The 55,742-nt window shown below is 64.1% G+C and carries 54 protein-coding genes, 2 pseudogenes and 1 riboswitch (1 of these 57 running past the window's edge); of the genes and pseudogenes, 28 read left to right on the plus strand and 28 right to left on the minus strand.

Annotated elements, in window-relative coordinates; genetic code table 11:
- On the minus strand, positions 1–232 hold a 232-nt coding region (locus E4K65_RS41220; RefSeq protein WP_135176109.1), incomplete at its 3' end, for a transposase.
- Between the two features lie 291 nt (positions 233–523).
- Here E4K65_RS41220 and E4K65_RS41225 point away from each other — a divergent pair.
- A complete protein-coding gene (locus E4K65_RS41225; protein WP_135178971.1) occupies positions 524–1,162 on the plus strand; it encodes a hypothetical protein in 639 nt (212 codons plus the stop codon).
- A 154-nt stretch (positions 1,163–1,316) separates the two neighbouring features.
- Here E4K65_RS41225 and E4K65_RS41230 read toward each other — a convergent pair whose 3' ends face one another.
- Together E4K65_RS41230 and E4K65_RS41235 are read right to left on the minus strand one after the other, a co-directional pair.
- Positions 1,317–2,762, minus strand: coding sequence for a PepSY domain-containing protein (locus E4K65_RS41230; RefSeq protein ID WP_135178972.1), 1,446 nt, complete (start codon positions 2,760–2,762; stop codon positions 1,317–1,319).
- Positions 2,763–2,764: 2 nt separating this feature from the next.
- Positions 2,765–5,038: a TonB-dependent receptor gene (locus tag E4K65_RS41235; RefSeq protein WP_135178973.1), complete on the minus strand. Its 2,274-nt coding sequence runs from the start codon at positions 5,036–5,038 to the stop codon at positions 2,765–2,767.
- A 107-nt stretch (positions 5,039–5,145) separates the two neighbouring features.
- Positions 5,146–5,340: riboswitch (cobalamin riboswitch) on the minus strand.
- A 456-nt stretch (positions 5,341–5,796) separates the two neighbouring features.
- Between E4K65_RS41235 and E4K65_RS41240 the strand changes: the two genes are divergently transcribed.
- Together E4K65_RS41240 and E4K65_RS41245 are read left to right on the plus strand one after the other, a co-directional pair.
- Positions 5,797–6,540, plus strand: a complete 744-nt coding sequence (locus E4K65_RS41240; RefSeq protein WP_135179021.1) for a methyltransferase domain-containing protein — start codon at positions 5,797–5,799, stop codon at positions 6,538–6,540.
- Between the two features lie 139 nt (positions 6,541–6,679).
- Positions 6,680–7,336 carry a phosphoribosylanthranilate isomerase gene (locus E4K65_RS41245; protein WP_235885953.1) on the plus strand — a complete coding sequence of 219 codons (657 nt, stop codon included), beginning with the start codon at positions 6,680–6,682 and terminating at the stop codon, positions 7,334–7,336.
- Between the two features lie 212 nt (positions 7,337–7,548).
- Here E4K65_RS41245 and E4K65_RS41250 read toward each other — a convergent pair whose 3' ends face one another.
- From E4K65_RS41250 to E4K65_RS41260, 3 genes are all read right to left on the minus strand, one after another.
- On the minus strand, positions 7,549–7,965 hold the full coding sequence (locus E4K65_RS41250) for an SRPBCC family protein (protein ID WP_135178975.1): 417 nt from the start codon (positions 7,963–7,965) through the stop codon (positions 7,549–7,551).
- Between the two features lie 206 nt (positions 7,966–8,171).
- A complete protein-coding gene (locus E4K65_RS41255; RefSeq protein ID WP_167771569.1) occupies positions 8,172–9,473 on the minus strand; it encodes a serine hydrolase domain-containing protein in 1,302 nt (433 codons plus the stop codon).
- Between the two features lie 193 nt (positions 9,474–9,666).
- Positions 9,667–10,335: a DUF6064 family protein gene (locus E4K65_RS41260; RefSeq protein WP_135178976.1), complete on the minus strand. Its 669-nt coding sequence runs from the start codon at positions 10,333–10,335 to the stop codon at positions 9,667–9,669.
- 382 nt (positions 10,336–10,717) lie between these two features.
- Between E4K65_RS41260 and E4K65_RS41265 the strand changes: the two genes are divergently transcribed.
- Positions 10,718–10,987, plus strand: a complete 270-nt coding sequence (locus E4K65_RS41265) for a hypothetical protein (RefSeq protein WP_025575898.1) — start codon at positions 10,718–10,720, stop codon at positions 10,985–10,987.
- Between the two features lie 71 nt (positions 10,988–11,058).
- Here the strand turns inward: E4K65_RS41265 and E4K65_RS41270 are convergent, their stop codons facing one another.
- Positions 11,059–12,696 carry an amidase family protein gene (locus E4K65_RS41270; RefSeq protein ID WP_135178977.1) on the minus strand — a complete coding sequence of 546 codons (1,638 nt, stop codon included), beginning with the start codon at positions 12,694–12,696 and terminating at the stop codon, positions 11,059–11,061.
- Positions 12,697–12,822: 126 nt separating this feature from the next.
- Here E4K65_RS41270 and E4K65_RS41275 point away from each other — a divergent pair, with 126 nt between their 5' ends.
- Both E4K65_RS41275 and E4K65_RS41280 read left to right on the plus strand, forming a co-directional pair.
- On the plus strand, positions 12,823–13,278 hold the full coding sequence (locus tag E4K65_RS41275) for a GNAT family N-acetyltransferase (RefSeq protein ID WP_135178978.1): 456 nt from the start codon (positions 12,823–12,825) through the stop codon (positions 13,276–13,278).
- 104 nt (positions 13,279–13,382) lie between these two features.
- Positions 13,383–14,549, plus strand: coding sequence for an acyl-CoA dehydrogenase family protein (locus E4K65_RS41280; RefSeq protein WP_167771570.1), 1,167 nt, complete (start codon positions 13,383–13,385; stop codon positions 14,547–14,549).
- Between the two features lie 6 nt (positions 14,550–14,555).
- Here the strand turns inward: E4K65_RS41280 and E4K65_RS41285 are convergent, their stop codons facing one another.
- Positions 14,556–15,281: an RDD family protein gene (locus E4K65_RS41285; RefSeq protein WP_167771571.1), complete on the minus strand. Its 726-nt coding sequence runs from the start codon at positions 15,279–15,281 to the stop codon at positions 14,556–14,558.
- A gap of 79 nt (positions 15,282–15,360) precedes the next feature.
- Entirely contained in the window at positions 15,361–17,532 is a 2,172-nt protein-coding gene (locus tag E4K65_RS41290) for an EAL domain-containing protein (RefSeq protein WP_135178981.1), read from the minus strand.
- A gap of 488 nt (positions 17,533–18,020) precedes the next feature.
- On the opposite strand from E4K65_RS41290, the gene mepA reads away from it, so the two are divergent.
- The 5 genes from mepA (at position 18,021) to modC (ending at position 22,134) form a co-directional block, all read left to right on the plus strand.
- Complete coding sequence (mepA, locus tag E4K65_RS41295; protein ID WP_167771572.1) at positions 18,021–18,962, plus strand: penicillin-insensitive murein endopeptidase; 942 nt, start codon at positions 18,021–18,023, stop codon at positions 18,960–18,962.
- Positions 18,963–19,280: 318 nt separating this feature from the next.
- Positions 19,281–19,784 carry a hypothetical protein gene (locus tag E4K65_RS41300; protein WP_167771573.1) on the plus strand — a complete coding sequence of 168 codons (504 nt, stop codon included), beginning with the start codon at positions 19,281–19,283 and terminating at the stop codon, positions 19,782–19,784.
- A 190-nt stretch (positions 19,785–19,974) separates the two neighbouring features.
- Positions 19,975–20,760, plus strand: a complete 786-nt coding sequence (gene modA, locus E4K65_RS41305) for a molybdate ABC transporter substrate-binding protein (RefSeq protein ID WP_135178984.1) — start codon at positions 19,975–19,977, stop codon at positions 20,758–20,760.
- Between the two features lie 13 nt (positions 20,761–20,773).
- Positions 20,774–21,469: a molybdate ABC transporter permease subunit gene (modB, locus tag E4K65_RS41310; protein ID WP_135179022.1), complete on the plus strand. Its 696-nt coding sequence runs from the start codon at positions 20,774–20,776 to the stop codon at positions 21,467–21,469.
- A 2-nt stretch (positions 21,470–21,471) separates the two neighbouring features.
- Positions 21,472–22,134, plus strand: coding sequence for a molybdenum ABC transporter ATP-binding protein (gene modC, locus E4K65_RS41315; protein ID WP_135178985.1), 663 nt, complete (start codon positions 21,472–21,474; stop codon positions 22,132–22,134).
- A gap of 185 nt (positions 22,135–22,319) precedes the next feature.
- Here the strand turns inward: modC and E4K65_RS41320 are convergent, their stop codons facing one another.
- Positions 22,320–23,048, minus strand: coding sequence for a GntR family transcriptional regulator (locus tag E4K65_RS41320; RefSeq protein WP_135178986.1), 729 nt, complete (start codon positions 23,046–23,048; stop codon positions 22,320–22,322).
- 196 nt (positions 23,049–23,244) lie between these two features.
- Here E4K65_RS41320 and E4K65_RS41325 point away from each other — a divergent pair, with 196 nt between their 5' ends.
- The 5 genes from E4K65_RS41325 to E4K65_RS41345 are packed head-to-tail and all read left to right on the plus strand — an operon-like array spanning position 23,245 to position 27,927.
- Positions 23,245–24,279: an extracellular solute-binding protein gene (locus E4K65_RS41325; protein ID WP_135178987.1), complete on the plus strand. Its 1,035-nt coding sequence runs from the start codon at positions 23,245–23,247 to the stop codon at positions 24,277–24,279.
- Positions 24,276–25,355: an ABC transporter ATP-binding protein gene (locus E4K65_RS41330; protein ID WP_135178988.1), complete on the plus strand. Its 1,080-nt coding sequence runs from the start codon at positions 24,276–24,278 to the stop codon at positions 25,353–25,355. The genes E4K65_RS41325 and E4K65_RS41330 overlap by 4 nt, the downstream gene beginning before the upstream one ends.
- Positions 25,352–26,215: an ABC transporter permease gene (locus E4K65_RS41335; RefSeq protein ID WP_135178989.1), complete on the plus strand. Its 864-nt coding sequence runs from the start codon at positions 25,352–25,354 to the stop codon at positions 26,213–26,215. The genes E4K65_RS41330 and E4K65_RS41335 overlap by 4 nt, the downstream gene beginning before the upstream one ends.
- Positions 26,212–27,012 (plus strand): ABC transporter permease, encoded by an 801-nt coding sequence (locus E4K65_RS41340; protein WP_235885954.1) that lies wholly within the window; start codon positions 26,212–26,214, stop codon positions 27,010–27,012. Before E4K65_RS41335 ends, E4K65_RS41340 begins: the two co-directional genes overlap by 4 nt.
- 3 nt (positions 27,013–27,015) lie before the next feature.
- Complete coding sequence (locus E4K65_RS41345) at positions 27,016–27,927, plus strand: polysaccharide deacetylase family protein (RefSeq protein WP_135178991.1); 912 nt, start codon at positions 27,016–27,018, stop codon at positions 27,925–27,927.
- Positions 27,928–28,097: 170 nt separating this feature from the next.
- Here E4K65_RS41345 and E4K65_RS41350 read toward each other — a convergent pair whose 3' ends face one another.
- Complete coding sequence (locus E4K65_RS41350) at positions 28,098–29,891, minus strand: potassium/proton antiporter (protein ID WP_135178992.1); 1,794 nt, start codon at positions 29,889–29,891, stop codon at positions 28,098–28,100.
- Positions 29,892–30,106: 215 nt separating this feature from the next.
- Between E4K65_RS41350 and E4K65_RS41355 the strand changes: the two genes are divergently transcribed.
- Together E4K65_RS41355 and map are read left to right on the plus strand one after the other, a co-directional pair.
- Entirely contained in the window at positions 30,107–31,423 is a 1,317-nt protein-coding gene (locus E4K65_RS41355) for a mechanosensitive ion channel family protein (RefSeq protein ID WP_167771574.1), read from the plus strand.
- A 107-nt stretch (positions 31,424–31,530) separates the two neighbouring features.
- Positions 31,531–32,349, plus strand: a complete 819-nt coding sequence (map, locus tag E4K65_RS41360; RefSeq protein ID WP_027548020.1) for a type I methionyl aminopeptidase — start codon at positions 31,531–31,533, stop codon at positions 32,347–32,349.
- Positions 32,350–32,446: 97 nt separating this feature from the next.
- Here the strand turns inward: map and E4K65_RS41365 are convergent, their stop codons facing one another.
- The 3 genes from E4K65_RS41365 to E4K65_RS41375 form a co-directional block, all read right to left on the minus strand.
- Positions 32,447–33,580, minus strand: a complete 1,134-nt coding sequence (locus tag E4K65_RS41365; protein WP_135178993.1) for a helix-turn-helix transcriptional regulator — start codon at positions 33,578–33,580, stop codon at positions 32,447–32,449.
- Positions 33,581–33,726: 146 nt separating this feature from the next.
- The gene (locus E4K65_RS49635) at positions 33,727–33,969 is read right to left on the minus strand and encodes a helix-turn-helix domain-containing protein (protein ID WP_283813928.1); all 243 of its coding nucleotides are present in this window, start codon (positions 33,967–33,969) and stop codon (positions 33,727–33,729) included.
- Complete coding sequence (locus E4K65_RS41375) at positions 33,939–34,379, minus strand: antibiotic biosynthesis monooxygenase family protein (protein WP_135178994.1); 441 nt, start codon at positions 34,377–34,379, stop codon at positions 33,939–33,941. Before E4K65_RS41375 ends, E4K65_RS49635 begins: the two co-directional genes overlap by 31 nt.
- A gap of 283 nt (positions 34,380–34,662) precedes the next feature.
- Between E4K65_RS41375 and radC the strand changes: the two genes are divergently transcribed.
- Positions 34,663–35,376 carry a RadC family protein gene (radC, locus tag E4K65_RS41380; RefSeq protein ID WP_135178995.1) on the plus strand — a complete coding sequence of 238 codons (714 nt, stop codon included), beginning with the start codon at positions 34,663–34,665 and terminating at the stop codon, positions 35,374–35,376.
- A 103-nt stretch (positions 35,377–35,479) separates the two neighbouring features.
- Here radC and E4K65_RS41385 read toward each other — a convergent pair whose 3' ends face one another.
- Together E4K65_RS41385 and E4K65_RS41390 are read right to left on the minus strand one after the other, a co-directional pair.
- Complete coding sequence (locus tag E4K65_RS41385) at positions 35,480–36,535, minus strand: alpha/beta fold hydrolase (protein ID WP_135178996.1); 1,056 nt, start codon at positions 36,533–36,535, stop codon at positions 35,480–35,482.
- A 28-nt stretch (positions 36,536–36,563) separates the two neighbouring features.
- A complete protein-coding gene (locus tag E4K65_RS41390) occupies positions 36,564–38,216 on the minus strand; it encodes a flavin-containing monooxygenase (protein WP_135178997.1) in 1,653 nt (550 codons plus the stop codon).
- Positions 38,217–38,567: 351 nt separating this feature from the next.
- Between E4K65_RS41390 and E4K65_RS41395 the strand changes: the two genes are divergently transcribed.
- Positions 38,568–39,458 carry an AraC family transcriptional regulator gene (locus E4K65_RS41395; RefSeq protein WP_135178998.1) on the plus strand — a complete coding sequence of 297 codons (891 nt, stop codon included), beginning with the start codon at positions 38,568–38,570 and terminating at the stop codon, positions 39,456–39,458.
- A 275-nt stretch (positions 39,459–39,733) separates the two neighbouring features.
- A pseudogene (locus E4K65_RS41400) lies at positions 39,734–39,877 on the plus strand (JAB domain-containing protein); the annotation flags it as partial.
- A gap of 22 nt (positions 39,878–39,899) precedes the next feature.
- Here the strand turns inward: E4K65_RS41400 and E4K65_RS41405 are convergent.
- From E4K65_RS41405 to E4K65_RS41415, 3 genes are read right to left on the minus strand one after another with little or no spacing between them, the layout of a single operon-like run.
- A complete protein-coding gene (locus tag E4K65_RS41405) occupies positions 39,900–40,625 on the minus strand; it encodes an alpha/beta fold hydrolase (protein WP_135179000.1) in 726 nt (241 codons plus the stop codon).
- A 2-nt stretch (positions 40,626–40,627) separates the two neighbouring features.
- Positions 40,628–40,963, minus strand: a complete 336-nt coding sequence (locus E4K65_RS41410; RefSeq protein ID WP_198033867.1) for an ArsR/SmtB family transcription factor — start codon at positions 40,961–40,963, stop codon at positions 40,628–40,630.
- 32 nt (positions 40,964–40,995) lie between these two features.
- Positions 40,996–41,463, minus strand: a complete 468-nt coding sequence (locus tag E4K65_RS41415; protein WP_135179024.1) for an SRPBCC family protein — start codon at positions 41,461–41,463, stop codon at positions 40,996–40,998.
- A gap of 167 nt (positions 41,464–41,630) precedes the next feature.
- On the opposite strand from E4K65_RS41415, the gene E4K65_RS41420 reads away from it, so the two are divergent.
- Complete coding sequence (locus tag E4K65_RS41420) at positions 41,631–42,416, plus strand: bestrophin-like domain (RefSeq protein WP_135179001.1); 786 nt, start codon at positions 41,631–41,633, stop codon at positions 42,414–42,416.
- Between the two features lie 22 nt (positions 42,417–42,438).
- Here the strand turns inward: E4K65_RS41420 and E4K65_RS41425 are convergent, their stop codons facing one another.
- Positions 42,439–42,759, minus strand: coding sequence for a YMGG-like glycine zipper-containing protein (locus tag E4K65_RS41425; RefSeq protein ID WP_135179002.1), 321 nt, complete (start codon positions 42,757–42,759; stop codon positions 42,439–42,441).
- Positions 42,760–42,923: 164 nt separating this feature from the next.
- Complete coding sequence (locus tag E4K65_RS41430) at positions 42,924–43,298, minus strand: hypothetical protein (protein ID WP_135179003.1); 375 nt, start codon at positions 43,296–43,298, stop codon at positions 42,924–42,926.
- 261 nt (positions 43,299–43,559) lie between these two features.
- Between E4K65_RS41430 and E4K65_RS41435 the strand changes: the two genes are divergently transcribed.
- Positions 43,560–44,951: a peptidoglycan-binding protein gene (locus E4K65_RS41435; protein ID WP_135179004.1), complete on the plus strand. Its 1,392-nt coding sequence runs from the start codon at positions 43,560–43,562 to the stop codon at positions 44,949–44,951.
- 129 nt (positions 44,952–45,080) lie between these two features.
- Here E4K65_RS41435 and E4K65_RS41440 read toward each other — a convergent pair whose 3' ends face one another.
- The 7 genes from E4K65_RS41440 to E4K65_RS41470 form a co-directional block, all read right to left on the minus strand.
- Entirely contained in the window at positions 45,081–46,355 is a 1,275-nt protein-coding gene (locus E4K65_RS41440) for an RNA polymerase sigma factor (protein WP_135179005.1), read from the minus strand.
- A 133-nt stretch (positions 46,356–46,488) separates the two neighbouring features.
- Positions 46,489–46,896, minus strand: coding sequence for a YciI family protein (locus E4K65_RS41445; protein ID WP_135179006.1), 408 nt, complete (start codon positions 46,894–46,896; stop codon positions 46,489–46,491).
- 102 nt (positions 46,897–46,998) lie between these two features.
- Positions 46,999–47,691 carry an AprI/Inh family metalloprotease inhibitor gene (locus tag E4K65_RS41450; protein ID WP_135179007.1) on the minus strand — a complete coding sequence of 231 codons (693 nt, stop codon included), beginning with the start codon at positions 47,689–47,691 and terminating at the stop codon, positions 46,999–47,001.
- Positions 47,691–48,680: a 2-hydroxyacid dehydrogenase gene (locus tag E4K65_RS41455; protein ID WP_135179008.1), complete on the minus strand. Its 990-nt coding sequence runs from the start codon at positions 48,678–48,680 to the stop codon at positions 47,691–47,693. Before E4K65_RS41455 ends, E4K65_RS41450 begins: the two co-directional genes overlap by 1 nt.
- Positions 48,680–49,498, minus strand: a complete 819-nt coding sequence (locus E4K65_RS41460) for an ABC transporter permease (protein WP_135179009.1) — start codon at positions 49,496–49,498, stop codon at positions 48,680–48,682. The genes E4K65_RS41455 and E4K65_RS41460 overlap by 1 nt, the downstream gene beginning before the upstream one ends.
- Positions 49,495–50,310 carry an ABC transporter ATP-binding protein gene (locus E4K65_RS41465; protein WP_135179010.1) on the minus strand — a complete coding sequence of 272 codons (816 nt, stop codon included), beginning with the start codon at positions 50,308–50,310 and terminating at the stop codon, positions 49,495–49,497. Before E4K65_RS41465 ends, E4K65_RS41460 begins: the two co-directional genes overlap by 4 nt.
- 104 nt (positions 50,311–50,414) lie before the next feature.
- Positions 50,415–51,437 (minus strand): ABC transporter substrate-binding protein, encoded by a 1,023-nt coding sequence (locus E4K65_RS41470; protein ID WP_135179011.1) that lies wholly within the window; start codon positions 51,435–51,437, stop codon positions 50,415–50,417.
- 150 nt (positions 51,438–51,587) lie between these two features.
- Between E4K65_RS41470 and E4K65_RS41475 the strand changes: the two genes are divergently transcribed.
- The 5 genes and pseudogenes from E4K65_RS41475 to E4K65_RS41495 form a co-directional block, all read left to right on the plus strand.
- On the plus strand, positions 51,588–52,394 hold the full coding sequence (locus E4K65_RS41475; protein ID WP_135179012.1) for a creatininase family protein: 807 nt from the start codon (positions 51,588–51,590) through the stop codon (positions 52,392–52,394).
- 139 nt (positions 52,395–52,533) lie between these two features.
- Positions 52,534–52,797, plus strand: a complete 264-nt coding sequence (locus tag E4K65_RS41480; RefSeq protein ID WP_167771575.1) for a hypothetical protein — start codon at positions 52,534–52,536, stop codon at positions 52,795–52,797.
- A 208-nt stretch (positions 52,798–53,005) separates the two neighbouring features.
- Positions 53,006–53,839, plus strand: a pseudogene (locus tag E4K65_RS41485) (DUF1194 domain-containing protein); the annotation flags it as partial.
- Positions 53,840–54,268: 429 nt separating this feature from the next.
- Positions 54,269–55,438 (plus strand): sensor histidine kinase, encoded by a 1,170-nt coding sequence (locus E4K65_RS41490; RefSeq protein WP_135179013.1) that lies wholly within the window; start codon positions 54,269–54,271, stop codon positions 55,436–55,438.
- Positions 55,428–55,742, plus strand: the beginning of a protein-coding gene (locus tag E4K65_RS41495; protein ID WP_135179014.1) for a response regulator transcription factor. The gene runs 318 nt beyond the window's last position; only the first 315 of its 633 coding nucleotides appear in the window; the start codon lies at positions 55,428–55,430; its stop codon lies off the right edge, out of view. Before E4K65_RS41490 ends, E4K65_RS41495 begins: the two co-directional genes overlap by 11 nt.

A 55,742-nucleotide genomic window follows, 5' to 3' on the forward strand; every position in this document is an offset into this window, starting at 1 on the left:
GCACCCGGTTCAGATAGCCATAAATGTAGAGCTTCAGGAGAACCGAGGGGTGATACGACGGCCGTCCCGTTGCGGCCGGCTCCGCTCCCTCAAAGCCCATCTCAGCCAAATCAAGCGCATCGACAAACACGTCGATCACTCGAACAGGGTTGCTCTCGTCAATGAAATCATCGAGGCATTCGGGCAATAATGTCCATTGCCCACGATCGGCCTGCTCAACGAAGCGCCTCATCAGCTTCCCCCGCAGAATCACCAGAGAATCATAGCAAAGCAGCAGCGTTTTCACACAGCCAGGGTCCGTGGCTGACCTCGGCCCAAAGCGCGGGGATGTCCGCTTCATGCAAGTGATCGACCAAGGTCATGCTGGGTACCGAGGGCGGCCTTTGACCCGAAGCGGAAGTTGCGTCTCCTCGTTGAGCCAAACGCCCCATGCGGCCGGAATGTTGCTGTCCCCGGCACCGTGAAGAAATTATAAATGGTTGTCGCGCTACAACACCGCATCTCCTGCGGGATGCGAAAGAACATGAAGAACATCTTCGCGAAACCGGAAAACGTACTGACATTGTGCGGCCTTGCCCTTGCCGACATGGCGTTGCTCCTGTCGGTGCCGCAGTATGTGCCGACGCTTCATCTCGCCAAGACGTCCTTCTGGAACGGCACGAAAATCAACCAGGTTCGCTTCGGGTCTTATCCCGATGTGGGTTTGGCAGAATTGGCGAGAGCCGAAGCCGCCAGGCACGCAGGGACGTGGGATGCCTGGGCCTTTGCCTGCATCGCTCTCCAACCAAATGACAAAGAAAAGCCTGTCCTTCTCGTGGATGCGGGAGAAGCGCCGGTCGCGAACAGCGTTCGTATCATCCAGGAGCTTCGCCTGCCCAATGATGGCTTCGGCTTGTACGGCAGACCACGGTTCAGCTTGAATGTCGACGGCCAAGCCTTGCCACTGGATGAAGTGGAGACCCCGCGTTGGCATGCCTTTCTCCACAAGGGGATCAGCAAGCTGAAGGCCGCCGCCGACAATTGGGAACGATGGAGCATCCCGTCATCCGATGAAACGGCGTTGCTTACCCGAGATGACGCCAAGGGCCGGATATGGTTCACCGCACACATTTCGACTGACGCCGCTCAGGTCCGCTTTCTCTCAAAGGCGCAGATCGTCTGATTTACCGATCGTGAGTATTTCGCCTTGTGGCCCGTTCGAGACATGCAGGTCCGATCTGACGATGTCGGCTTATCCGGCCAGACCGGAAGTCATCACATCGGGGTAAACCGACGCGATTGACCCGGAACGGACATTACCAACGGCGCAATTCACTTCAATGGCGCAGATAGCGCCAGCCGACGACGACACCGCTCACAGAGACGATGGCGCCAAGGATCGACAGCAGCCAAACCACGATGTCCCAGGCCGGGCGATACGTCAGCAGAAACCGGAAATCGAAACTGTGCAGCGCGTTGAACAGCCAGCGATAGGTGCGACGGCTGCCGTCCACGCGGCCGATGATGTCGCCCGTAACAGGGCTGATGTGAAACCACGTTCTCGCATCATCGTCGAACATCGCCCGCAAGACCGGCAATTCGCGGTCGTGATGATGCGCATACCAATAGGCATCGTACTCCCTGAGGATGCGTTGCCCCGCAAGACGTGCTCGCGGCAACAGTTTCGTTGCTGCGGTCCACACACGATCCTGCGGGAGTGTCATAACCTCGCCCGACATCACATCGAGCGGCCGCTGCGCGCCATCACGCGATGCGGCGATCATCATCGGATTGCCATCGAGCCAGACAAAGCGCGCTTCGACCACGGCGGATTGCGGCGCCGGCAACTTCGTTGCGATCGTCGGCGCATCGTGGCCGGCATAGCGTTGCAGCACCTCGCCCGTCGTGTTGCGGTTCGCAAAATATCCGCCGGGGTTTAGCGAAAGCCAGCCAGAGAACGTCCAGGTCAGCACGAAGACGCCCGCAATCAGGCCGGTGACATGGTGCCACGCCATCCAGCCACGATAGGGCGTGATCTTGCCGCTCGCATACCGCCGCCTCAGCCGTACGCGCAGGATGCCGATCCAGATGCCAGTGGCGCCGACGATGAGGCAGATTCCAGAGATCCAAAGCACGACCAGCCGCCACAATGGCCCATCCTTGCGCAACACGGTCGGATAGATCCAGTGTGGAATCGAGCCGAGCCAGTTCCAGACGCGCTCGGTGTGGTTGGTATCGAGCACAATCTCGCCGGAGCGCGAGGAGACATAGAGCTTGGTGCCGGCATCGTCGCCGAGCGCAATCAAGTAGAGCGGTCGCAGCGGATCATAACGGGCAGTTACGCTCCATTGGTCTCGGTCGATGATCGCTTCGAGCCGCGGTGATTTGCTCGCGGGATGATGTTGCACGACGTCGAGCGCCTGCTGTTCGGAAATGCCAGTGATGACGTGGCCATCGGCTGCAGAGATCGTCTGCCGTTTGCTGTCCCAGCCCGTCATCCGATACACCGGCTCGTCGGCCAGCATGGAAAGCCGGAGATCGCGCGGATAGCGGGTGGCGCCTGCCATCTTCATCGCGTCGTCCGGCGACAGCGTCACCTTCTCCCATTGAATGTCGGGAAGCGCTGCCAGTCTTTCCTTGTCTGAAAGGCTGGGAAAGGCGACGTACATCATCACCACGCCGGAAATGAACCACATGGCGAAAAACAGGCAGGTAGTGATGCCGATCCACCGGTGCCCGATATACAGCCACCGCCGGAGCGTTCGTTTCAGGGCGCGTGCCACGCTCAGAACTTCACGTTGACTGCGAGCTGAGCCGTGCGGGGCATGCCGAGCAGCCACTGTGTGGTGCCGCCCGAAGTCGTGTACACCTCGTCGAACAGATTGTAGACGCGGAACGACACGGTGGTGTTGAGATCGGGCTTCCACTGCACACCGGCATTGACGATGCTATAGGCCGGGCGCGTCATCGTGTTGGCATTGTCCGCGTAGGTCTTGCCGACGATCTGCACGCCCGCATTGGCCGACCAGTTCGGCGCAAAGGCCCAGGTCGCCCAGATGTTGGAGACGGTCTGCGGTACGTTGACCGGCACGTTGCCGGCATAGTTCACGGCCACGCCACCAACCGATTGCACGAAGTCGTCATACTTCGCGCGCAGGAAGGCGGTGTTTGCATCTATTCGCCAGCCATAGTCGAGTAGGAATCCGACTGATGCTTCGATCCCACGCGATGATTGCTGGCCGACCTGGACGGTGAGCGAAGGAATGTTGGGATCGCGTGCCAGCAGGTTGTTCTTTACGATCTCGTAGCCGGCCAGTGTCCATTCACCCCGGCCGCCCCAGAACGATTGCTTGACGCCGATCTCGATCTGTTTGCCTGTGGCCAGATCGAAGTTCTTGTTTGCGGAGGACAGCGAGATGAGCCCTCCGACAGGGTCGACGGCCGTTGCATACTGGCCATAGAATGCGAGGTCCTTCATCGGTGTATAGACCGCACCGGCGCGCCAGGTTGTCGAGGAGAACGACTTCTCGAAGCTGTTGGCGGGCGTGACATGGTCGGTGCGCGTGATGGTCGGGTCATCCTGGCGGATACCGGCAATCAAGGATAGTTGCTCGGTCACCGACAGCCGGTTTTCGGCAAACAGCGCATACTGGTTGGTTACGCTGCCGTAACTGGGAATCGTGGCGTTCGGGCTGCTGAACAAGCCTGGAACGAAGTTGAACGGGTTGACGGACGATGAGCCGCCGTAAGGCGAATTGTTGGTGTGGGTGAAATTGATGCTGTTGACGTCGAAGCCCGCCACGAACTCATTGGCCATGCCAAGGACGTGCCCGCGGAATTTCGCATCCAAGCGATTGCCGACTTGCTGCTGATCGTGAAAAATCTCGATGTAGCTGCTTCGATTGATCAGGCCGGTGGCGGGATTGTAGGCGTAGCTCTCGACGTCCTTCCAGTGCCTCTTGGAGTTCAGGTAGTAGAGCGTGTTCTGGATCGAGATGCCATCGGCAACCTGCCATTCGGTCTTCACCTGGTTCCAGCTATCCTGGTATCGGATGTGACTGTCGCTGACATTGTAGTTCTTGAACCGGAGAGATTCATTAAGCATGCCGTTGATCAACGGCGTTCCGAAGTACCGCGATGGGTTGCGGTCACCGTAGTCCGTGGACAGCGTCCAGGTGACGTCTTCGTTCTGCCTGATCTGGACCACGGCATGAAGCGCGACATTCGAGGTGTCGTCACGATCAACCCATCCGTCCGATATGTTGCCGGTGGCGGTGATCCGATAGGCCACGTCCTTGCTAACCGGGCCGCCGCTATCCACGGCAATTCGCCTCGTCATGTTGCTGTCCAGCGAGACTTCTGCCTGGTTGCGAGCGACCCACGACGGCAGTTTCGAAACGATGTTGATGGCGCCGCCGACCGCACCGGCGCCATACATCACCGACGCAGGGCCGCGCAGCACTTCGATGCGCTCAGTCGACCACGTGTCGAACGGAAAGGTCACCGTCCCGGCACCGATGTAGAGCTGGGTGCCGTCGTACAGCGTCATGACGGAGCCAAGGCCCGTGAAGCCGCGGGTATTGAACGAGACGCCGCCATTGCCGGGGGCCGGGCTCGCTGTGAAACCGGTCGCGTTTTGCGTCACCGCGTCCAGGATGTTCTGCTGGCCGCGCTCGGCGATGGTCTCGGCTGATATCACCTCCACGCTGGCCGGCGTCTGCAGTCGCGTGAGGCCGAGGCGGCTGCCGGCCGTGCTCGCACCGGTGAGGTTGAGCGTCGGTGCGGCGAACGCCGGACCCGTCGGGTTCACAGTCGGAGCACGCGAGTCGCCAGTTACACTTCGTTGCTGGCGTGAGCGCGCGGAGCGCATTGCATCGCTGCGTCGGGTGCTGCGGGCATTCGGCTGCCTCACTAGCGGCTGCACCACCACAGGGTCGAGCGTCTGGCCCGGCCTTTCGGACTGCGCCCAGCCGTCGGTCGACAGCACAAGGCAGGAGAATGCAACTGAACGGAGCAACGCGCAGCGCTGCCGTGGCGCGGAAATTTTACGGGAGGTCATCAATAGTCTCGCGATAACGTGGCACGTCACCACGAACGCAGTTTGGCCGCTGCCTCAAGAGGAAGACAGCTCAACACTCATCAGGACACCCCGCCCAATGTGCTCGCGTGTGACCACGACTGACGGCAGGTCTCCTGGCTCGCGGGTCGCTGCCTGTCGCCGCCTTCCCAAGCCCGCAGGCCCAGTGGCTTTTGACGAAGGCTCGCCGCTTACAGTTGCGGGGGCAGCCACGGCGTTGGGGGACCCCCGCACCGTATTCCCTATTGATCTCCCGAAAGAGAACCGTCGTAGGCACCCTAATTTTATTTGCAAAGGACTGTCAACTGACCATCGGGCTGCGGCGGAAAGCAGCGCGCTGTCCCGATCGCCCGACCGAGCGCGGATTGCCAAAGTCCTTGCGAGCTGGCGACCACCCGGGGCGGCCTTTCGTCTGTCTCGGGCCAAGTCAGGTTGTGGCCCAAACACGCAGTGCAGACGAAACGCCAATTTGTCGGCTCATAGGGGTAGACCGGAAGCAGACGGCGTGCCGCCTGAACGGCGCATTTTGACCCGCAACGGACATTAATGGCTTGACCCAATGCAGATCCATTGGGTTGATAGGATTTGCTTTCAGGTACGATGGGTGGGCGTAAGCGCGAGGCGCACGGATGGAGTTGCCCGCTACACTGAACCTCATTGACTTGACGGTGGGCGCACATCTCGAGCTCACAAAACCCGGGCGACTGCGCCTCGACCGGCTGAGAAAGCCTGGCAGGGGCGTGACGGCACTGGTTTATGCAGCGACGCTCCTTGTGGCGTTTGCTACAGCTTGCGCATATGCCGCTGACATAGGTTATCTGGCTCCCCCCGGAGTTGCTGCAAACGAGTTTCCCTCACCACAGCGCCCTGTTGCACGGATTGTCAGCTCACGCCGCTCCGCCGAAGAGCGCCGCGACGCTCTCGATGAGGCCGGCCAGATCGCACGCGTTCTTGAACTGAAACCTGGCATGACAGTCGGCGACATTGGTGCAGGCAGTGGCTACCACACGGTCAGACTCTCGTACCTCGTCGGACCCGCCGGCTCTGTCGTTGCCCAGGACGTCACGCGGGATTACCTCATAGAGCTCGCCAGGCGAACAGAACTTCTGAAGTTGCCGAACGTGCAATTCGCGCTCGGAGAACCACACGACCCGCGTCTGCCCGCTTCCTCGCTGGACGCCGCAATCCTTGTGCACATGTATCACGAGATAGCTCAACCCTATGCCTTCCTCTACAATCTCGCGCCCGCCTTGAAGCAGGGTGCACGGGTCGGAATTGTCGACCTCGAGCTTCCGACGTCGAAGCATGGCACGCCAATCGAGCTCCTGCGCTGCGAATTGACCGCCGTCGGCTATCGCGAGGTCGCCACACATAAGCTCGCAGGGGATGGAGGGTACCTGGCCGTATTCTCTCCGCCGGAGGTAGCGGGTCGAAAATCTCCCCGCGACATCGTTGCTTGCAGGGATCCTGCCGGCACGCGCTGACACCACGCCCGCCGCCCGTCTCGGAAGCGATACGCGAACATGTCCGAGCGCCCGACCGGCGCGATCGACCCAAAACGCCCGTTGACCCAAGACCCGCCCATCCTGTCTACTCAACTGAGTGGTGGCAACATGTAAGACAATGCTGACGCAAATTTACGAAGTCGCGACACCTGCGGAAGCCGAGGCGATATCTGCAATCGGCGTGGATCATGTCGGCGTGCTCGTCGGCGATGGAGCCTTCCCCCGGGAGCTTCCGATTCAGAAGGCGTTGGCGGTCATGAAGATGATGCGGGCGCCGTCCGTTCTTTCCGCGTTGTTCCTTTCGGCGGATGTCGCTCTTATCGAACGGATGGCGAGAGAGCTTGATCCGCCCATTGTTCATCTTGGCGCATCAAGCGAGTTGCTTACGCCTGATCTTGTCGTGGCGCTGCGAAAGTCCCTGCCGAAGACCAAATTCATGCGCAGCGTACCTGTCACGGGACCCGAGGCAGTAGGTGTGGCGCAAGCATATGATGGGGTTGTCGATTGGATCCTGCTCGACAGTCATCGCACGGGTGACGTGCAAATCGGCGCGCAGGGCGTGACGCACGACTGGAGCATCAGTCGGACGATAGTGGAGAGTGTTCGCACCCCGGTCATACTTGCTGGTGGCCTCGGACCGGACAATGTCAAAGAAGCTATTCGGTCGGTGCGACCTGCCGGCGTTGATTCGAAAACAAGAACGGATCGAGAGGGCACTCACTCAAAGGACCTCGGCAAGGTAGAGGCCTTCTATCGCGCTGCGACGAGCGGTTAGATCGCACTTCTCTTCCTGGCCCATCGCGTCGGCGAGCGCAACGCAGTGGCTTGTCCGGGGTCCGGCGCGAACCGGAGGTCGCCGGCTAAGGGTAAACCGACGCGGCGGCCCCCAAGCCGGCTATTCTCGAACTGTTCAGTTTCCGTCAGGTGCTCCGCGCGGAAAGCCGACGACGCCCGTCAGGGACCTCCATCTCCCGCCCCCGCACGGCCTCACGACGTCTTCTGCTTCGCCTCCACGTATCGTGCGAAGCTGTCGAGGATCGCCTGCCAGCCGCCTTGCTGCTGCTCGACCGAGTGTGTCGGCTCGCTGTCGAAGACGACGCGGACGACAATGCCATTCGGGCCGGGCGCGAACTCGACCTCGGCCTTTCGATCGCCAAATGCGTATTCGATCCGCTTGTGCTCAACGAGCTTCGTGTAGGTGCCGGCGAAGTCAAAGCCCATGCTGCCGTCCTTGGCCTCCATGCGAGACGAGAAGAGGCCGCCTTCGCGCAGGTCGACCGTAGCCTTGGTCGTATGCCAGTCGTCGGACGCGGCGTTCCACTTCACGATGTCGGCAGGCGTCGTATAAGCGCGCCAGACCCGATCGATGGGGGCTGCTACGGTGGTTTCGACGCTGATCCTCATGAACATTGCTCCTGTTTCTATTTTCACGGCTCAAGGTGACGGCATCACCGACGTGTGCGGGGTCCATCCACGGCACTTCCGAGATGTGTCCGCCCAAGGACGATCGAGACCGGTCCATGCCGACATGGTCGAGCCGTCAATGTCTCAAAAATGCGATAGCGGGCAACCAGGTGCGCCGTGATGAGGTTCAAAGCCCTGTCAGATCGTCATTTTCCGAGCTGTTGAAGCACGGCGGTCCACAACGCAAGTGGTTCCCTGAGGCCTCCCGGCTCGGACGGCTTTTTGCGAACGGCAGTGTGCACCATGACGAGTTTCGAGGCGGGATCGACCAGGATGACCTGACCGCGTATGCCGAGCAGGGCAAATCTGCGCTGTTCGCCAGGGAGGAGCCACACCTGATAGCCGTAACCGAAATAGGGTGTGGCCACTTGCGGCGCGAGATGACCATCGCCTGGTCTGACGGTCGTGGCATCCAACAGCCACTGCCGCGGGATCAACTGACGACCCTCCCAGGCGCCGTCGTGTGCGAGCAGCCGGGCCAGGCGCGCATAGTCGCGCAAGGTTGCGTTGAAGCAGCAAAAGGCAATCTCTTGCCCGCTACCGTCTATCGCCCATGAGGCATCCGCTTCGGTGCCGATGGCGTCCCAGATCCGGTCGTGGAGATAGTCGGCAACCGGGGTGGCCGTGGCGGCGCGCAGGACCAGGCCCAGTATCTCGGTTTCCACGCTTGCATAGTGCCATTTGGTCCCCGGCGGGGCGGTTCGGGTATTGAATTGCGCGACGACGGCGGCGGGATCTTTTGTCTCTCCAACGAACAGGGCTCGCCCAAGCCGGGCTATGTCATCGTTCCCATCATAGTTTTCCGAAAATTCGACGCCCGAAGACATGTTCAACAAGGCCCGGATGGATGTGTTTCCATATTCCGTTCCTGCAAGGCCAGAGACGTAGGTTGAGACGAGGTCGTCGATCGACTTGATCCGTCCTTCCGAGACCGCGATCCCGACCAGCATGCCGACCAGCGTCTTGGCCATGGATTGCGAAAGAAAGCGATCGTGGTCGGTCCGCGAATATTGATAGTGCTCGTACAGGATGGTGTCGTCCCTGGCGATCAGGAGTCCTGTCACCGGGTTGCGCTTGAGGTAATCCGCGATGCTCAGCCGTTCCGTGCCGAAACTGTAGGCGATCGATGGTTCTGGCGCGCGTTTGAATTGCCAGGGCGTCGTCGCGCGAGCGATCGCGCGCGAGGGGTAGATCTCGCCGAAATGGCTGTAGACCCCGACGAGCTTGTCAAGCTGGGTGGTGGTCCCCCGCGTGCCGACTGGATAGCCTTCGGCCGCGCCGTAGATCTCGGCATCGGGGCCGCTATCCGAAAAGACCGGTCCCGGCTCGCCGGGAGCGCTTCGGACGTCCTCTGCGCATGCCAAGGGCGCCCAGAGCGCGGAGACGAGAATGGCGGGCAACAAAAACCCGCGGCAACCGCGCGGCCTGCAGAGCGCTCCCCAATTCATTGGACTTGCCTCCTCACACGTTCTTGTGTGTGCGTTTACGAGAGCAACCTCGCAGGCCGGTGACGAGAGGCATGCTATCATTACGCGTAGACGGTGTCAGCATGTGGCCCATGAACGCATACCAGATCGCTCATTCTCAGGAGTGGTTTTCCAGATAGCGCGCGGTCGCTCGCGATCATGGACGCAATTCGGTTTAAGGCGTCAATCCGGCCTCGCCGCCTACGGCACGTGCCTGCCGGTCCCCGGCGACGATGATCGAAACGGAAATGAAACCACTAAACAAAAGCAGCCAATCCTGCCGTACGTCCAGGAGGATCGCAGCGCTGCCGCCGATGACTGACCAGATGAAGGGAATCACCAGAAGCCAGTAGGAGAAGCGGCCGGTCGTCATAAGTAGCAGACCGAACGTGAAAATCGTGACAGGGCAAGGAGCTACGCCGAACATCGGTAACGCCGGCCAGAAATGCCCCGTCGCAACCCCAATCAGCGGATAGATGAGAGATGCGTAGAGAATAAACCCCGCGCCGATCACCGCTCGAAACCCGTAAATGATCGCGAAGCGAAGACCATCGCGTACGACACCCGTGTAGAGGAGTGCCACGCCCTCTACCACGAACAAGGCGCCAAAGGCGAACGCGGCCTTGTTTACCGACGAGAAGAATACGCCGTGATAGAGAACGCCGGTGCCTAGCCACATCAATCCGAGGACGGTTGAGATAACGCGGTCTGAGGCACGGCCTTTCCGAAAAAGGGCGGCCACGGCGATCGCTCCAAGCACGTAAGCCAAAATTTGCGCGGGCCAGATCGCCTTATTGTAGGCCGCAAAGACGTCGAGGAACTGCTCAAGCGTAAAGGGAAGCATGGTGCGCTCCTCCCCGATAGTGCTTGAGTTTAGAGGACGGCGCTGCTTCGGTGCTTGATGAGGATCAACGTCGTGCCTCGAAGTCCGGTCACGGGCCCTTCGCAGCGGTCCGGCGGCCGCTGGCTCATTGTCGGCTTCTGATCAGGTCGCTCACCGAGCGTCGCAGGCGAGCAATCCGAACGCCGCTGTCGACCGCACTCGCGCGTCCCGGATGGCGGCCGCCACCGGGCGGGTGCCGGCGGGCTTGCCACCGCCCTGCCATTGAACCAGGACCAAACCCAACCGCCCCAAACCGGGGAGTGCCAATGCGATGACGGCCCCCGCCAGTTGACGAGCCATGCGGCCCGGTCGTCGAATCCATATGCGATGAACGGGTGCCTACATGCGGTTCTTTCTATGCGAGATCGTCGCGCGCGTCGTCGCTATCTATCTGTGCATCGATTGCGGCCGCATGCTGCGGGATGGCTATGCCGAGCGGAAAATCAGGGCTTTCAGTCCTGATCTCGTGGTCTGCCTGCTGGACTGGTCGAGGCAGGTTTTCCAGAGGGACACCGCGCCGGTCCAGTACTGGATGGAAATGGGCCATCAGGCCATCTGCCTCTTGGCGTGCCTCGTCGTGGCAATATTCGGGTGGTGGCTGCCGAACGGCTGAGCGTCGGGCGCTGGCCGTCCGGACCGACCCGCGAGGGGTGTGAGCACCGTCCGCAAGGCGAATTTTGAAATCTAGAGCGGGGCCAGGCCCGGCGGCGGCCTGCGCATGTTGGACGCCTGCTCGTACGCATAAGCCAGGCGCAGCAGCTTGTGCTCGCTCCAGGCGCGGCCCGCGAAGGCGACGCCGAGCGGATAGTCGGGCGTGTCCTTGCCGTCGGCGCCCGAGACGAAGCCTCCGGGCACCATCACGCTGGGATAGCCAGCCTTAGCCGCAATCGCTGCGCCGGTCGCGCCTGGGAACAGGACGGCGTCCAGCTTGTGCCGGTTCATGTAGGCATCCATGCCGCGCGTCCTGGCGGCGAGCAGATCCATGGCGCGCGCCGATTTGTACTCGCGCTCACTCAAATCGCCCCGGGTAGCGTTAGCGGCGAGGAACAGATCCTGGCCGAAGCGCAGCGCTTTGTCGGCATGAGCCTCGTTGAAGGCAATGATGTCGGCCATGGTCTTGATATCGGTATTGGTCGCCCAATCCCTCAGATAAAGATTGAGCCCGTATTTGAGCTCGTAGAGGAACACGATCGGCGACCCCGTCGGATTGCCCTTGTCGCGGCTGAGCGGATTGCGGTTGAGCACGGCCATGCCGGTGCCCGGCCCGGCAATCCAGCCGCGTGTCGGCATGCAGGCCCGCACGATGACGGCGCCCAGATCCTCCAGCACCTTGATCACTTCGGCCATCAGCCTGGCGCCGTCGGGTGGCAACTTGCCGTAATAAGGATCGTTCAGCGGATCGCCGGGGTCGCTCGGTACACCGATGCGCGCACCCTTCATCGCATCGCGTGTGAGGTCGGCCGTGTAATCGGCCGGCCTCCGCTGCCGCTCTGTCACGGGGTCGAGCGGATCCTTGGCGGCCAGCACGTTCAGCAGCATCGCCGCGTCGCGCACGGTGCGCGTCATCGGCCCCGCGGTGTCCTGGCTGTGCGCGATCGGCACGATGCCGGCACGGCTGATCAAACCGACGGTCGGCTTGACCGTGACGATGCCATTCCGGCTGGCAGGGTGCAGCAACGAGCCGGAGGTCTCGGTGCCGACAGAGGCCGTGCACAGACCTGCGGCCACAGCGACCGCCGAACCCGAGCTCGAGCCGCCGGGGTCTACGACCGGGATGCCGCGATCGTCCAGCAGCGTCGGCACGTAGGGATTCTTCACCTGACCACCGAGCGACGAATAGCCCGAGGGCATGTCGATCGCGAGGATGTTGGCAAACTCCGTCAGGTTCGCCTTGCCGAGGATCACCGCGCCGGCGTTTCGCAGCAGGTTGACGATGGTGGCATCGCCCTTGGCGCGCGCGCCCTCCAGCGCCAGCGAGCCCGCCGTGGTCGGCTGCCTGTCGCCGGTGGCGATGTTGTCCTTCAGCAGAATGGGAACGCCGGCCAGCGGCCGCCTGGCCGACGGCCTCGTGCCGTCGCGCTTGCCTGCGATGGCGAGCGCGTCGGGATTGAGGGCACGGACGGAATTGAGCATGGGTGCGTTGCGATCGTAAGCCTCGATGCGCGCGAGATAGGCATCGGTCAGCGCCGTAGCGGTGACCTGCCCGTTCGCCAGCGCATCGACGATGTCGCTCATGGAAGCGTCCGCGACCTTCAGACCGGTCGGCGCGGCGCGGGTGACAGCCGCGACGAGGCGAGCATCGCGACGGCGTGGCTTCGTCATGAGGTCCCCCTTGGACGGCGTCTCGTGAATATGCTACCAACGGTAGCACTAAGTGCGCTTGCGCGACAAGCCGATTGCCCAGGCTGTGGCGCAGACGTCGGCGCCAAGGCTGCGGTGGAGCGATCCATGGACTGCACGATCCGGCTTGCGCGCGACCATGACGCCGATGACATCAGCGGCGTCATCCTGCGGGCGCTGCGCGAGACCAATGCGAAGGACTATACGGACGAGATCATCGAACGGGTCGAGCGCAGCTTCAGTCCGGACGCGGTGCGGGAGCTGATCGGCAAACGCACCGTTTTCGTCGCCATCCTCGGCGGCCGCGTCGTCGGAACGGCGAGCCTCGATGGAAGCGTCGTTCGTATGGTCTTCGTGGCTCCCGGCGTTCAGGCCCGCGGGATCGGCAAGCTGCTGATGGCCGAGATCGAGCGGACGGCGCGCGATCGGGACATCTCCGCTCTGACCGTCCCATCGTCGATCACCGCTGAAGCCTTCTACGCAAAGCTCGGGTTCAATGCCGTGCGCGACAGCTATCATGGTGACGAGCGCACGATCATCATGGAGCGATGGCTCGCTGAATAGTCAGTTGCCTGGATGAAGCGCGGGGATGTGATCTTGATCCTCCCCGCCAAATAGATCACCATCGTCTCCTGACCGCTCACAACAGAATGGGCGAGGAAACGCGCATGAACGCAACTCCCGGCGTTGGTCTGGTCGAACGTGCCCGCGCCCTGGCGCCACTGATCGCGGGCGATGCCGACGAGATCGAACGGACGCGGCGGCTGACGCCTGATGTCGTCGCCGCGCTGATCGAGAACGGGCTCTATCGCGCGCTGCTGCCGCAGAGCCTTGGCGGCGCCGAGGTTCCGATCGACGCCTTCATGCAGATGCTGGAGGAGATCGCGAAGGCGGATGCCTCCACAGCCTGGTGTCTCGGCCAGTGCGGTGTCTGCGCGATGATCGCGGCTTCGCTCGATCACGACACCGCGCATGAGATCTTCAACACGCAGCCGGGTATCCTCGCCTGGGGTGCGATCGCGCATGAGGCGCGCGCGGTCGAGGACGGCTATCGCGTCACCGCGCGCTGGGATTTTGCCTCGGGCTCGCGGCAGGCGAGCTGGCTGGGGGCGCATGTCCGCATCGTCGGTGCCGACGGTGTGCCGCGCAAAAATGCCGATGGATCGCCGGAGGTGCGGACCATCTTGTTTCCGGTCACCAGTGCCGTGCTGCACGACGTGTGGCAGGCGATCGGACTCGCCGGCACCGGCACGGATTCATACGAGGTGAGCGACCTCTTCATCCCCGAGCGCTTCACCGCGTTTCGTGACGTGCCGTCCGCGCTGCGCGAGCGGGGTCCACTCTACAGGATCGGCACCGGCTCGACCTTTAGCTTGGGCTTTGCCGCAGTGTCGCTCGGCGTGGCGCGCGCCACGCTGGATGCAGGAATCGCGCTGGCGCGGGCAAAGCACCAGTCGCTCGCGGCGAGCACCATGCGCGACAACCAGGCGGTCCAGGGCCTGATCGGCCGCACCGAGGGCGACCTTCGTGCCGCGCGCACCTATCTCTATGCGACCGCGAGTGCGATGTGGCGCGACCTGTCTGCGACCGGCGAATTCAGCGCGGCGCATCGCAGCGCGGTTCGCCTCGCTGCGACCTGGACCATCCATCAGTCGGCGCGCGTGGTCGACGCCGCCTACCACATGGCCGGCGCTACGGCCGTGTTCCGCAGCAATCCGTTCGAACGGCGGTTCCGCGACATGCACGCCATCGCGCAGCAGATCCAGGCGCGCGACACGCATTACGAGGATGTCGGGAAGGCGATTTTGTCCGGCGGCGTCGACGCCGGCCGCTGAATTTGCCTACGCCTTGCGTGCGCCGAGCAGGCGGCCTCGCCAGCCCATGCCAATCACCAGGGCGATCATCAGGAGGAACGCTGCGGCGACGGCGAAGTCGACGATGCGGTCGCCTCCCGAGCAAATGTCCTGATAGACGCAGGCGCGGGACAGGATGCCGCCCCGGAGCAGGCCGGCGAGCACTCCGAAATAAAGCAAGACGCTGAGCGCAACATAGACCACCGTCACCAGCGTACGCCGCGGCCGCGAGGGCATCGTCGGATCATCCTCACGCCGCTCCGTGATGAACTGGCCGGGCTTCGCCTTGGCGGGGTCGCGGATCTGGACGGTCGAATGCGTGAGCAGGTCGTGAACCGCCTGGTTGCGGCGCGTGGCAGCCATGACCACGAACGAATACCAGCCCAGCACGCTCTTCACGACGAAACGTGCGAGCGCCTTGGCAAAACTCAGATTGCCGCCACGATCGTCAACGACGCGCAAGTTCGTCCAGATATGTCCGAGCGTTCCGCCGGCGCACCAGACCATCACGGGCTCGTAGAGCACCAGGATGACGACGACGGCGACGCCGAGGATCCGGCCCAGTCCATCGCTCGCGACATTGCTCGCGACCGCCAGGGCGCCGAACAGCATGGCCATTGCCAGCATCCAGTCGAGCAGAACGGCCTTGAAACGCCGCGAGAAGCGGGCATAGCGCGGTCCAGGCAACGGCAGTGGAGGCGCTTCAGAGGTCATGGGGGAGCCCCATCCGATCATTGGATCTCATCATGAGACGCCGGCAGCGCGCGTGAGGTTCGATTCACCGCGGCAGCAATCACGCCACCATCGCGGCGTCTTCGTCCTCAGCGCCATCGATGCCGCGCTGTGCGGCGAGCAGGCTGATGATCTCGATATTCGGGCGGGCCTTGCTGAACAGGAAGCCCTGGCCTTCGTCGCAGCCTTCGGCCCGGAGGCAGCTCAGCTCGGCCTCGGTCTCGACGCCTTCGGCGGTGATGGTGACGCCAAGGCCCTTGCCGAGGCTGACGATGGAGCGGATGATCGCCTGCGCTTCGCGATTGGCGCCGAGATCGCGCACGAAGGACTGGTCGATCTTGATCTTGTCGAAGGGGAAGCTGCGCAAGTAGCTGAGGCTGGAATAGCCGGTGCCGAAATCGTCCATCGAGATGCGCACCCCGAGCGCGCGCAGCGCATGCAGCGTCGCCAGCACCTGGGCGCTCTTCTCCAGCAGCAGTGTCTCGGTGATCTCGAGCTCGAGCCGCCGCGGCGGCAGGCCGGAATGCTTCAGCGCGTCCGTCACCATCGAGAGCAGATTGCCGCTGCGGAACTGGAGCGGCGACAGATTGACGGCGACGCGGACGTCGTCGGGCCAGGTCGCGGCGTCGAAGCAGGCGCGGCGCAGCATCAAGCCGCCGAGCGGATTGATCAGGCCGGTTTCCTCGGCGACCGGAATGAACTCCGCCGGCGAGACCATGCCGCGCTCGGCGTGCGGCCAGCGCACCAGCGCCTCGAAGCCGGTGATGCGGCCGCTCGATAGGTCGACCAGCGGCTGATAGTACGGCCGCAGCACGTCGTTCTGGATCGCGTCGCGCAGCTCGACCTCGGTCTTGCGGCGGCTCTGCGCCTTCGCATGGAGCGCCGCCTCGAAGAAAGCGAAGGTGCCGCGCGCATCCAGCTTGGCGCGCGACAGCGCCATGTCGGCGCTCTTGAGCAGCTTTTCGGAATCATCGCCGTCGGCCGGCGCCATCGCGATGCCGATGGAGGCGCCGATCACCACGGAATGGCCGTCGAGCAGATAGGGATCGGCGATGGCCTCGAGCAGGCGCTTGGCCAGCATCACCGCGTCCTCGGGACGGGCCAGCCCGCTCTGCACGATCGCGAACTCGTCCGAATTGAGCCGCGCCAGTGCGTCCTCTTCGCGCAGGGTGGAGCGCAACCGCTTGGCGACGCCGCGCAACAGCTTGTCACCGATCGCATGTCCGAGCGTCTCGTTGACCGCCTTGAAATTGTCCAGCCCCAGCATCAGCACCGCGACCTTCTCGGCGCTGCGGCGCGTGTGCAGCAGCATCTCGTCGACCTGCTGGCGCAACAGGTTGCGGTTCGGCAGGCCGGTCAGCCCGTCATGCTGGGCCATGAAGGCCAGCCGCGCCTCGGCGCGCTTGCGCTCGGTGATGTCCATCAGCGCGAGCAGCACCGCAGGCCGCTCGGCATAGGTCAGTTCGCGCGAGTAGATCGCAAGGTCGATCAGCGCGCCGTCGGCCTTGACGTGCTTCCAGGTGCGCGCGGCCTGCTCGTCGCTGGAACGATCGGTGGTCCAGGGCGGCTCGCTGTCGAAGGCCTGCAACGACCGGATCTTCAGCTTCTCGAACTCGGTGCGGCTATAGCCGTAATGGGCGACCGCAGCGTCGTTGACGCCGAGGATGCGCTCGTCGTCCAGCGCGCAGACGATCATGGGAACGGGATTGCCGTCGAACAGCAGGCGGAACGAGGCCTCGCGCTGCTTCAGCTCGGTGATGTCGACGCGCAGGCCGACGACGCCGCCGTCGTCGGTGCGCCGCTCCTCGATCAGGATGACACGGCCGTCCGACAGCGTCTGCTCGTGACGCGCGCCCGGCTGATAGAGCTTCTTCAGCCGCTGGGCGATCCATTCTTCCTCATGGCCTGCGGCTTCCGGATAGTCGCCGCGGGCGACGCCGACGCGCAGCGTGTCTTCGAGGCGCGCGCCTTCAGCGAACAGATCGGCGGTCTTGCTGTAGATCTCGGAATATTGCTTGTTCCAGAGAACGTAGCGGCCTTCGGGATCGAGAATCACGATGCCCTGCGGCAGCAGGTCGACGGCCTGGCGCAGCCGCTCATGCGATTTGCGCGCCTCGATGATGGCCGCTTCGGCCTCCGCGCGGCTCTGCACGAGTTCGTCGTGTTGGGCGGGCCGAAGCGAGGCGCGCGCAAAACGCGGCTTGCGCGGCGACCGGCCGGCCGCAGCACGCACGTTGCGCTTTCGCTTTCCTAGCTTTCGAGACCCCAAACTCAACTTCACATGTCCCAGTTGCGCCCTGTGGCCGCAAGTTTTGAGGCAAGTGTCTGAAAAAAAAGTAATCTTCGCCGACCTGGCCGCAGACCGCCGGCCCTGCTGTGCCTGTTTGCGAGGCGCGAAAACCGCGGCGGGCGCAGCAAACCAGTTTTCGCCGTCGCGATGGGACGGTGCGCTGGCGCAAAATTGCGCGCTCACTTGAATCATTTCCGAAATCGCGTGCGATTGCATGCGAGCCACGCGTATTTCTCACGCCACGCATGAATTTTGGTCAATGCAGCATAGGGTTATCGCGCCGTTAAAAACGGCCGGCCGATGTGGGATTTTCGATGCGGAACGTTCGATTGCGCCGCATGCGCGGGAGATCGCCATGCGAGGCCAGGCCGCCGCGGCGGACGAGCCTAATTCTTAACCCTGACACGGCGTTGGGCTATAAGGTGATCAGCATGAGTCCCCGCCGCCTCGTCTCTCTCCTGCTTTTCATGACACTCCTGACCGCCGGCGGCGCGCTGGCCCAGGACAAGGGCAGCGTCAACCCAAAGCCGCTGCCGCCGCTCGCCAACCCCAATGATCCCAGTATCGGCGCCAAGGAGCTGTTCGCGCGAAAGCTGCTGCCCTCGAAAGGGCCGGCGCATGTCATCGGCTCCTACACCAAGGGCTGCATCGGCGGCGCCGAACGGATGCCGCTGAACGGCGACGATTGGCAGGTGATGCGACTGTCGCGCAATCGCAATTTCGGCCACCCGGCGATGATCGCGCTGATCAAGCGGCTCGCGGCCAGGGCGCACAAGGACGCCGGCTGGCCGGGCATCCTGGTCGGCGACATCGCCCAGCCGCGCGGCGGGCCGGCGCTGTCGGGCCATGCCAGCCATCAGATCGGCCTCGATGCCGACATCTGGCTGACGCCGATGCCGGACCATCGGCTCTCGCGCGAGGAGCGCGAGGAGATGTCCGCGGTGATGATGGTGCGGCAGGACCGGCTCGACATCGACCCGAAGGTGTTCACGCCGTCCCATGTGCTGGTGCTGCGCGACGCTGCGCAGGAGCCGGCGGTGCAGCGCATCTTCGTCAATGCCGCGATCAAGAAGGCGCTGTGCCGCGAGGCCAAGGCCGACCGCTCCTGGCTGTCGAAGATCCGGCCCTGGTGGGGCCATGACTATCACTTCCACATCCGCATGCGCTGCCCGCCGGGCGCCGGCGAATGCGAGGGCCAGCCGTCGCAGTCCGAGGACGAAGGCTGCAAGGACGCCGATCTCGCCTACTGGTTCTCCGATGCAGTGCTGCACCCCAAACCGCCGCCGGAGCCGCCAAAACCGAAACCGCCGATGACGCTGGCCCAGATGCCGGCGGCGTGCAAGGCGGTGCTGCACGCAGCGGATGCGAAGTAGCGGCGTGCGTGTGGGCACGCTGCCGACCAAGCTCTCAGTTGTCGTCCCGGCGAAGGCCGGGACCCATAACCACAGGGAGTGGCTATGGATCCCGGATCCGCGCTCCGCTTCGCTGCGCTTGTCCGGGACGACAATGATGATTGGGGCGCGCGGCCCGGGATGACGAACTCGTTGGTTGGTTCGCACCAGCCAAATACGCTAGGATCGCCTTGCCGCTCTGCCGTAAGCCGCGCGGCCTCGTCGGGATGCGCATCCCGCCCTTCAACAAACCTGTCCGCAAGCCTCGCATCTTTTGCGTGGCCAACGATGAGATTTGACATGCGCATCCTCACCTTCGTCGCCGCGCTCATGCTCGGTGCGACCTCCGCTCTGGCTGCCGACGAGCCCAGCGGCTGCGACAAGTTCAAATGGCCGATCGAACGCGAGCGCGCCGCGCTGACGGCGCCGGACCGTGCAAAGCTCGCTTCGGGGAGCGAACAGCCGGCCCTTCCCGCGACAGCCGTCACGCTGGGCCTCGTCGCGCCGGCGGATGCCAGGCTGCCCACGCCGCCGGAGCGCGCACCGAAGGACGGCAGCTTCGCCGGCTTCACCAGCATCAAGACCGCGAAGGCCGGGCTCTACACGATCAGCCTGTCGGCCGGCGCCTGGGTCGACGTGGTCCAGGACGGCCATTTTCTCAAGCCCGTGGCCTTCAGCGGCGCGACCGATTGCGACGGCATCCGCAAGACCATGAAATACGAGCTGTCGGGTCAGCCCTTGGTGGTCCAGATCAGCGGTGCCAAGGACAATTCGCTGTCGATCGCGATCCTGCCGGCCCAATAGCTGGGTTGGTTAGACAAACGGTCGCCTTTGCCCTAAAGCCTCGGCCTGCTATCTTCGCAGCTGCGATATCCCTGCCGGCCGTAAGCCGTCGCAAGGCCCCGTGGAACAGCGCTTCCGCCCGTCGCAACGACCCCACCCAACGCCAGTTGCGCGCGTGATTTCGCGCGCGGGCTCGCACGGAGCGCACCTCATGATTCGTATCGTCGGACTTTTCACTGCTTTCGTCCTTCTCGCGGGCGCGGCCGTCTCGCCCGCCGCCGCCGAGGACAAGACCATCACCGTGTTCGCCGCCGCCTCGATGAAGAACGCACTCGACGAGATCGACGCGGCCTACACCGCGAAGACCGGCGTCAAGTTCAGCGTCAGCTATGCCGCAAGCTCGGTGCTCGCCAAGCAGATCGAGCAGGGCGCGCCGGCCGACGTGTTCGTCTCCGCCGACACCGACTGGATGGACTACGCGATCTCCAGGAAGACCATCAACGAGCCTTCCAGAGTCAACCTGCTCGGCAACAGCATCGTGCTGATCGCGCCGAAGGATTCGGCGATCGACAACGTCACCATCGCGCAGGGTTTCGACCTCGCAAAGCTCGCCGGCGACGGCAGGATCGCGACCGGCGACGTGAAGTCGGTGCCCGTCGGAAAGTATGCGAAAGCGGCGCTGGAGAAGCTCGGCGCATGGCAGGCGGCCGAGCAGAAATTCGCCATGGCCGAGAGCGTGCGCGCCGCGCTGACGCTGGTCGCGCGCGGCGAGGCCAATCTCGGCATCGTCTACTCCACCGACGCCAAGGTCGAGCCGGGCGTGAAGATCGTCGGCATCTTCCCGGCGGATTCGCATCCTGCGATCATCTATCCGGTCGCGGCGACCACGACCGCGAAGGGCGAGACCAGCGACTATCTCGCCTTCCTGCGCTCGACGGCGGCCAAGACGATTCTGGAAAAATACGGCTTCAAATTCCTGGTCAGCCCCACGACGTGATATCTGCGACTTGATGTTCGAGATCTCGCCCGCCGAATGGACCGCGATCCTGCTCTCGCTCAGGGTCGCCGTCGTCGCAACGCTGGTGGCGACGCCGTTCGGCATTGCGCTGGCATGGCTGCTTGCCCGCCATGACTTCTGGGGCAAGTCGTTTCTCGATGCGGTGGTGCATCTGCCGCTGGTGCTGCCGCCTGTCGTCACCGGCTATCTCCTGCTGCTCACCTTCGGCCGCAAGGGGCTCATCGGTGGATTCCTGGCTGACACTCTCGGCATCGTCTTCGCGTTCCGCTGGACTGGTGCTGCGCTCGCATGTGGCCTGATGTCGTTCCCATTGCTGGTGCGCCCGATGCGGCTGTCGATCGAGGCGATCGACCGCAAGCTCGAGCAGGCCGCCGAGACGCTTGGCGCGGCGCCGTGGAAAGTGTTCTTCACGGTAACGCTGCCGCTGGCGCTGCCCGGCGTGCTCGCCGGCATGGTGCTCGGCTTTGCGAAGGCGATCGGCGAGTTCGGCGCCACCATCACCTTCGTCTCCAACATTCCCGGCGAGACGCAGACGATTTCCTCCGCGATCTATTCGCTGATCCAGACGCCCGATGGCGACGCCGCTGCGGGCCGGCTCGTGATCGTCTCGATCATCCTGGCGCTGGGTGCACTGATCGCCGCCGAATGGTTCGCCCGCCGCGCCACCGCGCGCCTGCACGGGAATTGACCATGCTGCGGGTGGATATCGAAAAACAACTCGGTGAGTTCACCCTTGCAGCGACCTTCAGCAGCGAGGGCCGCGTCATCGGCCTGTTCGGCGCATCGGGCGCCGGCAAGAGCTCGCTGGTCAACATGATCGCAGGGCTGTTGCGGCCCGACCGCGGCACCATCGTGATCGACGGCGAGACCGTCGACGACACCGCGGCCGGCATCCATGTGCCGGCCTGGCGCCGCCGCATCGGCTATGTGTTCCAGGACGCGCGGCTGTTTCCGCATCTCAACGTCGCGCAGAATCTGGACTACGGAAGGCGGATGAACGGCCTGCCGTCCGATCCCGCGCAGCACAAGCGCATCATCGACCTGCTCGACATCGGCGCGCTGCAGGGTCGCCGCCCCGGAAAGCTCTCCGGCGGCGAGCGCCAGCGCGTCGCGCTCGGCCGCGCGCTGTTGTCGAAGCCGCGCCTGCTGCTGCTCGACGAGCCGCTCGGTGCGCTCGACGAGGGCCGCAAGCTCGAGATCCTGCCCTATCTGGTGCGGCTGCGGGACGAAGCCAACGTCCCCATGGTCTATGTCAGCCACGACGTCGCCGAACTGCGCCAGCTCGCCACGCAGATCGTGATGCTGAAAGAGGGGCGGGTGACGTCGTTCGGCGGGGTGAAGGTGCTGACGTGAGGCACGGTGGCTCAACTTCCACCGCTGTCGTCCCGGCGAAGGCCGGGACCCATACCGCGTGATCTATCGAGGGACTGCGGTGTAGGTACCGGCGAAGGAAGGGCAACTGCAAGTCTTCGCCGAACTTCTCCCTGTGGTTATGGGTCCCGGCCTTCGCCGGGACGACGTTGGGGAGGCGTTGCGCTTTAACGCCCCTTCCGTCGCTTCGGCTTCACCGCCCCAAACACCGCCGTCAAATCCTCGCTCGCCGGCACCGCATCGTCGAGATGCAATCGGCTCTCCACGTGCAGGAAATGCTCGCGCGAGACCGCAATCGCGCGCGCGACGTCGCGGGCGCGCAGGGCTTCGACGATGGCGCCGTGCTCGTCGACAGCGCAGATCGAATCCGTCGCCGGCTCGTAGACCGAGACCATCACGGAGGACCGGCTGAGCAGGTCGGCGAGGAAGCGCGACAGCTCGGCATTGCCGAGCGCCTCGACCAGATGGACGTGGAACGCGCCGGAGAGCCGCACCGAGGCTGCGCGATCGCCGCGCGTTGCGGCGGCGCGCTCTTCAGTGAGATGCGCGGTCAGCTTTTCGATCAGGGCATCGTCGACATGGCGGACGAGCTGCGTCAGCACGCCGGCCTCGAGCACACGGTGCGCCTCGTAGACGCTGCGGACGTCGTCGAGCGTCGGCCGCGGCACGCGGGCGCCGCGGTTGGGGATCATCTCCAACCGCCGCTCCGCCCCCAGCCGGTGCAGCACTTTCCTGATGCGCTCGCGCGACACGCCAAAGATGTCGGCGAGCGGCGGCTCGGCGAGCTTGGTGCCGGCCTTCAGCTTGCCCTCCAGCAGCGCGTGCAGGATGGCCTGATAGACCGCCTCGTCCTCCGCTGGATTCGCCTTGCCATTTCGCCTGCGCTGCGTCGCCATGGCGATAGCTAGGCCCAAAGGATGCGCAGCGTCACCTCCAAAAAATGTGCACATTTGCTGCGCGGCTGCGCAAGCCCCAAACTCGAGCGCAAATCAAGATATTGAAATTATTACAGTTTATAAAAATGTGCACATTTGGCATGGCGCTTGCTGCTGCCTCGATGCAAGCCTTACGCACAACAAACGGGACATGCCCATGCACACCCCCTCCCGACGCAGCGTTTTGAAGTCCGGCGCGGCCCTCGCCGCGGTTCTGGCGGCCCCGGGGCGCTTGCGCGCCGCGCCCAAGGAGATCGTCATCGGCGGCCCGGCGGGCGCCGCAAAATATTTCAACGCCGATCTGTTTCCGGTGCTGGAGAAGAAGCTCGACTGCAAGGTGCTCTACGAGGGCACCAATTCGCTGACCAATCTCCAGAAGATGCAGGCCGACAAGGCCGCGCCAAAGATCTCGGTCGTCATCATGGACGATCCCGTGATGCTGCCGGCGTCCGCCGAAGGGCTGATCACGAAGATGTCGGCCTCTTCCATCGCGAACCTCGGCAAGCTCGTGGACGGCTCAGTGCACCAGGACGGCATGTGGGCGAACTATCAGCGGCCCTGGGCCGGCATCGCCTATTCGACCAAGCGGATGAAGACGGCACCAAGCAAGTGGTCGGACCTGTGGGACGCGAAATATGCCTCGCGGGTGATCGTGCCGTCGCTCTCGAACACCGAAGGATTCTGGACGCTGCTCGCGGCCGCGCATCTCGAAACCGGCAAGCCCTACAAGGAGGCACAGTACGAGATCGAGGCGGCCTTCAAGAAGGTGAAGGAGCTGAAGGCGAACCTGCTGAACGTCTATACCAACGCGCCGCAGGCCATCAATCTGATGGAGCAGGGCGAGGCCTGGATGATCGGCGGCCAGTTCTCCGCCTACACGCTGATCCGCAAGGCCGAGGGCTCGCCGGTCGATCTCGCCGTGCCGCAGGACGGCGGTTTTGCGATGCCCTCCGGCATCGCGAAGGTGGCCGGCGCGCCTGGCGGCGATCTTGCCGACGCCGTGATCGACTTCTTCCTGAGCCCGGAGGCGCAGACCATCCTTGCCGACAAGGCTTTCGTCGCACCGACCAACAAGGGCACGCCGACGCCGGCGGGCTTCCCCGATCCCGCCTCGCTGTTCGCGCCGGACTGGGCGTTCGTCGCCAAGAACCGCGCCGCGTGGGTCGATCGCTGGAGCAAGGAGATGACATGAGCGGAGCCGCGCCGCATCTCGTCGTCCGCAGCATCTCCAAGCGGTACGGGCCGACGACGGTCCTCGACCATATCGACCTGACCATCCGCCGCGGCGAGCTGGTGACACTGCTCGGCCCCTCCGGCTGCGGCAAGACCACGCTGCTCCGCGCCATCGCCGGGCTGGCGCAGCCCGACTCCGGCAAGGTCGAGCTCGCCGGGCGCGACATCACCCACGTGCCGCCGCACAAGCGCAATGTCGGCGTCGTGTTCCAGAGCTACGCGCTGTTTCCGCATCTCACCGTCGCAGGCAATGTCGCATTCGGGCTGAAGGTGCGCGGCACGGCCAGGCGCGAGATCAACGCGGCGGTCGAACGCGCGCTGTCGCTGGTCAAGCTCGGGCATCTCGCCGGCCGCCGCATCTCGGCGCTGTCGGGCGGGCAACAACAACGGGTGGCGCTGGCGCGCGCCATCGCGGTCGAGCCTGATGTGCTGCTGTTCGACGAGGCGCTCTCGGCGCTCGATCGCAAGCTGCGCGAGGAGATGCAGGTCGAGCTGCGCCGCCTGCTCCAGGACGTGAAGGCGACCGCGATCTTCGTGACGCATGACCAGGACGAGGCGCTGACCATGTCCGACCGCGTCGCAGTCATGAACAAGGGGCGGATCGAGCAGCTCGCCGAGCCGCGCGAGCTTTATTTGCGCCCCGCGAGCCTGTTCGCGCTCAACTTCGTCGGGCTGTCGACGCGGATTTCCGGCACCGTGCTGGCGGCCGACAACGGCAAGGTCGATGTCGAGACCAAGGTCGGCCGCCTGTCGGCGCTCGGCAATTTCCAGGCGGGCTCCCCCGTCATCGTCGCGGCGCGCCCTGAGCAGCTGCGCCTCGGCGAACAAAGCGAGGCCAACTCCGCGGCCGGACGCGTCCGCTCCGTGGTGTTCCAGGGCTCGCGCACATTGGTCGAGGTCGATGCCGGCGCGGGCGAGAGCCTGCTCGCCGAACTCTCGGAGCGCGACGGCGCGATCCCGCGCGTGCATGACGAGATCCGCCTGAGCTGGCCTGTCACCGAGACCTTTGCGTTTCCGATGGAGGCGCAGGCATGACCGAAGCCGCCCTTCCCGCGCCCGTCGCGGCGCCAGCGGTCGATCGCGAGCGGCTCACCGCGATCGGCTTCGTGCTGCCTTCCTTCGTCATCATCGCCGGCGTGTTCGCGCTGCCGCTGGTGCTGCTGCTCGGCGTCAGCGTCATCGACGCCAACGGGCTGACCTTCGCCAACTACAGGCGCCTGCTCGGCACGCCCTATTATCTCGGGGTGATCTGGAATTCGCTGCGGCTGGGGCTGCTGACGACCATCATCGCCTTCCTGATCAGCTATCCCGCCGCCTTCGCGCTGGCGCGGGCCCACGGCGCCTTGCGCTCGGTGCTGCTGGCGACGCTGTTCCTGCCGCTCGCGGCCAGCGTCATTGTCAAAGCCTTTGCCTGGACGATCCTGCTGCGCAGCGACGGCATCGTCAACGAGACGCTGATCGCGCTCGGCATCATCGAGGACCCGATCCGGATGATCTTCACCGAGACCGCGCTGATCGTCGGCGCCGTGAACATCTTCCTGCCCTTCATGATCCTGCCGATCTACGCCATCGTCGCCCAGCTCGATCCGCGCTATGCGGAAGCGGCCTCCACGCTCGGCGCCTCGCCGATCGTGACCTTCTTTCACGTCATCCTGCCGCTGACGCTGCCGGGCATCATCGCCGGCGTCGCATTGGTGTTCTCGCTGTCGGTTTCCGCCTATGTGGTGCCGACGCTGCTGATCGGGGAAAAATACCCGACGCTCGCGACCACGATCGCAAAGGCCTATCTGCTGGCGCGTGAGCCCGGCTTCGGCGCCGCAGCCGGCGTCGTCCTGCTGGGAATCGCGATTGCCGTCGTCGCGCTGAGCGCGCGCCTGTCGCGGGAGCCGAAATGATGATTCGGGCCGCAATCGTCGTCTGCTGGGTCATGGCCATCGGCCTCGCGCTGTTCCTGATCGTGCCACTGCTGGTGATCGCGGCCGCGAGCTTCTCGCCGACGCCGGTGTTCGATTTGCCGCTGACCGGCGCATCGACGCGCTGGTATGGCCGAATCGGCCGGCTCGACGGCTTCTGGCCGTCGCTGCTGCTGTCGCTCCAGATCGCGCTGCTGTCGACCGCGATCTCGCTGGTCTCAGGCACGCTCGCGGCCATTGCGATCGCGCGCGGAAAGCTACCGGGCGCGGGCATCTTTGCGACCGCGCTGGTGTCGCCGCTGATGATGCCCGGCCTCGTGCTCGGCATCGCGCTGTTGCAGGGCTTTCGCGCCGTCGGCTTCACCATGCCCGGTGCGACGCTGCTGGTCGCGCATCTCGTGATCACTCTGCCTTACGTCGCCCGCACGATGATCGCGGGCCTTGCGCGGTTCGACTTCACCCTGATCGAGGCGGCGCGCACGCTGGGCTGCACCTATCCCGGCAGCGTGCTGCGCGTGATGGTGCCGGCGCTGGCGCCGTCGTTCCTGATCGCGGGGATTTTCTCGTTCCTGGCCTCGTTCGACAATTATCCGGTCTCGATCTTCCTCGCCGACGTCCGCACCAAGACGCTGCCGATCCGGATGCTGCAATATATCGAGGAGGCGCCCGACCCGACGCTCGCGGCGCTCTCCACCCTCATCCTGACGGGCACGGTGATCCTGCTGTTCGTCAGCGACCGCGTCGTCGGCCTGCATCGCATGGCCGGAACCTCGGACTGATCCATGAGCGAACCCAGGCATACTACCTCTCATCGCGACTTCGCCGGCTATCGCGGCAGGCCGCCGAATCCGCGCTGGCCGAACGGCGCGCGCGTCGCGGTGTCGCTGGTGGTGAATTTCGAGGAAGGCTCGGAATTCTCCGTCAATGACGGCGACGCGAACAATGAGGCGATCTATGAGGTCGTGCACCGGCTCGACGGGCCGGATTCCTGCATCGACAGCCATTTCGAATACGGCACGCGCGCCGCATGGTGGCGCATCATGGACCTGTTCGACGCGCACGGCGTCAAGGTGACGGTGAGTTCCTGCGGCCGCGCGGTCGAGCGCTCGCCGGAACTGGCGCGCGACGCGATTGCGCGCGGCCACGAGGTGTCTGCGCATGGCTGGCGCTGGCAGAGCCATGCCGACATGGACGAAGCCAGCGAGCGCGAGGTCATCGTGAACACGGTGGCGGCAATCGAGCGCGTCACCGGACAGCGCCCGGTCGGCTGGCACACGCGCTCGGCGACCTCGCCGAACACGCGGCGCCTGCTGGTCGAGCACGGCGGCTTTCTCTACGACAGCGACGCCTATAATGACGACCTGCCTTATTACCGGGACGTTGCCGGCAAGCAGCATCTGGTGCTGCCCTATGCCTTCGACACCAACGACATGCAGTACTACAACGCCTCGCGCTTCAACGGCGCCGACTTTGCCGACTACGTCATCGATGCGTTCGAATGGCTGAAGCGCGAGGGCGAGACGGCGCCGAAGATGATGTCGGTCGGATTGCATCTGCGCATGATCGGCCGGCCGGGCCGGATCGGCGCGCTGGAGCGGATCCTGGCGCATATCACGGCAAGCGGCGCCGCATGGATCGCGCCGCGCGCGGCAATTGCGCGGCATTGGATGACGGCGGTGCCGGCGGGGGTGTGAGTTGCGCCGGCCTGCGCCACATAGAAGGTGTCATGCCCCGGCTTGACCAGGGCATCCAGTACGCCGCGGCTTCTCGGCTCAATCACAATCGCCTCGGAGTACTGGATCGCCCGGTCAAGCCGGGCGATGACAGCGAGGTTGTGGCGGCGGCCCGCAAGCGATGGTGAGCCCTAAACCCCCGCCACCGACGTCCACAAATCCGCCAGCCTGCGCCGCAGCGCCTGTCGGCGCGTCAGCGGCGGCGGTGTCTCGTCGTCTTCCGGCAGACGCAGGCCCACGACATTGACGCGGCCACCGGAGATGCTGCGGGCAACCAGCACGATCTCGTCCAGCGCAAGTTCAGCGCCCTCTTTCGGCGCGCGGTCGAGATGAACGTCGAAATAGTCGGCTAGCGTCAGCTTGGCTTCGTCCTCGCTCACCTTCACGCCATAGATCTCGGCGAGCTCGGCCAGCGTGTGCTCGCCGGAGACCATGAAGTCGCCGAGCAGATGCGGGTCCGGCGCGGTGCTCGGCTGCATGTCGACGAAGAAGCGGTCGAGCGACTCGGCCTTTTCCGGCGGCGCCAGCAGATAGATGTAGTCGCCGGGCGCGATCGGATCGGCCTCCGTCGGCGTCAAGATGTTCTCGTTGCGGATCACCAGCGTCGGCTTCGACCAGGACGGGATCAGGCCGCGGCGGAAGTACAGGCTCTTGGGCCGCACCGAATAGCCGACGAGCTGCTGCTCGAGCTGGCCGGGCAGATCCAGTTCGACACGCCGCGGGCCGCGCTCGGCGCGCGGCAGCGCGACATGCAGCTTGCGCGCGGCCGGCGCCAGGGTCCAGCCTTGCAGCAGCAGCGAGATGATGACGACGACGAAGGCGACGTCGAAATAGAGATAGGCCTTGGACAGGCCGACCAGCATCGGGATCGACGCCAGGAAGATCGCGACGGCACCGCGCAGCCCGGTCCAGGCGATGAAGATCCTTTCGCGCCAGTTGAAGCGGAACGGCGCCAGGCACACGAACACCGCGAGCGGCCGTGCGACCAGCATCAGCACGAGCGCGACGGCGACAGCCGGCAGCACGCTGGCGCCGAGCCGGCTCGGCGAGACCAGCAAACCGAGCAGCACGAACATCACGATCTGCGCCAGCCAGGTCGCGGCATCGAGGAAGGTCACCACCGAATTATGTGCGCGGGTCGGACGATTGCCGATGATGATGCCGGCGAGATAGACCGCGAGGAAGCCCGAGGCGTGCATGATCTGCGAACCGCCGAAGATCACGAGCGCGGCGGTGGTGACGAACGGCGCATGCAGGCCCTGCGGCAGCGCCACCTGGTTGAGCGCGATGACGACGAGCCGTCCGCCGAAGAAGCCGACGACGGCGCCCAGCACCGCCTCCTGCAGGAACTCCAACAGCACGTGCCCCGCCGAGCTCGATCCCAGCGAGATGTATTCGACCAGCATCAAGGTGAGGAAGATCGCGAAGGGATCGTTGGTGCCGGATTCGGCCTCCAGCGTCGCGCCGACGCGCGGGCGCAGGCGCAGGCCCTGGGTGTGGACCAGCAGGAACACGGCGGCCGCGTCGGTCGAGGCCACCACGGCGCCGACCAGCAGCGACTCCGTCCAGTTGAGGTCGAGCGCGTATTTGGCGAACGGCGCCGTGACCAGCGCGGTCAAGAGCACGCCGACGGTGGCCAGCACCACGGACGGCGCAAGCACGGTGCGGATGCTGGCAAAGCGCGTCCGCAGGCCGCCGTCGAACAGGATCAAGGCGAGCGCCACCGACCCGACCAGATAGGTGGTGCGGACGTCGTCGAACTGGAGCTGCCCGGGGCCGGAATCGCCGGCGAGCATGCCGATCACGAGAAAGACGAGCAGCAAGGGCGCGCCGAAGCGCAGCGCAAGCAGGCTCGACAGGATACCCGCCATCACCAGGACGGCGCCGAGCAATATGGCGAGGCTGACAGAGTCGAGGGAGGCCATCCACCTTCCGGGTAAAAATCGCTGGATTTGCATCCTTATCGTCGCTGTACCGGCGCGCCAACCCATTTTCTCCCGCTCGCGGCAATCTGCCCGCATTTTGCGGCCTTAACGCACTTCACTTAGAGGTGTATCGATGGTCCAGCCGCGCCCTTTGTGGGAGTCTGCGGCGCCCTCGAATCAAACCCTCCCGCCCGCTTCCCGACGAGACCGCCCCGATGGACATGGACCTCAAGGACTTCATGGAGTTCGTGCAGACCACCGCGCGCAGCGTCGGGGCGGAAGTCTCCTCACCCTGGTTCTATCTGCAATTCGGCCTCATTCTGGCCGCGGCCGGAATCGCCTATGCCGCGGAAGCCGGCGTGCGCAACCGCGTCGACATGACCTCGCTGGCGATGGGCTGGCCGCTGCCGCTCCGGCACTTCGCACGCGTCATGGTCTCCAGTGCCTCGACGGCGGTGTTCACCCTGTTCGTGATCATCTCCCGCTTCGTGATGTACCATGCGACCTGGCCGAGCCGCAGCTATCTCCTGATGGTCGCCGCCAAGATGGGGCTGGCCTGGCTCGCGATCCGGCTGGTGACCTCGGTGCTGCGCAACGCCTTCATCGTCAAGCTGGTGTCGATCACGGCGTGGTTCGTCGCAGCGCTGTCCATCATCGGACAGCTCGACACGACGGTCGACCTGCTCGATTCCTTCGCGATCGTGCTTGGCGGCCTGCGGCTGACGCCGCTGCTGGTGATCAAGGCCGGTGCGCTCCTGCTGATCGCGCTGTGGGCCACCAACATCGCCAGCAATTTCGCCGAGAGCCGGATCAACTCGACCACCGATCTGACGCCGTCGGTGCAGGTGCTGCTGGTCAAGATCATCCGCATCGGACTTCTGGCCATCGCAATCGTCATCGCGCTCGGCGCGGTCGGCATCGACCTCTCGGCGCTCGCGGTGTTCTCCGGCGCGGTCGGCGTCGGCATCGGTATCGGCCTGCAGAAGATCGTGGCCAATTTCATCTCGGGGATCATCCTGCTCGCCGACAAGTCGGTGAAGCCCGGCGATCTCGTCACCATCGGCGACAATACCGGGCGCATCAGCGCGATGAAGACGCGTTATATTTCCGTCGCCGCCGGCGACGGCCGCGAGTTCCTGGTGCCCAACGAGGATCTGGTGACGCAGAAGGTCGTCAACTGGACCTATACCGACAAGAACACGCTGGTGAAGATCGCGTTCGGCACCAATTACGACGCCGACCCCAAGCTGGTCTGCAAGCTCGCCATCGAGACGGCCATAGCCCATCCCCGCGCGCAGAAAGCCAAGCCGCCGAACTGCATCCTGACCGAATTCGCGGAGGCCGGGATGAAGTTCTCGCTGACCCTCTGGCTGGCCGACCCCGACGGCATGGACAATGTCAAAAGCGACGTGATGCTGGCGCTGTGGGAGGCTTTCAAGCGCGAGGGCATCCGGGTTCCCTATCCCGTCCGCGAAATCCGCGTCCGCGGCGGCGCCCTGCCGGTGGAAACCACCGTAGAAGTCCCGAATTAGGCCCTGTTTCGGGCGCAAGAGCCACGCCCGACTTGCATGAAGGCCCGTGATCATTAGATTATGGCCCTGAAATCAAGCCCTTCCGCCGACATCGAGACCAGCCCCGCATGAGCTACGTCGAAGCCACCGATACCTCCCTGCGCAAGACCGGACAGATCAAGCTGCATGGACCGAGCGCCTTTGCCGGCATGCGCAAGGCGGGCGCGCTGGTGGCCAAGTGCCTCGACGAGCTCACCGACATCGTCGGGCCGGGCGTGCCGACCGAGCGCATCGACCAGTTCGTCCGCGACTTCGCCTTCAGCCATGGCGCCTATCCGGCGACGCTGATGTATCGCGGCTATCGCTACTCGACCTGCACCTCGCTCAACCACGTGGTCTGCCACGGCATGCCCGGCGACCGTCCGCTGAAAGAGGGTGACATCGTCAACATCGACGTCACCTTCATCGTCGACGGCTGGTACGGCGATTCCAGCCGGATGTATGCGGTCGGCCCGATCGCGCGCAAGGCCGAGCGGCTGATCGAGGTGACGTATGAAGCCATGATGCGCGGCATCGCGGCGGTGAAGCCCGGCGCCACCACCGGCGACATTGGCCACGCCATCCAGAGTTTCGTCGAGCCGCAAGGCATGAGCGTGGTGCGCGATTTCTGCGGCCATGGTCTCGGCCGCATGTTCCACGACGAGCCGAACATCATCCATATCGGCCGGCCCGGCGAAGGCGTTCAGCTCAAGCCCGGCATGTTCTTCACCATCGAGCCGATGATCAATCTCGGCAAGCCGCATGTGAAGATTCTCTCCGACGGCTGGACCGCAGTGACCCGCGACCGCTCGCTGTCGGCGCAGTTCGAGCACTCCGTCGGCGTGACCGCGACCGGCGTCGAGATCTTCACGCTGTCGGAGCGGCACGGCGAGAAACAGATCGGGTGATTTCAGGCTCGATCAAGACGTTCGAGCTTGCCGACCACGCGCCGCCATCCGACGGCGCCGTCGCGTGATGACACATCAGATGCCGAGGCGGAACGATTCAGGAGCGAAACGGATCCGCATGCGCCGCAACCAGTTTCACCAGGTCGGCCTGGCGGTGCACGCCCGTCTTGGCGAACAGATGTTGCAGGTGGGTTTTGACCGTGGTTTCGGCGATCCCGAGCGCCGCGGCGGTCTTCGACACGCCCGTGACACTCATCATGGCCTGAAGAACGCGAACCTCGCCGGGTGAGAGCTTGTAGCGCCTGGCGACCGTTTCGAGCGGCGGCGGTGCGTAGGCCGAGACCTTGCGAACGAAGATAGCGGCCACGGCCGAATGAACCCTGCCTTCCCGACGGCGGGCGCCCGAGGTGAGCGGCAGCACGTGGGCAAACCAGCCATGGTCCGACTGCTCCAGCAGCGGCACCGCGATTCCGCTAACCCCGATCGCGCTGTCGCCGTCGTTCGCGGCAACCAGGAGGTCCCGCAGGATGCGGGCTGCGTGCGGATCGGTGGCGGTCAGCACGTTTCGCGGGCGGCTCAAGACCGTTCCGCTGTCGCACAGCGCCTGGCCGGCCTCGTTGACGAACACGATCCGGCCAGAGCGATCGACGAGATAGACGCAGGAGCCGATCGCATCGAAGGCATCCGACAGGGCTGACGACCCGGCCCGGTGAACGTCGATCACGTTCCCGATCAGCACGGCGCGACGCATATGGGGGACCAACAACCGCATCCGATGGCGCATGCCATCGTCGACCAGCCCCTGCCTCTCGCCGCGAAACACCCCGAAGAGGGCGAAGCCGTTCGCCGATTTGTCGAGGGTCGCGGCAAGATGATCGACCCAGCCATTGGGTTTCGCCCACTTCTGGTAGACCGGCGTGGCGACGAATTCCTCGTAAGGCATGAGATCAGCGATGCTGTAGATGTCCCCGACCTGGAAAAAGAACTGGCTGACGGTGACGGGATCGAAGCGCACATGATCGTTGAAATACGCGGTGAGGGCGTCCGCGGGCATGTTCCAATTGTATCGGGCCGCCCCTTGCCGCGCGACGACCTCCTTAGAGTAGAGCGATGCCGCCGTTCCGCCGACGAACTGACATGTCTGCTCGAGGACGTCGGTCCACAATGCTGAATCGAGGGCGGCATCGTAGATGTCCCCGATCAGGTGCGATACCAGATCTACGTCAACCATCGTTCGGCAGCTCCATCATCCGATCGGTTGATAGCGGTATCCTGGGAGAACGGCATCCTCCGAATGGAGGATGGTATGGACGACGAGACCTTCACGCGGTCGGAGCGGCACGGCAAGAAGCAAGTCGGGTGGTCCCGGCGCGCGCCCTATCGCCGGCGGCGGAATGACGACGGCGGCCGCCTGTAGGTCGCGGCAAAAGCGTCGTTGAAGCGGCGGACGCTGCCGAAACCGGCGGCGAAGCCGATCTCCGCCAATGTCACGCTGGTCCGGTCGATCAGACGCTTGGCTTCCTGCACACGGCGGGTCGCGGCGCTCCCGCGGGGCGGTCTTTTGGACCGCCCCGCGCCGCCGTTGCCGATCAGGCGTGATTGACCTCGACGGCCTCGCACAGGATCGTCTCGGCCTTCGCCAGCGCCGCAAGGCGCTGGACATACGGCGCAAATCTCGGATCCTTGCGAAAATTCTCGATGTCCCCTGCAGTCGCCCATTGCGAGTAGTTGATCGCGCGCCGGCCCTCCTTGCTGGCGTGGACGCTGGACGAGATGAATCCGGGCTGTTTGCTGAAGAAGCTCTCGGTGCCTTCCTTCAGGAGTTGCACCAGCTTGTGCTGGTTGTCCGGCTCGACCGTGAAGACGTTGACGAGGGTCGCGACGTCGCCGCCGGTGCGAATGGTCGCTTCCATTTTCGAGCTCCTGTTCTGGCCGTGGGACGGCGCCGCTTGCGCGGCGAGCAAGACGCCGGCTCCGAGGCCGGTGGCAACGAAGGTACGACGCGAGGGCTCAGATCTGGTCCGGGACATTGATGTTCTCCTGTTGCGGAAGATCGGCTGGCCACTCGACCGGCCAACAGCGCTGAGACGAACGAGGCAGGAGAACGAAGACAGCTGGTGTGCAATTTTTTTCTTCCCGACCGTAGACGGCGCCGGGAATCCGGGCCGGCAACATCCTGACCGGCTCCCGGCGTTGCCGATGCGCGAACTCTGCTGGCCAGAGCGCGCCGAAAATGGCGTGGCCGGATTGGTAAGCCCGGGGCCAGACACTTCGTGGTTGCAAAACGCGCGCCGTCCGGCATGGTTATGCCTGATGCCCGCCAAGACCGACCACGACAAGAGCAAGCCTGAGGACGCGCCGCACTATCACGGCCATCGCGAGCGGCTGCGCGAGCGCTTCTACAGCGCGGGCGCCGATGCGCTCAGCGACTACGAGCTTTTGGAGATGGCGCTGTTTCCGGCGCTGCCGCGGCGCGACACCAAGCCGCTTGCGAAGACGCTGATCAAGACGTTCGGCTCGTTCGCCGAGGTCGTGCACGCGCCGGTGGCGCGCTTGCGCGAGATCGACGGCATCGGCGAATCCGCGATCCACCAGCTCAAGCTGATCGCTGCCGCCGCGCACCGCGTCGCCAAGGGCGAGGTCAACAGCCGCAACGCGCTGTCGTCCTGGAACGAGGTGATCGACTATTGCCGCACCAGCATGGCCTTTGCCGACAAGGAGCAATTCCGCCTGCTCTTCCTCGACAAGCGCAACCAGCTGATCGCCGACGAGGTGCAGCAGACCGGCACCGTCGACCACACCCCGGTCTATCCGCGCGAGGTGATCAAGCGCGCGCTGGAGCTATCCGCGACCGCGCTGATCCTCGTCCACAACCACCCTAGCGGCGATCCCTCGCCATCGCAGGCCGACATCCAGATGACCAAGGCCATCATCGACATCGCAAAGCCGCTGGGGATTGCCGTGCACGATCACATCATCGTCGGCAAGAGCGGGCACGCGAGCCTGAAGGGAATGAAGCTGATCTAGCCCGCAGACGCCGCCAGGAGCGCCATCGGCGTCGAGTTCGGGTTGAGGGCGTGAACAATTTTCGTTCGCGCCCTCAACTGCAACAGGCAGTCAATCCGGCGCGTCAATTCACAGGCGCCGCCAGCAACTCGTTCAGATTGGCGTCAAGCTGCGCGAGCAACTCCGGGTCCACGCCGAACAGGCCGAGATGTCCGCAGCTGCTCTTCAGCGGACGGAACTGGCTTCCCGGGATCAGACGCTGCTCAACCTCGCAGTCGCTCGGCGGGAAGAACATGTCGTGACTGATCGGCATCACGTAGGTCTTCGCCTTGATACGGCCGAGCGCCGACGCGAGATCGCCGCCGGTGTTGCGGCTCACGTCGCCTCGTTGCCACTTCCACGCCATCGCCAGCAGATCGTTTGGATCCATCGGCGCAAAGTATCCCGTCATGAAGGTATCGACGAAGGCCTGCATCGAGTCGAAGCCGAGCGCCTTGTGTCGGCCTTCGCGGAAGAAATCGGTACTCCACCCCATCACCGTCCACAGCTTGGCGTGGCGCTTGAGGCCGGCGGCGACATCGGCCGGCGAACCGTACTTGCCGCCGTTGAACCCCGGATCGGATGTAATCGCTTCGGAGAGTGTCTCGGCGAAGACGAAATCGTGCTCGGTGTTCTTGGCGGTGCCGGCGATCGGAGCGGCGCGCTTGACGAAGTCGGGATAGCGCACGGCCCATTCATAGGTCTGCTGCGCACCCATCGAGCCGCCGACGACCAGTGCGAGGCTCTTCAGACCGTATTTCTCGGTCAGAAGCTTGTGTTGGGCGCGAACGTCGTCCCCAATGCGCACTTTCGGGAAGGTCGGTCCGGCCTGCGCTCCAACGCTGTTGTTTGGTGAGGTGGAAAGGCCATTTCCGATCTGGTTGACGACGATGATAAAATACTTCGCCGGGTCGAGCGCACGCCCCTTGCCGATGTAGACCTGCTCCATGATCTTGCTCGTTCCCGAGTACCAGGTCGTAACGAGGATCGCGTTGTCCTTCGCCGCGTTCAGCGTTCCGTGGGTCGCCACCGCAAGCGCACAGTCCGGAATATGTCCGCCCTCCTCAAGCTCGAGGTTGCCGATTCTGATCGTCTCGTAGGGGCCGTGGCCTTCCTGGCCGTAGTAGGGATTTGAGCTCATTGGATGTTTCCTCCCGTTGTTGTTATCATCAGGTCATCGCAAAGCCTTGGTAGCCATTGGCCGCAAGTTCGTCGCACTGCCGGTTGTAGTTACCGACGCCGCCGATATAGGACAGCAGGCGTCTTGGCTTTCCGTCGACGTTCGAGCCCATGTACCAGGAGTCGGTTTTCACAACGAGGGTCGCGGCCGCAGTTTCGTCGTGGTGCCTGACCCAATTGTCCTCGAACTCCTTGGTCGCTTCGACGACGCCTTTGCCGTGCTTTTTCGCGTAAGCAATGCAGTCGGTGATCCAGTCCACCTGCTGCTGAAGACAGGTCGTCATGTTGCAAAGTGCGGCGGACGGAGCGAGCGGCGCGCCGGTGGTGAACAGGTTGGGATAGCCGTGCACCTGCAGCCCCATCGCGGTGCGGATCTCGTCCTTCCACCTGTCCTTCAACGAACGGCCGTCGCGGCCGCGGATGTCGATGCGGCTGAGAGCGCCCGAGCCGGCGTCGAATCCGACGGCCAGGATGATGATGTCGGCCTCATGGACCTTGCCGTCGGAGGTCTGGATGCCGTCGGGCACGATGCGCTCGATCGGCGTCTTGCGGCAGTTCACTGCATCAACATTGTCCTGCAGGTAGGCCTCAAGATATTTGTTCTCGAGAGGTACGCGATGCGTGCCGAATCCGTAATCGGCTTCGGACGGAATCAGCACATCGCACAGCTTCGGGTCATGCCGCAGCCGCTTGCGCATCTTGTCCCGCACGAAATCGGACACCACCGCGCTTACCGCCTCGTCGAAGAACATTTCCGGGAACGTCGCAAGCCACATCGAGAGCGACCCGTCGTTCCAGTACTTCTCCAGCACCTGCGTACGCTCGTCGGGCGTCAGTTCGGCCCAGGGGCGGTTCTCAAAGTCATAGTCGAAGCCCGCGAAGGTGGAGCGCACGCGGGTCTTCAGCTCATTGAACCGGCTACTCCAGCGATCCCAATCCGCTTGCGAATATTTCGGGTTCTTCATGGGCACAACGTATTGCGGCGTGCGCACGAACACCTTCATCGACCCGACTTCGGGTGCGATGGTCTGGATCACCTGGATGCCGGTGGCTCCGGTGCCCACCACGGCGACCCGCTTGCCTTTGAGATCGATCCCCTCTTTCGGCCAGAGACCGGTATGGGTGATCACACCTTTGAACGTGGACTGGCCCGGGAAGCGGTCGTTCAGAGGCGCCGACAGCATACCGCAGCAGGCCAACAGATATTGCGTATCGATGCGTTCGCCATCGGAGGTGACCACATCCCAGCGGCCGTCCTTCTCCCGATAGGTGGCGGACTCGATCCGGGTGCTGAACTGGATGTCCTTCTTGAGATCGAAGCGATCAGCGACGAAGTTCAGCCACTGCTCGGTCTCCGGCTGCCCTGGAAAACGCTCGCTTGGCTTCCACGCTTTGTACAAGTCCTCGGAAAACCAATACTGGTACACCTCGACCTGAGAATCGAAGCGCGCACCGGGGTAACGATTCCAGTACCAGGTTCCGCCGACGCCGGAACCCGCCTCGAAGGCGCGGACCTTCAGCCCCAGTTGCCGCATGCGGTGCAACTGGTACAGACCCGCGATGCCAGCCCCGATAACGACCGCATCGAGGGTCGTCTTTTTTGCTCCGTTCGATTCTCTGGACTTGATTTCAGCCTGGTCCATTTCCCTCTCCTTTTGTTTTTAAGCTATGCACCGTGCCGCTCGACCGAATGGGCGGAGTGGCGTCTCCTTGGCGATCCAACGGAACTGCTGGGCAGGTCTCAGAGCCCCGAAGGGTCTCGAGCCGCTCACGCATCGCCAGCGGAAGGCGCCGGAAACTAGTTGCCCCGAGGCACGGCGCGCTTGAACGAAGCCGACCTTTCTTTGGACGAATTGCGTGTGCGGCGCAGCGAACGCGCCGGGCGAACCAATACATTTGGCCAAATGCAAAAAGCGCCGTATCCTGCGCTACCGATCCCACATCATGGGAAAGAAGAGCCGGCGAACGGCCGCCAACCATGTGGAGGCTGCGCCATGAGCAAGTTCATTGCGGTCGAGGAGCTTCCGCAATACGCACCAGGTGAACTGAAGCTGGACAGTTCGGCGGTCGGCCGGCCTGATTTCCGCATGCGGGTATTTCGCTATGCGCCGTCCGACATTTGGGTCCCCCCGACGGAAGACTTCCTGATCGTCGTCTACCGGCAAGGAGCCACCGCGATGAACCGTCGCGTGACCGGCGCATGGAAGCAGGAGCGCGTCAGCCGCGGCATTACCACGCTGCTGACCCGCGCCGAGCCTTCGCATTGGCGATGGGCAAACGATATAGAGGTCAGCCACTTCTACATTTCACCGGCCTACATGATGAAAACCGCGAGCGAGGCTTTCGATCGTGACGTCGGCGCCATTGAACTTCATGACCTGCTCGGAATCGATGACCCCGTCCTGAGCTGGATCAACGAACAAATGGCTCACGAAGTCGCCGCCGGCGGTCCAGGCGGAAGACTCTGCTACGACGCGCTGTCGCTCCAGGCCAGCATCCACATCATACGAAAATACGCCGCGGTGAAGTTCAAGATGCCTTCCGCGCAGGGACACTTCAGGCCGGCTCATGCCCGGCTGATCGAGGATTATATCCAGCAGAACATTTCCCGAAACATCACGCTCGACGAACTAGCAGCCATCTGCAACTGCACGCCGATTCAATTCGCCCGCAAATTCCACGCTCATTACGGGATACGCCCTCACGCCTTTGTTCAGAAACAGAAAGTCGAACAGGCGTGCCGGCATCTGCGACGGGACAATCTGGCGCTCAAGGAGATCGCGCTCCTCAGTGGCTTTGCCGACCAGAGTCATCTGAACAGGGTCTTTCGCCGCTACCGCAATTGTACGCCGGCTGAATATCGCAAGGGTGCCTCGGGAACCTGAAGCCGCTCCAGTCCCGGCGGCAGCGACCCAACCTTCGTCAAAGTCGGTAAGGCTTACCTTATCCGATCAACGAGCTTGATGCATGGGATCAAGGGAATATGGTGACGAGCCATGCGCCAAAGCGACCCCACGTAGATGTCGATGAGGGAGCGTGAGGATCACTCGGGAGCATGGAAGACCGCTCCCAATCGCCGCCTCCAAATCAATCAATGACCCCAATGTATTCTTTAGTTTCAATACAGTAGCTGGACTCCGCGGCTTGGTCCACAACCCTCGGCGATCCCTCGCCATCGCAGGCCGACATCCAGATGACCAAGGCGATCATCGACATCGCAAAGCCGCTGGGGATTGCCGTGCACGATCACATCATCGTCGGCAAAAGCGGGCACGCCAGCCTGCGCGGCATGCGGCTGATATAGCCGTTCGCGAAGCGAACGTCCCTCAGTGGAAGAAAGCTCGGGCAGCTTCCGAAATAGCTTCGGACGCCTGACGATCGTCGATCGAAGGCCGGCCATCGCCAGCGTGAGGTCCGTAGTTCCCGAACTGGCTATGGACCATGCCTGCGATTCGAACAATTTGAGCATCAGCCGGCAATTCCACGGCGTGCTGCTTGATCGTCTCAGGTGCCATGATGCCATCGCGATCCGCCACGATGGCGAGCACTCCAAGCCGGGACTTCGAAATATCGGAGCCACAATAGGTTCCGAACAACACAATCCCCTGAAGATCGTCGCGGTGTTTGCTCGCATAGTAACAAGCTGCGGCGCCTCCAAGTGAATGCCCGCCCACATACCAACGCTCGATCCCGGTCAACTCCTTGCGCATATCGTCGGCTTGCCCGATCGAGAAGGCTGCGATGTTGAGTCTCGGCCGTCCAATGACGATATTCACCCGGGCTTTGCTGGATAGCGCGACAAGCTTTGAGAGATATGCCTTCGGCTCGATCCGGAGGCCCGGATAAAACAAGAGTCCAATCGCAGACGGGGCAGCGGACGGGCGAATGACAATGAAACCATCACGCTCGCTGATCACAACGCGAGAATCGTTCAGGGCGCGGGCCTGCGCCAGAGGGTCCGCTCTGTACGCATCGAGCGCCCATGCGATGAAACCGCCCCCCAGGAGCGTGGCAAGTCCTGTGCCCACGCCGATCATCAGCAGCTTCTTCACGTCTAATCCTCCTCCAGGAGGCTGCCGAGTCGATCGAGGCGACGCTCCCACGACGTCCGGTGTTCTCTGATCCAGTGCTCCAGGGTCTCGAATCCCGACGTATCCAGGCTGCACATACGTACGCGCCCCTTCTTGTGGGACTTGAGCAAGGCACAGGACTGAAGAATGCGCAGATGCTGGGTCACGGCCGTGACGGTGATACCGAGCGGCCTGGAAAGGTCCGACACGGACATTGGACCGGCACTCAAAAGACGAATGATCCGACGGCGCGTAGAATCACCAAGGGCATCCAGGATTCGATCGACCCTGCCGATGCGCAAGGCCATGGACGTGGCCATTGACACGGTCCTCCGGTTTTCCGTGCAGGTGCCTAAACGACCGGCTCAAGTCGATCGAGCAGAGCGCGCCATCCAGCCTCGCGAATTTTGGGACCGTCCGCACCCTCGAAGAAGACGGCCTGATGGGTCAGGACCAACAGCGTCCCCGAATCCTTTGGACGGAATTCCGCGGTCACGAGGGATGCGGATATGCGCCGCTCTCCTAACGTCATCGTGGAAGCCGTAACAACGCGGCGATCGGCAACTACATCCAGAAAGTGCCCGTCGTAGGTGAGCGCGACCGAGGCGAAAGGCGTGCCCTTCTTGAAGCGGTATTGGGCGCGCTCTCGCCCTCCAACGGCAAAATCCATGCTGAAATGCTCGACGTCGTGGTCAGGGCCTTCAGCAAACCAGCGCCGCTTCTTGGACGCGTCGGAAAAAGCCGCGAATACCTGGATCGGCGACTTGAGATACATGCGCTCGATGACAAACGTGTTGTCGACGATGGATTGATCGGTCATTGCCACCCTGCTCATTAGTGAAGTCTATACTTCAGTATAAGCGCGGCGCGATAGTCAAGTGGCGACTTCAGTATCAGAACCGTCTGCATGGAGAAGCCGGCGATTTGCGCACGCTGAAGCGCGGGATGCGGTTGATCTGAAGCTTCGAATCGAGCGACAAGAACAGCATGAGCGACTGGCTGCACAATCTGCCGCTGCCCTTGATGGCGCTGGTGATCTTCGGATTCACCTATTTGCTCGCCGGGGCGATCTTCGCGGGCATCGCACTTGTCGCGACCGGCGAGCGCGCCAAATCGCTGAAGGCGATCTCGCCGGGCATGCTGCCGGTGCTCGGCATCATCTTCGGCCTGTTCGTCGCCTTCACCGCGGCGCAGGTCTGGGGTGACGGCGACCGCGCCGGCGCTGCGGTGAGCCGCGAGGCCAGTGCGCTGCGAAGCGCCGTGCTGCTGGCCGCAGGCCTGCCGGCGGAGCAGGAGACGCGGCTGCGCGGCCTGGTCCGCGACTATGTCGGACAGGCCGTGACAGTGGAATGGCCGATGATGGCGCATCAGGCGGTCTCGTTGAAAGTCACGCCGCCTGCGCTTGCGGAAGCGTTGCAGCTCGTCATCGCGATGACGCCGCAAGGCACGGGGCAGGCGAATGTGCAGCGCGAGCTCATCGCAGCGCTGGAGCAGGCGCTGGATGCACGGCGGCAGCGGATCATCGTCAGCCTCGCCGCAGTGAACCCGGTCAAGTGGTGGTGCCTGTACCTCCAGGCCGTCTGCGCGCTGCTGGTGATCGGCCTCGTTCATTGCGACAACCGCCTGGGATCGGCGATCGCTATGGGCCTGTTCGCGACGGGAGTAGCCACCTCCGTCCTGCTCATCGCCGCACATGACCGGCCCTTCGCCGGCCAGATCTCGATCCAGCCGGAGCCGCTGCTCCAGATCATGCCGGCGGCAGCAAAGAGCTAGCGCGCGAGCGCTCCGTCAGGCCTCAATAGCAATATCGGGGATCGACCGGGACGTAGCGTCCGTCGGGGCGCTGCATGTAGCAGCCGCGCTGATAGGCGTAGTAGCCGGAGCGGCGGCGCTCGCCCTCCGAGGCGATCGCGGCGCCCGTGCCGGCACCGACGACGGCGCCGATTGCTGCACCGCGGCCGCCACCGATCGCGCCGCCGAGGATCGCCCCGCCGACACCGCCGATGATCGCGCCGCCGACGGCATCCTGGGCCGCCGCCTCATGCGCCGGCATCGCCAACGCAACCGTCAGACACGCCGCGATCCCAAGACTTCCAATGCGAAGACCTCGAAGCATGCTCGCCCTCCCCTGTGCTGAGCTGTGTCATAGCGCCGCAAGCGGATTCGAGCCAGACAAATTGCCGGCGCCGCAGCTGGAACGCGCCGCGATGGCGCCGGGGGCGCTGCGCGACGGCAGCCCAGACCGTACCGTGTGCGATGCACATGCAGGCCGTCGAAAGGTCAGGGCTCCATCCAGCGCTGCACGGCCTCGGCGGTGTCGGCGGGCGTGGTGTTGAAGCAGATCGCCGCATTCGGCGCCAGGCGGTGGACGAGGTTGAGCACCTTCTCGAACAGCAGCAGGCGCGCCTTCGGCTCGCGCAGGCCCGCTCCGATCACGATGCAGTCGAAGCTCTCGTCGCGCAACGCCGCCGTCACCGCGGCTTCGGCCGCCGCGTCGACATCGATCAGGCAGCTCGTGACGTGGTAGCCGAGATCGCGCAGACGCAAGAACTGCGCCTCGATGTAATTGCGCACGAGCTCCGGCGTCAGTTGCGGGAATGCGCTGTAGTCCGCAACGCCGGGTTCGATGCCGATCGCGAGGACGCGCTTGGCCATGCAAGCCTCCTGGGCAAGCCTCCTGACCGCGTACGTTGCTAACGGGCGGAGGCTCCCGCGGGTTCCCTCATTGTCGGACGCCCTGCGATGCCGGTCCCGCCGCCCATTTTCCCGCTGGAGCTGTAAGCCATTTCACATGCGCCTAGCCGGCAACCTGCCACATTTGCGCCGATCACGCTGGAGTCACGCCCCGATCACGGGGCCTGGTTCACTCTGACTTTCATATAATTTCGATAATTCATAATTTTTCGGGAGCGGGAAATGGTCTCATTCGAGAGTCTGAAAGGCGAATACGAGCGAAATTGGTCCAGTCTTGAGATCCGGCCTTCACGCCTTGCCGACGCCAACGCGGTCGCCCGCAAGGCGATCAACGGCAAGGCGACCTATCAGCAGATCGAGCGGCTGACCGGTGTTCCCTGGTTTTTTGCCGCCCTCTGCCACTATCGCGAGTCCAATTTCGATTTCGACACCTATCTCGGCAACGGCGAGTCGATCCATCGCGTGACGACCATCGTTCCGAAAGGGCGCGGCCCGTTCGCCACGTTCGTGGACGGCGCCGTGGACGCGTTCAGAATTGAAAATTTCATCGGCGCCCAGGACTGGGGCATCGCGCGGATGCTGTTCCGGCTCGAGGCGTTCAACGGCTTCGGCTATCACGCCAAGGGCTGCAATTCGCCCTATCTCTATGGCGGCTCGACACTGTACGGCCCGCCCGAGGCGAGGGGCGGCAAATTCGTCCGCGACCACGTGTTCGACTCGAACCACGTCGATTCCCAGCTCGGCACCGCCGTGATCCTGCATGCGATGATGGCGCTCGATTCCTCGATCACCCTCGACGGCAGCCCGCAATTCGTGGGCCGCGCCGAGCCCGAGGACGACATCGCCTCGACGGTCGTTCTCATGCAGCAGGCGCTCAACAAGCTCGGCGCCAATCCGCCGCTTGCGGAGGACGGCATCAGCGGACCGAAGACCAGGGCTGCGGTCTCGCAGTTTCAGCAGCAGAACGGCCTGAGGGATACCGGGCTTCTCGACGGGGCCACGGTCGCCGCCATCACGCGCGCGACGCAGTCGGGCACCGCCGGGCAGACCGGCGATCTGTCCCAGGCCCTGAAGCGGCTGGAGGACCTCGCGCAATTGCTGCGACCGTCCGCCGGCGGCGTAACGCCGGGGACGACGACACCGGGCAACACGCTGCCCGCCACCGCCAACGACCCGATCAGCCTGTTTGAACGGCTCTTCTCCCTCATCAACAAGACGGCGCCCATGCCAGGACCAGTCACCCCGACCAATCCCGCCCCGGTCGATCAGCTGAAGCAGGTCGTCGACCTGCTCAGCGCCCTGCTCAACAAGGACGGCAAGCCCGTGCTCGGCCAGGTCAACGGCGCGCTCGGCGAGACCATCGGCAAGCTGCTCGACGGCAAGAAGACGGCACTCGGCATCGGCGGCTCGGTGCTCACCGCGCTGCTCTCGTCGGTGACGGCGACCCCCAATGCGGGCGGCATTGCCGGATTGCTCGGGACGATCGTGTCGGCGGTGCCGGGGCTCGGCCAGTTCGCGATGCCGATCTCGCTGGCACTCACGGCCTGGGGCGTGCTCGGCAAGCTGGAGAAGTGGGCGCAGGGCACCGCGCCGCCGCCGAAGCCGACGACGTAATCTGCGGCCATCCTTCGAGACGCCCGCCTACAGCGGGCCCTCGGGATGAGGTCGCGTTTCGCGGCGAGATATCAGCCCTCATGGTGAGGAGCCCGCCAAAGCGGGCGTCTCGAACCGTTTCAGCGCGCCTCAAGCCATGCCGCCGGCATCGGCAATGTCTGCCGCACGTCGTTCCATCAACCCGCGCTCGCGCGCATTGGTGGCAAGACGGGCGGCGGTCTCGAACGAAACCCGTGCCTCGGCGAAGCGGCCGAGCTTTTGCAGAAGGTCGCCGCGCACGGCCTGAAGATGGTGATACGTCCTGAGCGCCGGCTCGCCGGCGATCAGATCCACGAGATCGAGCCCGGCCTGCGGCCCTTCGGCCATGCCGAGCGCGACCGCGCGGTTGAGTTCGATCACGGGCGAGCGCACCAGCGTCGCAAGCTGGCCATAGAGTTCCGCGATGCGCCGCCAGTCGGTGCTTGCGGCTGTCTCCGCGGTGGCATGACACGCGACGATGGCTGCCTGCAGCGTGTAGAACCGGCCGGCACCGCCGAGCGCGCGCGCGCGATCCAGCGCCCGAAGGCCGCGGGTGATCTGCAGCCGATCCCACAGCCCGCGATCCTGGTCCATGAGCAGGATGGGCTCGCCATCGTGGTCGGTGCGGGCATGCATCCGCGCGGCATTCAGGTCCATCAGCGCCATGAGACCGTGCACCTCGGGCTCGAGCGGCGCGAGCCCGACCAGCACCCGCCCCATACGCAGAGCCTCGTCGCAGAGCTGCGGCCGCAGCCACTCCTCGCCGCGTGAGGCCGAATAGCCCTCGTTGAAGATGAGGTAGACGACCTCGAGCACCGAGGCGAGACGCTCGGAAAGCGCCTCGCCGCTTGGCGTTTCGTAGGTGAGGCCCGACCGCGAAAGCGTGCGCTTGGCGCGGACGATGCGCTGGGCGATGGTTGCCTCCGTGACCAGGAAGGCGCGCGCGATCTCGTCGGTGGTCAGGCCGCAGATCATGCGCAACGCCAGCGCCGCGCGGGCCTGCCGCGGCAGCAGCGGGTGGCACGCCGTGAAGATCAGCCGCAGCCATTCGTCACCGATGTCGTCGTCGAGGGCGGTGTCGAAATCGGGCATCGCGTCCTGTTTCTGCATCAGGTCGTGCGTCAGCAGGTCCTGCTTGCGGGAGAGCATTTTCTCCCGGCGCAGATGATCGAGCGCACGGCGCTTGGCTGTCGCAACCAGCCAGGCGCCGGGATTATCCGGCACCCCGCTGAGCGGCCAGGCTTCCAGCGCAGCGACCAGTGCGTCCTGGGTCAATTCCTCCGCGAGCGTCACGTCCCGCAGCATGCGCGACAGCGTCGCGATCAGCCGCGGCTGCACGACGCGCCAAGCTGCGTGAATCGCGCGATCGATGTCGGCGGCCGTCATCGCCGCCGACCAGAGCCCTTTCCGTTCCGACGGAATCGGAACGGGGCTCTAGATTCTTGTTTTGACGCGTTTTCTTTACGCGAACCGGTATCCACTTCGCTCGAAAACGCTCTAGGACGAGCGGTGGTGTCCATCAGGCGTGGGCGGCGACCCTGGAATGCGCGTCGATCTCGCACGCCACGTCGACACCCGGCGTCGCGAATGCCCGCAATTCGCAGGTGCCATCCCATCCCGGCATGTGATCGAGATGCAACTGCATGAATTCCTTCGCCATGGCCAGGGCTTCCGCCTTGTCGCGCAGCTCGAAAATGGCGTAGCCGCCGATCACTTCCTTGGCCTCGACGAAGGGGCCGTCGATGACGCTGAGCTCGCCGTCGACGATCTTCACCCGTGCGCCGGTCGCAAGCGGCATCAGGCCGCCGTTGTCGAGCATTCGACCGGCCTTGATCTCCCGCTCGGATATCTTCTGCATCGCCTCCGCCAGTGCCGGGGACGGGCCTGCCATCGGCTGGCTGGAGGTCACGATGTACATGAAGCGCATGGAAAAACTCCCTTGGCGCGAGCAGCGACCGCTCCGGCCCCAAACCGGCTCGCTATGGATGTGACGATTGAGCCTCGGCCAAATCGACATCCCCGGGAGAAATTATTGCCGCAGCATGATCAGGGGATCAGCGGTATCGGGAACGCGCCGCCACTGCGCGTTGTCGTCGGCCTCGAACTGCCAGATATCGCCTGATTTCGACATCAGGATGATCTGGCCGCGTTCGAGCCGCCATTGCGTCGGGTTGAACTGCGCGATCGCCGCATCGCATCTCGGCTTGAGGAAGACCTGGAAATTGTCGGGCCCGGCCTCGGTATTGGTCAGCGTCAGCCCGCAGACCGGCTGGCCGTTGCCGCGCACCATCGACCAGTCGCCGATCATCTGGTCCATCGACTTGGCCATCGAACGGGCGGCGGCGAGGTCTTGCAGGATGTAGACGCCCTCGCCCTGCCGCAGCCCCTCGAAGATGCCGGCCTCGACCTCGGTGAAGTCGATCACCGCTTCACCGGTCGCATCCTGCAAGCGAACGATGTCGAGACCCCTGACGCTCCAGGCGACGATGTCCTTGGTGAAGGGCAGCGCGGTCTTGCAGGCCGGCTCCAGCTCCAGCTTGAAGCCCTGGCCGGCGGCGTCGGCCTTCATCGTGACGACGCAGGTCTTGCTGCGCTCGGTGGTCGAGAGCTCCCACTGCCCGGGCATCTGCTTCTTCAGGGTCGTCGCATCCTGCGCAAGCACAGGGCCGAGCGCGGCGACACATGCCGCGATGGCCAATGCAACGACCCGAAGAACGGTCATCAGCGCCCCTTGAACGGCGTTTCCGCAACCGGGGTCAACGGCGCCTTGCCGGCGAACCAGGCCTTGAGATTGTCGACGACGAGCTGGTCCATCGCGTTGCGCGTCACCACCGAGGCCGAGCCGATATGCGGCAGCAGCACGACGTTCTGCATGCTCTTGAGCTCGTCCGGCACGCTCGGCTCCGCCGCGAACACGTCGAGGCCCGCGGCGAGGATGGTGCCGGACTTCAGCGCCTGCACCAGCGCCGGCTCGTCGACCACCGAGCCGCGTGCGACATTGATCAGCACGCCGCGCGGGCCGAGCGCCTTGAGCACCTCGGCATTGACCATCTTGTTGGTGCTGGCACCGCCGGGCACGATCACCATCAAGGTGTCCACCGCCTTCGCCATCTCGATCAGATCGGGATAGTGCTTGTAGGAGACGTCCTTGGACGGGTTGCGGGAGTGATAGACCACCGGCACCAGCGACGCGTCGAGCCGGCGCGCGATAGCCTGGCCGATCCGGCCCATGCCGACGATGCCGACCTTGCGGTCGCGCAGCGAGCCGACGCTGAGCGGATAGTTCTGCGTCTGCCAGAGCCCGGAGCGGACGTAACGGTCGGCCTTGATGAACTCGCGAACGGTGGAGATCAGGAGGCCCATCGCGACGTCGGCGACCTCCTCGGTCAGCACGTCGGGCGTGTTGGTGACGATGATGTTGTGCTCGGCCGCGTATTTGGCGTCGATATGGTCGTAGCCGACGCCGAAGCTTGCCACCATCTCGATCTTGGGCAGTTGCGACAGCGAGTCCTTGTCGGCGCGCACCGTGTGATAGGTCACCGCCACGCCGCGGATCTTTTCACGGATCGCGGGTGTCAACCGCTCGAGGTCGCCTCGCGTCTCGGCCCTGTGCACGACGAAATGATCGGAAAAACCGTTCTCGAGGATCGGCCGCACCGGCCCATAGATCAGAAGGTCGATCTTTTCGGACGAAATCGAACCGGCGGTCATCAATTTTCCTTTCCAAGCGCGCTTTCATGCCAGCGCCGTAAAACGAGGTGGGAAACTAGCGCCAGCACCCCATAGATGACAATCCCGGCCAGCGACAACAACAGCAGCGCGGCGAACATGCGGGGTATGTTCAATCGGTAGCCTGACTCGGCGATCCTGTAGGCGAGCCCGGAGCCGGCGCCGGCCGTTCCAGCCGCGATCTCGGCCACGACGGCGCCGATCAGCGACAGCCCGCCGGCGATGCGCAGGCCGCCGAGGATATAGGGCAGCGCCGCCGGCAGCTTCAGGAAGCGCAGGGTTTGTGGTGGCGAGGCGCCATAGAGCTGGAACAAACCGGCGAGGTTGCGGTCGACCGAATTGAGCCCGAGCGTGGTGTTGGAGAGCACCGGGAAGAAGGCGACGATGAAGGCGCAGACGACGACCGCGGTCTGCTGCTCCAGATAGATCAGGAGCAGCGGTGCAATCGCGATCACAGGCGTCACCTGGAGCACGACGGCGTAGGGGAACAGCGAATATTCCACCCATTTCGACTGGTTGAACAACAGCGCCAGCGCGATACCGCCGACGCTCGCCGCCACAAATCCTTCGAGCGTGGTCAGAAGCGTGGTGACGAGCGATTGTGACAGCACCGCCCAGTCCTTGATCAGCGTCAGGAAGATGACGGAGGGCGCCGGCAGCACGTAAGGCGGGATCTCCCTGATGCGGACCACGAGTTCCCAGGCGAGAAGCCCGGCCGCAAGCACGATGACGGGAAGCACGAAGCGCACCGCGCGGTGCGCGCCGGACGGCCCGGCGGTGACGGAGGGCTGCGCGCTCATAGCGCCGGTTGCCCCGAATAGGACGGCGCCAGCGCGGCCGACACCTTCCGGCAATAATCCGAATAGGCGGCCGAGGTGCGAAACTCCTCGGTCCGCGGCTCGACCGTCTCGATGCGGATGTCGGCCTGGATCCGGCCCGGCCGCGCCGTCATGACCACCACGCGCTGCGACAGATAGACGGATTCGAACACCGAATGGGTGACGAAGATGACGGTCTTGCGCAAGGCCCGCCACAGCGCGAGCAAATCGTTGTTGAGGCGGAAGCGCGTGATCTCGTCGAGCGCCGCAAACGGCTCATCCATCAGGAGGATATCGGGATCGGTGACGAGCGCGCGCGCCAGCGAGACCCGCATCTTCATGCCGCCTGACAGCTCGCGCGGATAGGCGTCGGCGAAATCGGCAAGCCCGACGCTCGCCAGCGCTTCGTCGGCGCGCGCGCGTGCGTCCGCTTTCGGGACGCCTGCGAGCTTCAAGGGCAGCCGCACGTTCTCGCGCACGCTGGTCCAGGGCATCAGGGTCGGCTCCTGAAACACGAAGCCGATGCCGTGACCCGGCTGTGCAGGTCCCTCGTGACGCGCCATCCGCACGATGCCGGACGACGGCGCGCTGAGCTCCGCGATCAGCCGCAGCGCGGTCGACTTGCCGCAACCCGACGGCCCCAGCAGCGAGATGAACTCGCCCTTGCGCACGGCTAGATCGAGCGGCCCGAGCGCCATGACGCCGTTGTCATAGACCTTCGTCACGCCGCGCAGGCTGACGGCGAGTGCCGTCAGGCTGGCCTCGACTCCGGATGAGGTTTTGCGCTCTACCATTGAGCGCTGGATGTGATGTGGTGGGATCGATCGGCAACCTGCACCTCTCCCCAGCGGGGAGAGGTGAACCGCGCCGCGACATATCGATCTAACTCCGGCATGCGTTACGGCTTGGTCGGGCGCAGCTCGACGCCGACGCCCTTGTTGACGAAGCGCAGCGTGTAGGACTTGCGGAAATCGAGATCGGGCTTCACCACACCCGCCTTCACCATCTTGTTGAAGAAGGAGGTGTAGCGCTCGTCGCTCATGGCGCCGATGCCGTTCTTGAGCGACTCGCCGGAATCAACGATGCCGTGTTCCTTCATCTTGGCGACGGAATAGGCCAGCAGATCGTCGGTCATCTCGGGATTGAGCTGCTTGATCATGGCATTGCCGGCAGAATTGTCGCGGTAGATGTAATTGTACCAGCCGATCATGGAGGCATCGACGAATCGCTGCACCAGATCGGGCTTCTTCTCGGCGATGTCGCGGCGCGTCTCGATCAGGGTCGAGTAGGTGTTGAAGCCGTAATCGGCGAGCAGCAGCACGTTCGGCTTGAAGCCGGCGGCCTTCTCGACCGCGAAGGGCTCGGAGGTGACGTAGCCCTGCATCGCGCTCTTGGGATTGGCGATGAAGGGCTGCGGATTGAAATTGTAGGGCCGGACGTTCTTCTCGTTGAAGCCGTATTCGGACTTCAGCCACTGGAAGTAGCTGGTCATGCCTTCCTTGGAGACGAACAGGGTCAGCGGCTTGAGGTCCTCGATCTTGGCGACCTTGGCGTCCGGCTGCGTCAGCATCACCTGCGGATCCTTCTGGAAGACCGCGGCGATGGTGACGACGGGGACGTTGTTGGCGACCGCGTCGAACGACATCAGCGTGTTCGCGGCCATGAAGAAATCGATCTTGCCGGCGATCAAGAGCATCCGGTTGTTCTCGTTGGGACCGCCGGGGACGATGGTGACGTCGAGCCCGTACTTCTTGTAGGTGCCATCGGCGACCGCCTGGAAGAAGCCGCCATGCTCGGCCTCGGCGACCCAGTTGGTGCCGAAGGTGACCTTGTCCAGGGTCTCGGCGCGCGCCGGGACGACCGAAACCAAAGCGGCCATCAAGCCCGCCGTTAACGCTCGCCGCAGATGAGAGAGGCTCATGATGGGACTCCGTCGATCGTGGCTGGCCGATGCCAGTCCAACGCGATAAAACCGCAAGACATCGGGGACGCGAGCCGGCCAGGCCCGCGTCCCCTCCATACCCCAAATTACGTGACAAATTCGGGCAAAGAAACCTCCAAGGACAACTTGATGACGCCGTCCCGCGACTGGACCGAGATCCGCTGGGCCGATGCCGGCCCAACGGACGCGGCGCGCTGGATCGCGGTGCTGCCGCTGGCGGCGACCGAGCAGCACGGGCCGCATCTGCCGCTCGTAACCGACGTGCTGATCGCCGACGCCTATCTGGCGCGCGTGCGCGAGCTCTTGCCCGCAACCGTTCCGGCCAGTTTTCTCCCCGTCGAACCGGTCGGGATTTCCACCGAGCATATCGACTATCCGGGCACGCAGACGCTGCCGAACGACGTGGCGCTGAGGAAGTGGACCGCGATCGGCGAGGAGGTCGCGCGTCGCGGGGTGAAGAAGCTCGTCATCATCACCAGCCATGGCGGCAACAGCGCGGCAATGATGCTGGTCGCGCAGGATCTGCGCGCACATCACAAGCTGTTCGTAGTGACGACGTCCTGGTCACGGCTGTCGGGCGCGGACAAATTGTTCCCGGCCGAAGAGGTGCGCCACGGCATTCATGGCGGCGCGGTCGAGACCTCGATCATGCTGGCGCGCTATCCCGACCAGGTGCGGAAGGATGCGATCGCGGATTTTCCCGCGAGCAGCGTCGCGATGGAGACGCAGTATCGCTGGCTGTCGACGCAGCGGCCCGCGCCGTTCGCCTGGCAGGCGCAGGATCTCAACGCCAGCGGTGCCATCGGCAACGCGACGCTGGCCGTGCCGGAGAAGGGCGAGCGATTGCTGGATCAGGGTGCGCGCGCCTTCTGCGAGCTGCTCACTGAAGTTGATAACTTCGACGTGAACAGGCTCGCCAAGGGCCCTCTCGGCTAACCAACATCCTCCTGGAATCATTGAGGAAAGAACCTCAGCCCGGGGTCGCATCCGCCGTCTTCGAACCGGACGCGGGGAGCCTCCGTCCAACTGGGCACGCGGGCCACAACGGACCGCCTCAACCCGGATGGAGTTTCACATGTCGATCAAGACCAAGATTGCCGCCGCAGCTCTCGCTGCCCTCGCCGTCACCGGCAGCATCGTGTCCACCACCTCCTCGGCCGAGGCCAAGCAGCCCGGCTGGGTCTGGGGTGTGGGTGCCGGCATCGCCACCGCCGCTGTGGTCGGCTCCGCGATCGCCGCCAGCAACGACCCCTATTACTACGGCTATCATCGCTGCGGCTGGGTCGCCCAGTACAACGCCTTCGGCCAGTACATTGGCCGCGTTCGCAGCTGTTACTGATTTGAGTACCTGAGGCCGATCTCACGTGGATCCCGCGTCCGACACGGGCGCCTCATCCACCCCGTGTCGTGCCCCGACCCCGCCCGGCTGTCCCCCCGGGCGGGGTCAACCATTTTAGCGCCAGAACAGCCCAACGGCTTGGCTCAGACTGTCCTTCCGATTACACGTTCCGCGTGTCAGGATACGAATCGGTGACTGAAGGGCGAGCGTGAATTGGCGGGTCTCAATTGGATCGATCCTGATTGCGATCCTGACATCGACACAGGCATTTCCCGAGACGGCGTCACAGCCGCAAACAGCGATCCAAGGCAACAGTCGCCCCGCCGTGGACGTCGAACTCGTGATCGCGGTCGATGTTTCCTACTCGGTGGAGCCGGATGACCTGGCGGCTCAACGCGAAGGCTATGCCAAGGCCATTGTCTCGGAGGAGTTTCTGCGAGCCTTGCGGGCCGGTCCGATCGGCAAGATAGCGCTGAGCTATTTCGAATGGTCATCCACGAATGACCAGAAAATCGTCGTCCCCTGGCGACAGATCGACGGACCGAAAGCGGCCGAGGCCGTTGCAACTGAACTCATGAAGGCCCCGATCCGCCGCGGTGCGCGCACTTCGATTTCGAGTGCGATCAAGTTCGCCATGCCGTTGTTCGAGCAGAACCCATACCGTGGCTCGCGCCGGGTCATCGACATTTCGGGCGACGGTCCCAACAACACCGGCGATCCTGTCGCCGCAGCGCGCGACTCGGCGTTGCAGCAGGGCATCGTCATCACCGGCCTGCCGGTCATGACCAATGCAACGCCCGCTGATCCGACGGACTTTCAGCATATCGACCATATCGACTGGTACTACGAGGATTGCGTGATCGGCGGCCCGGGTTCCTTTGTCGTGCCGGTCACCGATCGCGAAAACTTCAAGGAGGCGATCCGGACCAAGCTGGCTCTCGAGGTCGCGGGCCGCACGCTGAATCAATCGCCTGCCCCTGCCGTGGACAAGGGGCCGCGGGTCCTTTGCACGATTGGCGAGAAGCTCTGGCAGCAGCGTTGGGACACGTACAGTGCGACGAACAAGAATACGCCCCGTCCGGCGAGCAAGGATACGATCCGTCCCGTCAGCAAGGACGACGCGTTGCTCAACAAGAAAATCAAGGGCATCTGCCGCGGCTGCTAGTTGCTTTCCTTAGCCGCCGACCGACCGCCGACCTTCGCGGTTCCCTGTACCCTCGCATTCGTCCTGGCCTTGGACAGGTCTCCAGCAAAGGCCGGGCTCCGCTCGTGCAGTCGAAGGTTCTTGCCTCGTTAGGCAATGTTGCAGCCCCGTCACACGGGGGCTCAATTGCCGTCGCGACATGCCCGGGCCACTCCGGTTGACCGGGTGCATGACCTTCACCTATAGGCGGCGGCTGGATGGTCCCTGGCTTCAACGAGTTCCGAGGACCGACGCAGAGCCAATCTTGCAGCCGACGGGGTCACGTGCATGTTCCAAGCCGTGAGCAGCCAGAGGTCTTCACTGGTGTCCGACCGGACCCCGGAGCGCGCGGCGTTGGCTTCAAGATCCTCGTTCACGAGCCGTTCCGCGCTCTTGCCGATCACGGCGGCGACACTGGCCGCCGCAATCTTCGTCCTGGACACCCTGACGGACCTGGAGATTGCCGCTGCGGCACTCTATGTCGCGGTGATCCTCCTGTCGGTTCGCTTCTGTCACCGGCGAGGCGTGCTGCTGGTCGGGGGAACCTGCGTTGCGCTGACCATCGTCAGCTACCTGTTGACGCGTTCGGGATCGGCCTATTCGGGCGGCATCAATGGCGTGATCAGCCTCGCAGCTATCGCAGCCACAACCTATCTGGTGTTGAAAATCGAGTCGGCGCAGGCGGCAATCGATGAGACCCGCGCGCAGCTTGCCCATGTTTCGAGGGTCACGACGCTGGGCGAGTTGACGGCCGCGATCGCCCACGAGGTCAACCAGCCGCTCACCGCGGTCGTTGCCAGCGGCAATGCCAGCCTGCGCTGGCTCGCGGCAGACCCTCCCGACATCGAAGATGCGAACCGCGCAATCGAACGGATCGTCAGAGAAGCCACGCGCGCAAGCGAGATCGTCGGGCGAATTCGCGACCTTGCCAAGCGAGCGCCGAGCGCAACTTGCTGGTTCGACCTGGCCGAAACCATTTCGGCAACGATGACGCTGGTGCAGGGCCAGGTGAAGCAGCATTCCATTGCACTGCGCACCGCGATCGAGACCGACCTTCCTCTGGTCCGTGGAGACCAGGTTCAACTGCAGCAAGTCATCCTGAATCTCCTCGTCAATGCAGTCGAAGCGCTGGCTGACGTGGGTCCTGGATCACGCGAATTGCGGGTCAGCGCAACGCAGAACGGGCAGGGTGTGGTTGTCACCATCGCCGATACGGGCAAGGGCTTCGGTCCCGACGGTGAGCGCATGTTCGATGCGTTCACCAGTACCAAACCGCAAGGCCTGGGCATGGGGCTCGCCATCGCTCGAACGCTGATCGAAGTCCACGGCGGACGGATCTGGACGGAAGCCAATCAACCCCGGGGAGCGCGGGTCCGATTTCTCCTTCCTCTTCCGGCACCAACACGCGGGACTGGAGCGGATCATCTCGAGGGCGGGAAGCAGAAAAATGACCGATGACCCGATTGTCTTCATCATCGACGACGAGCCGGCCATTCTGGAGTCGCTCGACGACCTGTTTCGTTCCAGCGGTCTGCGCACCGCGTGTTTCCGTTGCATTCCCGACTTTCTGAATGCCAAGCGTCCGGAGGCTCCGGCCTGCCTGCTTCTGGACGTTCGCTTGCCGGGGCAAAGCGGTCTCGATTTCCACGATGAAATGGTCCGGTTGGGCCTTGATCTCCCCGTCGTCTTCATGACCGCACACGGAGACGTTCCGATGTCGGTCCGCGCCATGCGCAACGGCGCGGTGGACTTTCTCATCAAG

Origin of the sequence: Bradyrhizobium niftali (assembly GCF_004571025.1) — a bacterium.
Classification (GTDB): domain Bacteria; phylum Pseudomonadota; class Alphaproteobacteria; order Rhizobiales; family Xanthobacteraceae; genus Bradyrhizobium; species Bradyrhizobium niftali.

Bases quoted from the DNA above. Each gene is read 5' to 3' on its own strand.
- E4K65_RS41225 (WP_135178971.1), top strand. From the start codon at position 524: ATGAAGAACATCTTCGCGAAACCGGAAAACGTACTGACATTGTGCGGC.
- E4K65_RS41235 (WP_135178973.1), bottom strand. From the start codon at position 5,038: ATGACCTCCCGTAAAATTTCCGCGCCACGGCAGCGCTGCGCGTTGCTC.
- E4K65_RS41245 (WP_235885953.1), top strand. From the start codon at position 6,680: ATGCTGACGCAAATTTACGAAGTCGCGACACCTGCGGAAGCCGAGGCG.
- E4K65_RS41250 (WP_135178975.1), bottom strand. From the start codon at position 7,965: ATGAGGATCAGCGTCGAAACCACCGTAGCAGCCCCCATCGATCGGGTC.
- E4K65_RS41255 (WP_167771569.1), bottom strand. From the start codon at position 9,473: ATGAATTGGGGAGCGCTCTGCAGGCCGCGCGGTTGCCGCGGGTTTTTG.
- E4K65_RS41260 (WP_135178976.1), bottom strand. From the start codon at position 10,335: ATGCTTCCCTTTACGCTTGAGCAGTTCCTCGACGTCTTTGCGGCCTAC.
- E4K65_RS41265 (WP_025575898.1), top strand. From the start codon at position 10,718: ATGCGGTTCTTTCTATGCGAGATCGTCGCGCGCGTCGTCGCTATCTAT.
- E4K65_RS41270 (WP_135178977.1), bottom strand. From the start codon at position 12,696: ATGACGAAGCCACGCCGTCGCGATGCTCGCCTCGTCGCGGCTGTCACC.
- E4K65_RS41275 (WP_135178978.1), top strand. From the start codon at position 12,823: ATGGACTGCACGATCCGGCTTGCGCGCGACCATGACGCCGATGACATC.
- E4K65_RS41280 (WP_167771570.1), top strand. From the start codon at position 13,383: ATGAACGCAACTCCCGGCGTTGGTCTGGTCGAACGTGCCCGCGCCCTG.
- E4K65_RS41285 (WP_167771571.1), bottom strand. From the start codon at position 15,281: ATGACCTCTGAAGCGCCTCCACTGCCGTTGCCTGGACCGCGCTATGCC.
- mepA (WP_167771572.1), top strand. From the start codon at position 18,021: ATGAGTCCCCGCCGCCTCGTCTCTCTCCTGCTTTTCATGACACTCCTG.
- E4K65_RS41300 (WP_167771573.1), top strand. From the start codon at position 19,281: ATGCGCATCCTCACCTTCGTCGCCGCGCTCATGCTCGGTGCGACCTCC.
- modA (WP_135178984.1), top strand. From the start codon at position 19,975: ATGATTCGTATCGTCGGACTTTTCACTGCTTTCGTCCTTCTCGCGGGC.
- modB (WP_135179022.1), top strand. From the start codon at position 20,774: ATGTTCGAGATCTCGCCCGCCGAATGGACCGCGATCCTGCTCTCGCTC.
- modC (WP_135178985.1), top strand. From the start codon at position 21,472: ATGCTGCGGGTGGATATCGAAAAACAACTCGGTGAGTTCACCCTTGCA.
- E4K65_RS41320 (WP_135178986.1), bottom strand. From the start codon at position 23,048: ATGGCGACGCAGCGCAGGCGAAATGGCAAGGCGAATCCAGCGGAGGAC.
- E4K65_RS41325 (WP_135178987.1), top strand. From the start codon at position 23,245: ATGCACACCCCCTCCCGACGCAGCGTTTTGAAGTCCGGCGCGGCCCTC.
- E4K65_RS41330 (WP_135178988.1), top strand. From the start codon at position 24,276: ATGAGCGGAGCCGCGCCGCATCTCGTCGTCCGCAGCATCTCCAAGCGG.
- E4K65_RS41335 (WP_135178989.1), top strand. From the start codon at position 25,352: ATGACCGAAGCCGCCCTTCCCGCGCCCGTCGCGGCGCCAGCGGTCGAT.
- E4K65_RS41340 (WP_235885954.1), top strand. From the start codon at position 26,212: ATGATGATTCGGGCCGCAATCGTCGTCTGCTGGGTCATGGCCATCGGC.
- E4K65_RS41345 (WP_135178991.1), top strand. From the start codon at position 27,016: ATGAGCGAACCCAGGCATACTACCTCTCATCGCGACTTCGCCGGCTAT.
- E4K65_RS41350 (WP_135178992.1), bottom strand. From the start codon at position 29,891: ATGGCCTCCCTCGACTCTGTCAGCCTCGCCATATTGCTCGGCGCCGTC.
- E4K65_RS41355 (WP_167771574.1), top strand. From the start codon at position 30,107: ATGGACATGGACCTCAAGGACTTCATGGAGTTCGTGCAGACCACCGCG.
- map (WP_027548020.1), top strand. From the start codon at position 31,531: ATGAGCTACGTCGAAGCCACCGATACCTCCCTGCGCAAGACCGGACAG.
- E4K65_RS41365 (WP_135178993.1), bottom strand. From the start codon at position 33,580: ATGGTTGACGTAGATCTGGTATCGCACCTGATCGGGGACATCTACGAT.
- E4K65_RS41375 (WP_135178994.1), bottom strand. From the start codon at position 34,379: ATGTCCCGGACCAGATCTGAGCCCTCGCGTCGTACCTTCGTTGCCACC.
- radC (WP_135178995.1), top strand. From the start codon at position 34,663: ATGCCCGCCAAGACCGACCACGACAAGAGCAAGCCTGAGGACGCGCCG.
- E4K65_RS41385 (WP_135178996.1), bottom strand. From the start codon at position 36,535: ATGAGCTCAAATCCCTACTACGGCCAGGAAGGCCACGGCCCCTACGAG.
- E4K65_RS41390 (WP_135178997.1), bottom strand. From the start codon at position 38,216: ATGGACCAGGCTGAAATCAAGTCCAGAGAATCGAACGGAGCAAAAAAG.
- E4K65_RS41395 (WP_135178998.1), top strand. From the start codon at position 38,568: ATGAGCAAGTTCATTGCGGTCGAGGAGCTTCCGCAATACGCACCAGGT.
- E4K65_RS41410 (WP_198033867.1), bottom strand. From the start codon at position 40,963: ATGGCCACGTCCATGGCCTTGCGCATCGGCAGGGTCGATCGAATCCTG.
- E4K65_RS41415 (WP_135179024.1), bottom strand. From the start codon at position 41,463: ATGACCGATCAATCCATCGTCGACAACACGTTTGTCATCGAGCGCATG.
- E4K65_RS41420 (WP_135179001.1), top strand. From the start codon at position 41,631: ATGAGCGACTGGCTGCACAATCTGCCGCTGCCCTTGATGGCGCTGGTG.
- E4K65_RS41425 (WP_135179002.1), bottom strand. From the start codon at position 42,759: ATGCTTCGAGGTCTTCGCATTGGAAGTCTTGGGATCGCGGCGTGTCTG.
- E4K65_RS41430 (WP_135179003.1), bottom strand. From the start codon at position 43,298: ATGGCCAAGCGCGTCCTCGCGATCGGCATCGAACCCGGCGTTGCGGAC.
- E4K65_RS41435 (WP_135179004.1), top strand. From the start codon at position 43,560: ATGGTCTCATTCGAGAGTCTGAAAGGCGAATACGAGCGAAATTGGTCC.
- E4K65_RS41440 (WP_135179005.1), bottom strand. From the start codon at position 46,355: ATGACGGCCGCCGACATCGATCGCGCGATTCACGCAGCTTGGCGCGTC.
- E4K65_RS41445 (WP_135179006.1), bottom strand. From the start codon at position 46,896: ATGCGCTTCATGTACATCGTGACCTCCAGCCAGCCGATGGCAGGCCCG.
- E4K65_RS41450 (WP_135179007.1), bottom strand. From the start codon at position 47,691: ATGACCGTTCTTCGGGTCGTTGCATTGGCCATCGCGGCATGTGTCGCC.
- E4K65_RS41455 (WP_135179008.1), bottom strand. From the start codon at position 48,680: ATGACCGCCGGTTCGATTTCGTCCGAAAAGATCGACCTTCTGATCTAT.
- E4K65_RS41460 (WP_135179009.1), bottom strand. From the start codon at position 49,498: ATGAGCGCGCAGCCCTCCGTCACCGCCGGGCCGTCCGGCGCGCACCGC.
- E4K65_RS41465 (WP_135179010.1), bottom strand. From the start codon at position 50,310: ATGGTAGAGCGCAAAACCTCATCCGGAGTCGAGGCCAGCCTGACGGCA.
- E4K65_RS41470 (WP_135179011.1), bottom strand. From the start codon at position 51,437: ATGAGCCTCTCTCATCTGCGGCGAGCGTTAACGGCGGGCTTGATGGCC.
- E4K65_RS41475 (WP_135179012.1), top strand. From the start codon at position 51,588: ATGACGCCGTCCCGCGACTGGACCGAGATCCGCTGGGCCGATGCCGGC.
- E4K65_RS41480 (WP_167771575.1), top strand. From the start codon at position 52,534: ATGTCGATCAAGACCAAGATTGCCGCCGCAGCTCTCGCTGCCCTCGCC.
- E4K65_RS41490 (WP_135179013.1), top strand. From the start codon at position 54,269: ATGTTCCAAGCCGTGAGCAGCCAGAGGTCTTCACTGGTGTCCGACCGG.